54 protein-coding genes (1 of these 54 only partly in view) are annotated in these 56060 nt (G+C 69.4%); 36 read left to right on the forward strand and 18 right to left on the reverse strand.

The window, feature by feature from the left end; translation table 11 throughout:
• Positions 1-26 precede the first annotated feature (26 nt).
• The 3 genes from BM175_RS12745 to ubiG all read right to left on the reverse strand — a co-directional run bounded on the left by BM175_RS12745 (position 27) and on the right by ubiG (position 2126).
• On the reverse strand, positions 27-509 hold the full coding sequence (locus BM175_RS12745; RefSeq protein ID WP_055892151.1) for a Dps family protein: 483 nt from the start codon (positions 507-509) through the stop codon (positions 27-29).
• 281 nt (positions 510-790) lie between these two features.
• Positions 791-1267 carry a hypothetical protein gene (locus tag BM175_RS12750; protein ID WP_090963604.1) on the reverse strand — a complete coding sequence of 159 codons (477 nt, stop codon included), beginning with the start codon at positions 1265-1267 and terminating at the stop codon, positions 791-793.
• Positions 1268-1382: 115 nt separating this feature from the next.
• Positions 1383-2126: a bifunctional 2-polyprenyl-6-hydroxyphenol methylase/3-demethylubiquinol 3-O-methyltransferase UbiG gene (ubiG, locus tag BM175_RS12755; RefSeq protein ID WP_090963605.1), complete on the reverse strand. Its 744-nt coding sequence runs from the start codon at positions 2124-2126 to the stop codon at positions 1383-1385.
• Between the two features lie 241 nt (positions 2127-2367).
• Between ubiG and BM175_RS12760 the strand changes: the two genes are divergently transcribed.
• The 6 genes from BM175_RS12760 (at position 2368) to BM175_RS12785 (ending at position 10237) form a co-directional block, all read left to right on the forward strand.
• Positions 2368-3621, forward strand: coding sequence for an aspartate kinase (locus tag BM175_RS12760; protein WP_055892160.1), 1254 nt, complete (start codon positions 2368-2370; stop codon positions 3619-3621).
• Between the two features lie 91 nt (positions 3622-3712).
• Positions 3713-5980 (forward strand): phosphoenolpyruvate--protein phosphotransferase, encoded by a 2268-nt coding sequence (gene ptsP, locus BM175_RS12765; protein ID WP_090963607.1) that lies wholly within the window; start codon positions 3713-3715, stop codon positions 5978-5980.
• A gap of 52 nt (positions 5981-6032) precedes the next feature.
• Complete coding sequence (prfA, locus tag BM175_RS12770; protein WP_090963609.1) at positions 6033-7106, forward strand: peptide chain release factor 1; 1074 nt, start codon at positions 6033-6035, stop codon at positions 7104-7106.
• A 7-nt stretch (positions 7107-7113) separates the two neighbouring features.
• Positions 7114-8001, forward strand: a complete 888-nt coding sequence (gene prmC, locus BM175_RS12775; RefSeq protein WP_090963611.1) for a peptide chain release factor N(5)-glutamine methyltransferase — start codon at positions 7114-7116, stop codon at positions 7999-8001.
• A 336-nt stretch (positions 8002-8337) separates the two neighbouring features.
• Positions 8338-9666 carry a DUF4167 domain-containing protein gene (locus BM175_RS22985; protein WP_244545986.1) on the forward strand — a complete coding sequence of 443 codons (1329 nt, stop codon included), beginning with the start codon at positions 8338-8340 and terminating at the stop codon, positions 9664-9666.
• A 250-nt stretch (positions 9667-9916) separates the two neighbouring features.
• A complete protein-coding gene (locus tag BM175_RS12785) occupies positions 9917-10237 on the forward strand; it encodes a hypothetical protein (protein WP_139224620.1) in 321 nt (106 codons plus the stop codon).
• Between the two features lie 1289 nt (positions 10238-11526).
• On the opposite strand, the gene BM175_RS12790 is transcribed toward BM175_RS12785, so the two are convergent.
• Entirely contained in the window at positions 11527-14859 is a 3333-nt protein-coding gene (locus BM175_RS12790) for a calcium-binding protein (protein ID WP_175526849.1), read from the reverse strand.
• 345 nt (positions 14860-15204) lie between these two features.
• Between BM175_RS12790 and BM175_RS12795 the strand changes: the two genes are divergently transcribed.
• Positions 15205-15462, forward strand: a complete 258-nt coding sequence (locus BM175_RS12795) for a DUF2188 domain-containing protein (protein WP_090963616.1) — start codon at positions 15205-15207, stop codon at positions 15460-15462.
• Between the two features lie 30 nt (positions 15463-15492).
• Here BM175_RS12795 and BM175_RS12800 read toward each other — a convergent pair whose 3' ends face one another.
• On the reverse strand, positions 15493-17427 hold the full coding sequence (locus BM175_RS12800; RefSeq protein ID WP_175526850.1) for a glycosyltransferase family 2 protein: 1935 nt from the start codon (positions 17425-17427) through the stop codon (positions 15493-15495).
• An 80-nt stretch (positions 17428-17507) separates the two neighbouring features.
• On the opposite strand from BM175_RS12800, the gene BM175_RS12805 reads away from it, so the two are divergent.
• Entirely contained in the window at positions 17508-18389 is an 882-nt protein-coding gene (locus BM175_RS12805) for a transporter substrate-binding domain-containing protein (protein WP_244545987.1), read from the forward strand.
• Between the two features lie 114 nt (positions 18390-18503).
• The gene (locus tag BM175_RS12810) at positions 18504-20165 is read left to right on the forward strand and encodes a lysine--tRNA ligase (protein ID WP_090963620.1); all 1662 of its coding nucleotides are present in this window, start codon (positions 18504-18506) and stop codon (positions 20163-20165) included.
• On the opposite strand, the gene BM175_RS12815 is transcribed toward BM175_RS12810, so the two are convergent.
• Entirely contained in the window at positions 20154-20957 is an 804-nt protein-coding gene (locus tag BM175_RS12815; protein ID WP_090963621.1) for a hypothetical protein, read from the reverse strand. The two genes, BM175_RS12810 and BM175_RS12815, sit on opposite strands and share 12 nt — an antisense overlap.
• A 178-nt stretch (positions 20958-21135) precedes the next feature.
• Here BM175_RS12815 and BM175_RS12820 point away from each other — a divergent pair, with 178 nt between their 5' ends.
• From BM175_RS12820 to BM175_RS12865, 11 genes are all read left to right on the forward strand, one after another.
• Positions 21136-22737 carry an alpha-amylase family protein gene (locus BM175_RS12820; protein ID WP_090963622.1) on the forward strand — a complete coding sequence of 534 codons (1602 nt, stop codon included), beginning with the start codon at positions 21136-21138 and terminating at the stop codon, positions 22735-22737.
• 114 nt (positions 22738-22851) lie between these two features.
• The gene (locus tag BM175_RS12825; protein WP_090963623.1) at positions 22852-23769 is read left to right on the forward strand and encodes a metal ABC transporter substrate-binding protein; all 918 of its coding nucleotides are present in this window, start codon (positions 22852-22854) and stop codon (positions 23767-23769) included.
• On the forward strand, positions 23766-24569 hold the full coding sequence (locus BM175_RS12830) for an ATP-binding cassette domain-containing protein (RefSeq protein ID WP_090963624.1): 804 nt from the start codon (positions 23766-23768) through the stop codon (positions 24567-24569). Before BM175_RS12825 ends, BM175_RS12830 begins: the two co-directional genes overlap by 4 nt.
• Entirely contained in the window at positions 24566-25429 is an 864-nt protein-coding gene (locus tag BM175_RS12835) for a metal ABC transporter permease (protein WP_090963625.1), read from the forward strand. The genes BM175_RS12830 and BM175_RS12835 overlap by 4 nt, the downstream gene beginning before the upstream one ends.
• Positions 25426-26268: a metal ABC transporter permease gene (locus BM175_RS12840; RefSeq protein WP_090963626.1), complete on the forward strand. Its 843-nt coding sequence runs from the start codon at positions 25426-25428 to the stop codon at positions 26266-26268. The genes BM175_RS12835 and BM175_RS12840 overlap by 4 nt, the downstream gene beginning before the upstream one ends.
• A gap of 78 nt (positions 26269-26346) precedes the next feature.
• Complete coding sequence (locus tag BM175_RS22730) at positions 26347-26505, forward strand: hypothetical protein (protein ID WP_175526851.1); 159 nt, start codon at positions 26347-26349, stop codon at positions 26503-26505.
• Between the two features lie 91 nt (positions 26506-26596).
• Positions 26597-27619, forward strand: coding sequence for a LacI family DNA-binding transcriptional regulator (locus tag BM175_RS12845; protein WP_175526852.1), 1023 nt, complete (start codon positions 26597-26599; stop codon positions 27617-27619).
• A gap of 66 nt (positions 27620-27685) precedes the next feature.
• Positions 27686-28432, forward strand: coding sequence for an SDR family NAD(P)-dependent oxidoreductase (locus BM175_RS12850; RefSeq protein ID WP_090963628.1), 747 nt, complete (start codon positions 27686-27688; stop codon positions 28430-28432).
• A 13-nt stretch (positions 28433-28445) separates the two neighbouring features.
• Positions 28446-29297, forward strand: a complete 852-nt coding sequence (locus BM175_RS12855) for a fumarylacetoacetate hydrolase family protein (protein ID WP_090963630.1) — start codon at positions 28446-28448, stop codon at positions 29295-29297.
• Positions 29298-29358: 61 nt separating this feature from the next.
• Entirely contained in the window at positions 29359-29886 is a 528-nt protein-coding gene (locus BM175_RS12860; RefSeq protein ID WP_090963632.1) for a 3'-5' exonuclease, read from the forward strand.
• A gap of 145 nt (positions 29887-30031) precedes the next feature.
• Positions 30032-31051, forward strand: a complete 1020-nt coding sequence (locus tag BM175_RS12865) for a zinc-dependent alcohol dehydrogenase family protein (RefSeq protein ID WP_090963634.1) — start codon at positions 30032-30034, stop codon at positions 31049-31051.
• Here the strand turns inward: BM175_RS12865 and BM175_RS12870 are convergent.
• The 4 genes from BM175_RS12870 to queF form a co-directional block, all read right to left on the reverse strand.
• Entirely contained in the window at positions 31048-32007 is a 960-nt protein-coding gene (locus BM175_RS12870) for a glutathione S-transferase family protein (RefSeq protein WP_090963636.1), read from the reverse strand. The two genes, BM175_RS12865 and BM175_RS12870, sit on opposite strands and share 4 nt — an antisense overlap.
• 1 nt (position 32008) lies before the next feature.
• Positions 32009-32866, reverse strand: coding sequence for a VOC family protein (locus BM175_RS12875; protein ID WP_090963638.1), 858 nt, complete (start codon positions 32864-32866; stop codon positions 32009-32011).
• A 101-nt stretch (positions 32867-32967) separates the two neighbouring features.
• Positions 32968-34083 (reverse strand): 3,4-dihydroxy-2-butanone-4-phosphate synthase, encoded by a 1116-nt coding sequence (ribB, locus tag BM175_RS12880; protein WP_090963640.1) that lies wholly within the window; start codon positions 34081-34083, stop codon positions 32968-32970.
• 127 nt (positions 34084-34210) lie between these two features.
• A complete protein-coding gene (queF, locus tag BM175_RS12885; RefSeq protein WP_090963642.1) occupies positions 34211-34669 on the reverse strand; it encodes a preQ(1) synthase in 459 nt (152 codons plus the stop codon).
• Between the two features lie 302 nt (positions 34670-34971).
• Here queF and BM175_RS12890 point away from each other — a divergent pair, with 302 nt between their 5' ends.
• Positions 34972-35694, forward strand: a complete 723-nt coding sequence (locus BM175_RS12890) for a TerC family protein (protein ID WP_090963643.1) — start codon at positions 34972-34974, stop codon at positions 35692-35694.
• Positions 35695-35798: 104 nt separating this feature from the next.
• On the opposite strand, the gene yacG is transcribed toward BM175_RS12890, so the two are convergent.
• The 7 genes from yacG to BM175_RS12925 form a co-directional block, all read right to left on the reverse strand.
• On the reverse strand, positions 35799-35993 hold the full coding sequence (yacG, locus tag BM175_RS12895) for a DNA gyrase inhibitor YacG (RefSeq protein ID WP_090963645.1): 195 nt from the start codon (positions 35991-35993) through the stop codon (positions 35799-35801).
• A gap of 12 nt (positions 35994-36005) precedes the next feature.
• A complete protein-coding gene (locus BM175_RS12900) occupies positions 36006-36638 on the reverse strand; it encodes a Maf-like protein (protein ID WP_090963647.1) in 633 nt (210 codons plus the stop codon).
• A gap of 7 nt (positions 36639-36645) precedes the next feature.
• Positions 36646-36864, reverse strand: a complete 219-nt coding sequence (infA, locus tag BM175_RS12905; protein ID WP_055892241.1) for a translation initiation factor IF-1 — start codon at positions 36862-36864, stop codon at positions 36646-36648.
• Between the two features lie 172 nt (positions 36865-37036).
• The gene (gene murA / locus BM175_RS12910; protein ID WP_090963649.1) at positions 37037-38326 is read right to left on the reverse strand and encodes a UDP-N-acetylglucosamine 1-carboxyvinyltransferase; all 1290 of its coding nucleotides are present in this window, start codon (positions 38324-38326) and stop codon (positions 37037-37039) included.
• A gap of 118 nt (positions 38327-38444) precedes the next feature.
• A complete protein-coding gene (locus BM175_RS22735) occupies positions 38445-38603 on the reverse strand; it encodes a hypothetical protein (RefSeq protein WP_090963651.1) in 159 nt (52 codons plus the stop codon).
• A gap of 47 nt (positions 38604-38650) precedes the next feature.
• Complete coding sequence (locus tag BM175_RS12920; protein WP_090963653.1) at positions 38651-39268, reverse strand: transglutaminase-like cysteine peptidase; 618 nt, start codon at positions 39266-39268, stop codon at positions 38651-38653.
• Between the two features lie 257 nt (positions 39269-39525).
• Complete coding sequence (locus tag BM175_RS12925; RefSeq protein WP_090963655.1) at positions 39526-40323, reverse strand: alpha/beta fold hydrolase; 798 nt, start codon at positions 40321-40323, stop codon at positions 39526-39528.
• A 205-nt stretch (positions 40324-40528) separates the two neighbouring features.
• Between BM175_RS12925 and infC the strand changes: the two genes are divergently transcribed.
• Entirely contained in the window at positions 40529-41068 is a 540-nt protein-coding gene (gene infC, locus BM175_RS12930) for a translation initiation factor IF-3 (protein ID WP_090963710.1), read from the forward strand.
• Positions 41069-41161: 93 nt separating this feature from the next.
• On the opposite strand, the gene BM175_RS12935 is transcribed toward infC, so the two are convergent.
• A complete protein-coding gene (locus BM175_RS12935; RefSeq protein WP_090963657.1) occupies positions 41162-41872 on the reverse strand; it encodes a nitrogen regulation protein NR(II) in 711 nt (236 codons plus the stop codon).
• Between the two features lie 269 nt (positions 41873-42141).
• Between BM175_RS12935 and rpmI the strand changes: the two genes are divergently transcribed.
• The 14 genes from rpmI to BM175_RS13005 form a co-directional block, all read left to right on the forward strand.
• Positions 42142-42342, forward strand: coding sequence for a 50S ribosomal protein L35 (gene rpmI, locus BM175_RS12940; protein ID WP_055892255.1), 201 nt, complete (start codon positions 42142-42144; stop codon positions 42340-42342).
• 39 nt (positions 42343-42381) lie between these two features.
• On the forward strand, positions 42382-42798 hold the full coding sequence (gene rplT, locus BM175_RS12945) for a 50S ribosomal protein L20 (RefSeq protein WP_090963659.1): 417 nt from the start codon (positions 42382-42384) through the stop codon (positions 42796-42798).
• Between the two features lie 200 nt (positions 42799-42998).
• Entirely contained in the window at positions 42999-44081 is a 1083-nt protein-coding gene (pheS, locus tag BM175_RS12950) for a phenylalanine--tRNA ligase subunit alpha (protein ID WP_090963661.1), read from the forward strand.
• Between the two features lie 10 nt (positions 44082-44091).
• On the forward strand, positions 44092-45132 hold the full coding sequence (locus BM175_RS12955) for a glycosyltransferase family 2 protein (RefSeq protein WP_090963663.1): 1041 nt from the start codon (positions 44092-44094) through the stop codon (positions 45130-45132).
• Positions 45133-45223: 91 nt separating this feature from the next.
• Positions 45224-45640: a hypothetical protein gene (locus BM175_RS12960; protein WP_090963665.1), complete on the forward strand. Its 417-nt coding sequence runs from the start codon at positions 45224-45226 to the stop codon at positions 45638-45640.
• A 64-nt stretch (positions 45641-45704) separates the two neighbouring features.
• Positions 45705-48119 (forward strand): phenylalanine--tRNA ligase subunit beta, encoded by a 2415-nt coding sequence (pheT, locus tag BM175_RS12965; protein ID WP_090963667.1) that lies wholly within the window; start codon positions 45705-45707, stop codon positions 48117-48119.
• A 35-nt stretch (positions 48120-48154) separates the two neighbouring features.
• Entirely contained in the window at positions 48155-49141 is a 987-nt protein-coding gene (locus tag BM175_RS12970) for a Gfo/Idh/MocA family protein (RefSeq protein WP_090963669.1), read from the forward strand.
• A gap of 60 nt (positions 49142-49201) precedes the next feature.
• The gene (locus BM175_RS12975; RefSeq protein WP_090963671.1) at positions 49202-49564 is read left to right on the forward strand and encodes a hypothetical protein; all 363 of its coding nucleotides are present in this window, start codon (positions 49202-49204) and stop codon (positions 49562-49564) included.
• Between the two features lie 96 nt (positions 49565-49660).
• Positions 49661-50743, forward strand: coding sequence for a penicillin-insensitive murein endopeptidase (gene mepA, locus BM175_RS12980; RefSeq protein ID WP_090963674.1), 1083 nt, complete (start codon positions 49661-49663; stop codon positions 50741-50743).
• A gap of 97 nt (positions 50744-50840) precedes the next feature.
• Positions 50841-51866 carry a glucokinase gene (locus BM175_RS12985; RefSeq protein WP_090963676.1) on the forward strand — a complete coding sequence of 342 codons (1026 nt, stop codon included), beginning with the start codon at positions 50841-50843 and terminating at the stop codon, positions 51864-51866.
• Between the two features lie 78 nt (positions 51867-51944).
• A complete protein-coding gene (locus BM175_RS12990; protein WP_244545990.1) occupies positions 51945-53741 on the forward strand; it encodes an ABC transporter ATP-binding protein in 1797 nt (598 codons plus the stop codon).
• Positions 53742-53755: 14 nt separating this feature from the next.
• Positions 53756-54568, forward strand: a complete 813-nt coding sequence (gene dapB / locus BM175_RS12995) for a 4-hydroxy-tetrahydrodipicolinate reductase (protein ID WP_090963678.1) — start codon at positions 53756-53758, stop codon at positions 54566-54568.
• Between the two features lie 39 nt (positions 54569-54607).
• Positions 54608-55228 carry a 2,3-bisphosphoglycerate-dependent phosphoglycerate mutase gene (locus tag BM175_RS13000; protein WP_090963680.1) on the forward strand — a complete coding sequence of 207 codons (621 nt, stop codon included), beginning with the start codon at positions 54608-54610 and terminating at the stop codon, positions 55226-55228.
• 160 nt (positions 55229-55388) lie between these two features.
• A protein-coding gene (locus tag BM175_RS13005; protein WP_090963682.1) for a sulfate ABC transporter substrate-binding protein crosses the window boundary here: on the forward strand, positions 55389-56060 show its 5' portion. It continues 342 nt past the right edge of the window; the window shows 672 of its 1014 coding nt (coding positions 1-672); its start codon is at positions 55389-55391; the stop codon falls past the right edge of the window.

Raw genomic sequence — 56060 nt, forward strand, 5'->3', positions numbered from 1 at the left:
GGTCTTTTTATCGAAGAGTCGATCGCTCAGGCGGCGGTCGACTTGAGATGGGCGCGCAGCATCCAGGCGAACTTGTCGTGCTTCTCGATGCGGCCGGTCGCCATGTCGTTGGTCGCCCAGTCGCCGTGCTCCTCGGCGACCTGCGCCAGCGAGGACAGCGTCGAGGACAGCGTCTCCTGATCCTTCATCAGGACCTCGATCATCGTCTTGGCGTCGGTGCGACCGTCATGCTCCTCGACGGCGCTGCGCTCGAGATAGACCGAGAAGCGGCCTTCCGCATGGGCGTCGAAGGCCTTGATGCGCTCGGCCAGAAGGTCCTGCGCCTCGAAGTGATCCTCGTAGATCTCCTGGAACAGCTCGTGCAGCGAGCCGAAGCTCATGCCGGTGACGTTCCAGTGGAAGTTCTGCGCCTTGAGCGTCTCGATGGCAGTCTCGGCGAGCGCCTGCGTCAGGCCGTTGACGATCTCTTCCTTGGCGCTCGGTTCGATCTTGGCGGCAACCAGACCCATGATGCTTCTCCTGAGGTTTGCGGTTTCAACGCGTGGGCTTGCCCACGGGTTGCGAGGGCGAATTGGAATGGTTCCAAACTAGACGCGATGGCGACCCGTTTCAAGCCTTCTTTGAATCATTCTAAACTAGCAAGTGGACGACGCGGGTCTGCGTCTCCATGTGGGGCACGCCGGAGCGGATGCGCGATCGGGCGCTGCCGCAGGAGGAAACAGGAAGAGGCGGGATGAAGCGCATCCCGAAAAGGCCGACCGTATGGACGGGGTCGGCCGGGGCGCATCGGTCAGGCGGCGTCCAGCGCGCGGACCATGGCCGCGGACAGGAAGCGCATCCAGCGCCGCGCCGATGGGGCGACGCGCCACGCGACGAGGGCGCCCGCCGCCGCGTCCTGCCCGTCGCGGCAGGCGGCAACGAGGCGCAGGAGCCAGGATTCGTCGTCGCTGACCGACACGGCGCCCGGGCGATAGATCACCATCTCCGACGACGCCCGCTCGGACAGGCCGCGGAAGAACACGGTGGCGAGGCGGTCGAGCGAGGCGGTGGGCTGGCCGGCGAGGATGTAGCAGGCGCGCTCGAGATCGGCGCGCGGGGCGAGCTGCGAGCGCAGCGCCAGCCAGCGCAGGCGCTCGAGGTCGAGCCGCTGGTCGTCCGTCAGGGTGCGGGCGACATGGATGCGCTCGGCAGTCGGGCAACGCGGAAAGGCGACGACCCGGCGATCCTCGTCGGAGGGAAGGGCAAGCCGCGCGAGGGATGCTGACATCGAGAATTCCCGGCCTTCGCCGCGCCCGAAGGCCCGGCGACCTTAAACCTGACTTTCAACGGAAGCATTCCCTACCAGATCGCCGTCGCGACCGGAAGAGGGGGTCGGTTCCGCTTCAGGGTCGGCGGTAGAGGACCATATAGTTGACGTCCATGTCGCGCGAGCGGCGCCAGGCGTCGGCCAGCGGGTGGTAGACGACGCCGGTCTGGTCGATCCGCGTGAAGCCTTCCGCGCCGAGCGGCGCGTCGATCTCGCCGGGGCGGACGAGCTTGGCATATTCGTGCGTGCCCTTGGGCAGCCAGCCGAGAACGTATTCCGCACCGACGATGGCGAAGGTCAGCGCCTTCATCGTGCGGTTGATCGTGGCGACGAAGATGAGGCCGCCCGGCTTCACCATGCGCGCGGCCGAGGTGAGGAAGTAGTTCACGTCCGAGACGTGCTCGACGACCTCGAGCGCCAGCACGACGTCGAAGCGCTCGCCGGCCGCTTCCAGCGCTTCCGCGGTCTCGGCGCGGTAGTCCACCGCAACGCCGCTTTCCGCCGCGTGGAGACGCGCCACCTCGATGTTGGTGACTGAGGCGTCGGCGCCCACGACCTCGGCGCCGAGGCGCGCGAGCGGCTCGGAGATCAGCCCGCCGCCGCAGCCGATGTCGAGCATCCGCAGGCCCTCGAAAGGCTTCAGCGAATGGAGGTCCCGTCCGAAGTTGAGGCCGACCTGCTCGCGGATATAGGCAAGGCGCACCGGGTTGAACTTGTGCAGCGGCTTGAACTTGCCACGCGGGTTCCACCATTCGGCGGCGAGCTTCGAGAAGCGCTCGACCTCGCCGGCGTCGATCGTGGTCTGCCGTGCCTCGCTCATGGTGCTCATCCGTTGCCCAAAAAATCGCGTTGGCCGGGCATGTTCCGCCCGGCCGCGGGAAGTCAAGCGCGACAGGGTGGCCCGCCTCGCCTTGCGCTCCACCACCGCTTCGGCTAACCGAGGCCGCTCGCCGTGCCGATCGGGGACCGGCATCGAAGCGGGCACTCGTGTTCCCTCCTAAATGGACGGGCACGCCCGCAGAGCGAACGGCGGGCGGCCCGCTCGACATCGGTCTGAAGTCATGGCGCGTCTCGTTCTCAAATTCGGCGGCACCTCCGTCGCCGACATCGACCGGATCCGGAACGTCGCGCGCCACGTCAAACGCGAGGTGGACGCCGGCCATCAGGTGGCCGTGGTCGTCTCGGCGATGTCGGGCAAGACCAACGAACTCGTCGGCTGGTGCACGCAGGCCTCCGCCATGCACGACGCGCGCGAGTACGACGCGGTGGTAGCCTCCGGCGAGCAGGTGACGGCGGGTCTCCTCGCCATCACGCTGCAGCAGATGGGCATCAACGCCCGCTCCTGGCAGGGCTGGCAGATCCCGATCCGCACCGACGGCGCCCACGCCTCGGCGCGCATCCAGGAAATCGACGGCTCGGAGATCGTACGCCGCTTCGGCGAGGGGCAGGTCGCCGTGATCGCCGGCTTCCAGGGGCTGGCGCCCGACAACCGCATCGCGACGCTCGGGCGCGGCGGCTCGGACACGTCGGCCGTGGCGGTCGCCGCGGCGCTGAAGGCCGACCGCTGCGACATCTACACCGACGTCGACGGCGTCTACACCACCGACCCCCGCATCGAGCCCAAGGCCCGGCGCATGGCCCGCGTCTCCTTCGAGGAGATGCTCGAGATGGCCTCGCTCGGCGCCAAGGTGCTGCAGGTGCGCTCGGTCGAGCTCGCCATGGTCCACAAGGTGCGCACCTTCGTGCGGTCCTCCTTCGAGGACCCCGACGCGCCGGGCATGGGCGACTTCCTAAACCCTCCGGGGACTCTTATTTGCGACGAGGATGAAATCGTGGAACAGCAGGTCGTCACCGGCATCGCCTACGCCAAGGACGAGGCGCAGATCTCGCTGCGCCGCGTCGAGGACCAGCCGGGCGTGGCCGCCGCCATCTTCGGGCCGCTGGCCGATGCCGGCGTCAACGTCGACATGATCGTGCAGAACGTCTCGGAGGACGGCACGCGCACCGACATGACCTTCACCGTGCCGGCCGGCGACCTCGCCAAGGCGACGCAGGTGATCGAGGGCGCGAAGGCCGAGATGCGCTTCGACGTCGTCCAGTCCGAGCGCGGCCTCACCAAGGTCTCGGTGATCGGCATCGGCATGCGCTCGCACACCGGCGTCGCCGCCACGGCCTTCAAGGCGCTCGCGGGACGCGGCATCAACATCCGCGCCATCACCACCTCGGAGATCAAGATCTCGATCCTGATCGACGGCGAGTATACCGAACTGGCGGTGCGCACCTTGCATTCCGTCTACGGTCTCGACAAAGCTTGAGCCGGCGGCGCCAAAGGGGCGCCCGAATCTCCTCCGGCCCGATCGAACCGTCGGGCCGGGACCGACCGCAGACCGACGGAAGACGTGCCTGATGCGAAGCGACTCCTCGGGACCGCGCATCCTTCTGCGCCGGATCAGGGAACTCATGGCCGAACCGCTCGAGGCGCAGGCGCGCCTCGACGAGATCGTGCGCCAGATCGCCGCCAACATGGTGGCCGAGGTCTGCTCCCTCTATGTGCTGCGCGCCGACGGCATCCTCGAGCTCTATGCGACGCAAGGCCTGAATCCCGGCTCGGTGCACCTGGCCCAGCTGCGGCTCGGCGAGGGGCTGGTCGGCACGATCGCCGCCACGGCCCGCGCGCTCAATCTCCAGGACGCGCAGAAGCACCCCGCCTTCACCTACCTGCCGGAGACCGGTGAGGAGATCTTCTACTCCTTCATGGGCGTGCCGATCCTGCGCGCCGGTCGCACGCTCGGCGTCCTCGTCGTCCAGAACAAGGAAAAGCGCATCTATCGCGACGAGGAGACCGAGGCGCTCGAGACGGTCGCCATGGTGGTCGCCGAGATGATCGCCGCCGGCAGCCTCGAGGGCCTGTCGCGGCCCGGCGTCGTCCTCGACCTGTCGCGCCCTGTCCATTTCGAAGGGCTGGCACTCGCCGACGGGATCGGGCTCGGCCACGTCATCCTCCACGAGCCGCGCGTCGTCGTCACCAACCTCTTCAACGAGGACGCCGAGGCCGAGGTCGCGCGCCTCGAGAAGGCCGTGTCCTCGCTGCGCATCTCGATCGAGGACATGCTCCAGCGCCGCGACATGGCGGCCGAGGGCGAGCACCGCGCGGTGCTCGAAGCCTATCGCATGTTCGCGCACGACCGCGGCTGGGTGCGCCGGCTGGAGGAGGCCGTGCGCAACGGCCTGACCGCCGAAGCCTCGGTCGAGAAGGTGCAGAACGACATGCGCGCGCGCATGATGCACGCCTCCGACCCGTTCCTGCGCGAGCGGCTGCACGATTTCGACGACCTCGCCAACCGCCTCCTGCGCCAGTTGATGGGCCGCGACGGCGACATGTTCGGCGACGGCGTCGCGGGCGACGTCGTGATCGTCGCGCGCTCCATGGGCGCGGCCGAGCTTCTCGACTACCGGCGCGAGCAGATCCGCGGCCTCGTGCTCGAAGAGGGCGGGGCGACCAGCCACGTCGTGATCGTGGCCCGGGCGCTCGGCATCCCGGTCGTCGGCCAGGCCAAGGGCGCCGTCTCGATGGCCGAGAAGGGCGATGCGATCATCGTCGATGGCGAGGAGGGGGCGGTGCACCTGCGCCCGCCCGCCGATGTCGAGAAGGTGTTCGTCGAGCGCGTCCAGTTCCGCGCCAAGCGCCAGCAGCGCTACCAGGCGCTGCGCGACGTGCCGGCGCGCACGCGCGACGGACAGGACGTCGCGCTCCTCATGAACGCCGGCCTCCTCGTCGATCTGCCGCAGGTCGAGGCGGCGGGGGCTGCGGGCATCGGGCTCTTCCGCACCGAGTTGCAGTTCATGATCGCCTCGACCATGCCCAAGACCAGCGACCAGGAGCGCCTGTATTCGGCGGTGCTGGACGCGGCCGACGGCAAGCCGGTCACCTTCCGCACGCTCGATGTCGGCGGCGACAAGGTCCTGCCCTACCTCCACCAGTCGCCGGAGGAGAACCCGGCGCTCGGCTACCGCGCGCTGCGCCTTGCGCTCGACCGGCCCGGCCTGATGCGCACCCAGCTGCGCGCGCTCCTCAAGGCGTCGGCGGGGCGCGAGCTGCGCGTCATGTTCCCGATGGTCACCGACCTCGAGGAGTTGCGCCAGGCGCGCGACCTCATCAGCCGCGAGTTCAAGCACCTCACGCGCTTCGCCCACGCCATGCCGCGTCGGCTGAAGCTCGGCGCGATGATCGAGGTGCCCTCGCTCCTCTTCCAGCTCGACGAGCTGATGCAACTCGTCGACTTCGTCTCGATCGGCTCCAACGACCTGTTCCAGTTCTTCTGCGCGGTCGACCGCGGCAATGCGCAGATCTCGGGTCGCTTCGACGATCTCTCCTCGCCCTTCATGCGGGCGCTGCGCGAGATCCTCGACGCCGGGCAGCGCCATTCCGTGTCCGTCACGCTCTGCGGCGAGATGGCGGGGCGCCCCTTGTCGGCGATGGCGTTGATCGGATTGGGGTTCCGGTCCATATCCATGACCTCGTCGGCGATCGGGCCGGTGAAGGCGATGCTGCTCGAGCTCGATGCCGAGGACCTGCACCGCACGATCACCGCCCATCTCGCCGAACGTCACCCGCGCCAGACCTTCCGGCAGATGCTGGAAGATTACGCGCAGGCACACGCCATTCCCCATTGAGAGGGTCGCTGCCGGGCCGCACGGTCCGGCGCGCCCGGACCGGACGACACGCATGGCCATTCTACCCGCCGACACCATGACCGAGATCCTCCGGCGCTCGGATCAGCTGTCATCGGAGATGGCGTCCGGTCCCGACCACGAGACCTATGCCCGGCTCGCCGCCGAATATGCGGGGCTGGAGGACGTCGTCGCCGGCATCCGCGCCTATCGCGCGGCCGAAGCCGAGCTCGCGGGCCTGCGCGAGATGCTGGCCGACCCGGCGTCCGACCGCGAGATGCGCGATCTCGCCAGCGCCGAGATCGGCGAGGTGGAGGATCGGCTCGAGACGCTGTCGAAGGAGCTTCTCGTCCTCCTCCTGCCGAAGGACGCGGCCGACGCCAAGGGCGCGATCCTCGAGATCCGCGCCGGCACCGGCGGCTCGGAGGCCGGCCTCTTCGCGGGCGATCTCTTCCGCATGTACCAGCGCTATGCCGAAGGGCGCGGCTGGCGCGTCGAAATCATGGAAGCGTCGGAGGGCGAGGCCGGCGGCTACCGCGAGGTGATCGCCTCGGTGACCGGGCAGGGCGTCTTCTCGCGCCTGAAGTTCGAATCGGGCGTCCACCGTGTGCAGCGCGTGCCCGCCACCGAATCGGCCGGGCGCATCCACACCTCGGCCGCCACGGTCGCGGTGCTGCCGGAGGCCGAGGAGGTCGACATCGCCATCCGCAACGAGGACATCCGCATCGACACGATGCGCTCGTCGGGCGCCGGCGGCCAGCACGTCAACACCACCGATTCGGCCGTGCGCATCACGCATCTGCCGACCGGCATCGTCGTCACCTCGTCGGAGAAGTCGCAGCACCAGAACCGCGCCCGCGCCATGCAGGTGCTGCGCGCCCGGCTCTTCGACATGGAGCGCTCGCGGATCGATGCCGAGCGCTCGGCCGACCGCCGCGCGCAGGTGGGCTCCGGCGACCGGTCCGAGCGCATCCGCACCTACAACTTCCCGCAAGGGCGCGTGACCGACCACCGCATCAACCTGACGCTCTACAAGCTCGACCGCGTGATCGAGGGCGACATGGACGAACTCGTCGAGGCGCTGGCGGCCGACGACCAGGCCGCGCGCCTCGCCGCCATGGGCGACTGAGCCGGCCGTGACCGCGCCGACCGTCGCCAGCCTTCTCGGCGATCTGCGCGCGCGCCTGCGCGCCGCCGGGCTGGAGAGCGCGGACCTCGACGCCCGCCTGCTCGTCGCCGCCGCGCTCGAGCTCGATGCCGCCGGCCTGATCCTGCGAGCCGGCGACCGCGTGGATGCCGGCGCCGCGGCGCGGCTCGAGACCATGGCGGCGCGGCGGCTCGGCTTCGAGCCGGTGCACCGCATCCTCGGGTACCGGGCCTTCGGCGAACACGAGTTCGCCCTGTCGCCCGACACGCTGGAGCCCCGGCCCGACACCGAGGCGCTGGTGGATCTCGCCAGCGAGGTTCTGGCGCGCCGGGGCGACGGGCCGCTCCTCTTTGCCGATGTCGGCACCGGCACCGGGGCGATCGCCGTGTGCCTTCTGTCGCGTCTTCCGCACTCGCGCGGGATCGCGATCGATCTTGCGGAAGGGGCGCTCGCGATGGCCCGCGCTAATGCCGAGGCTGCGGGCGTCGCCGACCGCTTCTGGCCGCTGCGGGCCGACTACCTTTCGGCCCTCCGGCCGCCGCTCGACGCGGTCGTGTCCAACCCGCCCTATATCCCGACCGCCGATCTCGACGGGCTCGACCCCGGCGTCCGGCGGTTCGATCCGGCGCTGGCGCTCGACGGCGGCGCGGACGGGCTCGACGCCTATCGCCGGATCGTCGAGGAGGCGGCGCGGCTTCTGCCGGCCGGCGGCGACTTGCTGCTCGAGATCGGCCGGGGGCAGGAACACGACGTGGCTCGACTGGCCGAAGCGGCCGGGTTCGTCTCCATGGCGTGGCGGAGCGATCTCGCCGGTATCGTGCGCGCGCTGTGGTTCCGGCGCGACAGCGATGGGGAAAACGAGGGGCGGATCGCATGATTTCCAAGGTCTCCGGCCCTTTGCCCCTTGTGAGGGGAGGGGCGAGCCACTAGTGTTTCCCAGCAAAGGCGGATGACGCGAGGGGTTTGTCCCCCGACCTCGGCTTCGGAACGCGCTCCAGGTAGGACGCTCGAACGCCGCCGCCCCGTTCGGCAAGACGGCCAGGGATGGCGCCGCACCGGACAGAAAGCTTCCATGAAGGGCATTGCCAGCCGGGTCCTCGGAGCCGGGCGGCCGGGTGCCAGACAGTTCCCCCGCGAGGCGACGCGAAGTCCGCTCGCGACGCAAAGGAAGACCCGGCCCGGGACGCCGGACGATCCAGAAAACAGGATGAGCATGAGGCCAGGACAGCAGCAGCAGAACAAGCAGCGCATGCGCGGACGCGGGCAGCGCAAGGGCCCCAATCCGCTGTCGCGGAGCTTCGAGTCCAACGGTCCCGACGTCAAGATCCGCGGCACGGCCCAGCACATCGCCGACAAGTACACGACGCTGGCGCGCGACGCGGCCGCGGCCGGCGACCGGGTGATGGCCGAGAATTACCTCCAGCACGCCGAGCACTACGGCCGCATCGTGGCCGCCGCGCAGGGTCAGTTCCAGCCGAGCCAGCCCGAGCGCGACTATGCCGACTTCGACGAAGAGGACGGCGACGAGGCGCAGGGCGCCGACATGGGTCTCGGCCAGCCCTACGCCGGCGGTCAGGACCGCCAGCCGAACGGTTACCAGGGCGATCGCCAGCCGGGCCAGGGTGACCGCCAGCACGGCGCCGAGCGCCAGGGTGGAGACCGCCCGCAGGGCGACCGCCAGAACTTCCGCGACAACCAGAACGGCCGCGGCGAACGCCGCGACCACCGCGACAATCGCGGGGACCGGCCGTTCCAGAATCGCGACGGCCAGAACCGTGACCATCAGAACCGCGATGGGCAGAACCGCGACGGTTTCGCTCGCGAGGGCGGCTTCCGCGACGGCCAGAACCGGGACGGCCAGAACCGCGAGGATCGTCGCGACCGCGATCAGCGTCATCCCGGAACGGGCCCGCAGCCCTTCCCGCAGGCGTTCGAGACCGAGGGCGAGGGCGCGGCGCCTCGCCAGGACGGCCAGCGCTTCGAGGGCAGTCGGCGCGAGAGCCGCCGCGAGCGCGCCCGCATGAACGACCGCAGCGGCGAGCGCCGCTTCGAGGAGCGTTTCGGCCGCCAGCGTCATGGCGACGACGAGCCGCGCACCGATGCGCCGGCCGCCGAACACCGTCCGCAAGCCGAAACGTCCGTGCCGGCGCCGGTCCCCGCCGAGATCGCGCCCGCGCCGGTTGCCGCGGCGGAGCCTTTGGCATCCCAGCCTTCGGCGCCTGTCGCCGAAGCCGTCTCGACCGATACGACCGCCGGCGAGCCCCGCGGGCGCGGTCGTCGGCGCCGGGATGCGGCGGTGGACGATGGCGCTGCCATCGCTCCTGCCGCGCCGTCCGAACCCGTCGCTGCGCCGGTCCCGCAACCCGAAGACGCCGCGCCGCCGCGCCGTCGCGCCGCCAAGCCCGCGGTCCCGGTCGATGCACCGACGGCTGGCGAGGACGAGGCTGCGCCCAAGCGGCGCGCGGCCAAGCCCCGGCGCAAGAAGGACGAGGGTGAGGGCGGTGACGAGCGGTCCCCGGCGCTGGTCGGCACCGACAGCTGAGACGCCGGCGCCTTCCAGCCTTATTCTGAGCGAAAGGCCCGGCACATTCTGCCGGGCCTTTCGGCTTTCCGAGGCCGGCTTTCACGAGACGTGATAGTGATCGCCGGGCGACCGGCCCCATCGGAGTGGCAACCGCGCACCGCTTGTCCGTCCCATGCAACTTACCTACGGGAAGCTGTTATGAAATGGTTGCAATCATGCTGTCATGCAACCTATTGTTGCTGTCGAGGCGGAGCAGGAGCGACAAGCGGTGATCTGGGTGAGGCAGGAGGAGAGCATGGCGGGGCGGGGCGAACAACTGTCCGGGTCGATCGGGTCGGTGGGTTTCGAAGGGGCGGCGATGATGATCGGTTACAAGCTCGGCGCGAACGGTCTGGAGCCCTTGTCGGGTGACGCCACGTTGGCAGGCACGGACCCGACCGGCGAGACACAGTCGTCGCGGCAGGTCGACGAGCGCACCGCCGTCTATCTCCTGTCGCTCGCCCGCGAACTCCTTCGTCGTGACCACAGCGCGATCGCCGGGATGATCGATTATGCGATCGCCGAGATCGAGAGTGGGCCCGAGCAGTAGGCACAAGATCCCCATTGCGCCGATGGCGGCGCGCTAGGATGGAATGCAAACGCCGGCTTTCGCGCCGGCGTTCATCGTTGCACCGTCCGAGGCGGCTTCGGGTCGCCGTATACCTTCACGAGACGCGGCTTTGCGGTGTCGGCTCTTCGCTGGCCGATTGAACCAGTCCGAGGAGCAAGGATCCAATGCGCTCGGCATCGCCCACTCCCCGCGTTCGGGAATGACTTGACGCTCGATGCGCCGACACGGTCCGGCATCTGCCTCGATCGAACCTGGGTGTCGAAGCATGGTACCGCCCCGAACAGGCCCCACTGGCCCGTTGAGCGACCCTTCAGTGCCCGTGGGTTCCAGAGCCCGGATGGCACGGGGCCGGCGCACGATCGGATGTCGGTAGGCAACTTCAGTGCCAAAACACCCTGTCTGCCGCCTGTGAGGGTAGGGTGATGCTGCCTCAGTAGGCGTATCGGTTTGACATCGCGCTTCCACCGGATCGTGTCAGAACCCGGATATCAGTCGGGCCTCGGTCCGAACGGCATCTTCCGGCCCATGGCATGCGCAGGCGATCGCTTCGAGCTTTGAGGGCTTCGTGCTGACCATCCCGCACCTCTGCGGGTGTCGGCGGGAGGCCTCTCGGCGGGAACCAACCTCATTCAAAAGTGGCTCTGTCGATAGACGGCGACGCGTCGACAGCCTTGCCGGGTAGATCGGCTTAGTCGTTTCCTCCCTTCCTGGCCGGTTGCTGATGTCATCGCGGATGACAGTGGCTCCGAGCGGTTTGGGCAGGTCGTGATGGCCGGCACTCAGCGAAGATTCGCTCGCGGTTCGAATGGTCCGCGCGTCGGGCGCGGACGGCTGTCGGTAAAATCGTGTACAGCATTCCCTGACCCCCTTGGCTTTCGCTCAACCCGGTCAGCCAACGCCGATTCCCTCGGCTCGGCGGCAGGGCGTCGACTGACCCGACTAGCACTCGACGGGGCGGAGGATCACAAGATCCGGGTCCTCTCCCGCAATGGCTGAACATCAAGTCTCGTGACCCGCAGAGACCATCGCTAAGCCGATCCCGTTGCGTGTCCTCGGTCTGCATGGAGCGCAAACGATGACGAGTTCGAAGCCGAGATGCTTGAGCGAAATGTGGGACGGTTGAGCTTCGCGCGAAACGAGTGCGCCCGCTCCCTTTGGGCGGGAGCGGGCGCGCAGGGCGACCAGACTTGGAAGTATCGTGGGGATCCTAGGAGGGCACCCTGTCGGAAGGGCAGGCCGCGCGGGGCGGCCTGCCTTGGCGTGTGGCGTCAGACGATGTCCGAGGCCGCGAGGTTGGTGACGCCGGCCAGCTGCACCACCAGATCGGCGCTGCCGTTCTGGTCGCTGTCGACGAAGAGCCAGCCATCGCTGCCCACCGTCTGGAAGCTGTAGAGCGTCGGGCCCGAGGCGTTGGCAAAGGCCGCGTTGGCGTTGTTCAGCGCACCGTCGTAGGTGGCCGCCGAACCCGTTCCGAACGTCGTGGCGGAACCCGCCGCGAGGCCGAAGTCGAGGATATCGTCACCGACGGTGAAGCCCTCGATGCGATCTGCCGCACCGAACGCCGTGCCCGAAGACCCGGCGCCGAACAGGAACGTGTCGACGCCCGCGCCGGCCACCATCGTGTCGGCACCCGCGCCGCCGACGATGGTGTTGTCACCGCCGCCCGAGACGATCCGGTCGTTGCCGCCGTTTCCGTAGACTAGCGAGTCGCCCGATCCGAGGAGGATCGTATCGCTGCCGTCGGCCGCGTCGAGCGAGCTCCGGCCGCCGAAGACCGTGGCGCTGACCGACGAGTCCGACAGGTCGATGAGATCGGAATCTTCGCCGCCGTAGATCGTCACGCTGTTCGAGGCCGAGCCGCCGAAGACGGAGATTGTGTCGTTGCCGACGCCGCCGAAGATGGTCGACTGGCTGGTCACGTCGCCTTCGAGGTTGAATTCGAGCGTGATGTCGTCCGCACCGCCGTTACCGGTAATGAGGGCGTTGCCCGAGCCCTCCGCGACGACATAGATGTCGTCGGCATCGTCGGTCGGGTCGACGCCGGTCTGACCACCGAACACGGTGACGTTGCCGTCGCCGAACTCGACGTAGATGTCGTCCGAACCCTGGTCGCCCGAAACTTGCGAGTTGTCGCCGATCGCGTCCGCAACATAGGCATCGATCGTGTCGTTGCCGACACCGCCGTAGACGGAGGCTGCCGCGGCGATGACCTCGATATAGTCGTCTCCGCCGTTGCCGAAGACCAAGGCGTTGCCGAAGGTTTCGACGTAGATGTCGTCCGCGTCGTCCGTCGGATCCACGCTGCCGGTGCCGCCGTAGACGGTCACGTCGTCGTAGGCGTCGATATCGATCACGTCGGAGCCCGCGCCGCCGTAGACGAGGGACTTGCCGGTGAGAGTTCCACCCTCACCGAAGACGAGGCCGCCGTAGAGGGTGTCATCGCCGTCACCGCCATACACGGTGGCCTCGCTCGACTCCCATTCGACGTAATCGTCGCCGCCATTGCCGAAGATCAGCGCGCTGCCAGATACACCGACCGAAATCTCGTCGTCGCCATCGTTCGGATCGACATCCGCACCACCGCCATAGACGGTGGCGTTGCCGCCGCCGGTCACGGTGATCTCGTCCTCGCCGGCACCGCCGACCACGAGTGCCTCGGTATTAAAGGACACATCGAGCAGATCGTCGCCCGTGCCGCCGTAGACCGTGACGCGGTTGCCGGTGACGAGGACGTCATCATCGCCTTCGCCGCCATAGACCTCGTTGTCACCCGTTCCCTGAACGACGATCAGGTCGTCGCCGCCGTTCCCGGTGACGAGGTTGTCGCCGTTGCCGAGAACCACGATGACGTCGGCGCCGTCATCGGCGTCCACCGCGCTGTCGCCACCATAGACCGTGTTGTCGCCGTTCGAGCGCACGAGAATCGCATCGACGCCGCCCGTTGGATCGGCGCGCTCGAGGGCGTCCAGGATGTCACCGAAGTCACTGTTGAGACCGTCGGGCAGGAGGCTGGTGTAGCTCGAGGCGTCGTTGTCGCCGCCGACCACGAGATTGCTGCCGTTGCCGGGCTCATCACCGAACACGTTGATGCCGATGACATCTCCGCCCAGGCCACCATAGATCGTGTTGTCGCCGGTTCCCTCGACGAGGACGAGATCGCTGCCGCCGTTGCCGTAGAGGAGGTTGTTTCCGTTGCCGATGACGCCGATGATGTCGCTACCGTCGGCTGCGTCTTCCGCACCCGTTCCGCCGTACACCGTGTTGTCGCCGTTGCTTTCGACGAGGATGGCATCCACGCCGGTGACTTCGCTGGCAGCCGCGAGAGACGCGGGATTGAAGCCGGACAGGAAGGCGACAGCCAGACCCGGATTGAGCACCGAGCTCGTGTTCCCGCCGCCGTAGATCAGGTTGTTGCCGTTGGAGCCTTCCGCACCGACGACGATCACGTCGTTGCCGTCGCCGCCATAGACACTGTTGTTGCCGATGCCGTTGATCTGGATGAAATCGTCACCGCCGTTGCCGTAGACGAGGTTGTCCCCGTTGCCGTTGACGGTGATCTCATCGCCGCCGTCCGTCGGATCGCTTGCGCCGGTGCCGCCGTAGATCGTGTTGTCGCCGTTGCCGGTAACCGTGATCTCGTCACTGCCTTCGCCGCCGTAGATCAGGTTGTCACCGCCACCTGCCACGATCGTGTCGTCGCCCTGGCCGCCGTAAACCGTGTTGTCACCCGCGCCGGCATCGATCGAATCGTTCCCCTCGTTGCCGAAGATCAGATCGTCGCCGTCGCCGCCGGAGATGGTGTCGTTGCCGGTGCCACCGATGATGGTGTCGTTGCCGGCACCGCCGATCAGGGAATCGTTGCCCGTGCCGCCGTCGATCGAGTCGTCGCCGGCTCCCCCGTCGATGGTGTCGTTACCGGAGCCGCCCAGAAGCGTGTCGTTGCCGGTCCCGCCGTTGATCGAGTCGTCGCCGGCACCGCCGTCGATCGAATCGTTGCCGCCACCGCCGATGATGGTGTCATTACCGGACCCGCCGATCAGCGTGTTGTCGCCACCGTCACCGATGATAACCTCGCCGCCGTCGCCTACGACGCCGCCATCACCCGGGAAGATCACCAGCTCGCCGTTGATCTCCAGAAGACCGTTCAGAATGCTGATGTCGACGCCAACCAGCAGAAGCTGGGCGCCGTTGCTCAGCGTCAGCTGAACGTTCCCGTCGACCTCCAGGATATCGGTGACGCTCAGGTCCCCGAGGTTGAGATCGAGGATGCCGGTGAGATCATCGAGGTTGTTGATCGTCAGAATGTCGCCGGGTAGAATCTCGGTGAGGTTGAGAATGCCACCGTCGACCGGAATATCGATGACGTCATCGATCGGCAGCAGCAGAAGCTCGCCATTGATCTCGATCAGTCCGTTCAAGGCTCCGAGATCGATATCGGCGAAGATGATCTGGGCGCCGTTGCTCAGGGTCACCCGAACATCGCCTTCAACTTCGATCAGGTCTGCAATCTGCAGATCGCCGAGCTCGAGGTTGAGGACATCACCCTCTTCGAAGCCGCCGATGGTGACGACGTTGCCGGCCACCGCATCGACCAAGTCCAACGTGCCATCCACGATCTCGGTAGGGTCGCCACCGATGACACCCCCAATAACGTCAATAACATTAAGCGGCATGACGCCCCCACGATGCGCGGCTCTCCACACGCAGGGAGAGCGCCGTTGCGATTGATGAACCTACTTAAGGTTGCAACCGCAGATAAGGACGACTCGCAAGGGCAATGCAACCGAAAATTGCATGGAGAAATTCGGATTGCAACTTGGTGGCAATCCTGCAACGCCCGGCTGTGGCGACCCGGCCGGGGAGGAGGCGGAAATCCGGGCCTTTCCCGGAACGTGCCGTCGGGGCCGGCGTTCTGCGTGTCAGTCGACACTGCATGGAGGAGACCGATGTCCGACATCCACTACAAGATCGTCGAGCACGACGGCGGATGGGCCTACAAGGTCGGGGACGTGTTTTCCGAGACCTTCCCGACGCACGACCGGGCGCTGGCCGCCGCGCGCGATGCCTCGTCGCGGCAGGAATTGGCCGGCGAGACCGCCGGCATCCAGTATCAGGACGGCAGCGGCGTCTGGCACGAGGAGGTCGCGCGCGGGGACGACCGGCCCCATGCCGACGTGGTGGACGGCGAGGCGTCGCGCGCCTAAGACCGGTCGCTTCGGCGCTAACCTAGCGGTTCAGGACCCCGAGGCCGGTTCGCGGTGCGGGGTCTTTTCCCACATGTGCGGGGAGTGGAAGAGCTGGCCGATGGCACGCAGCCCTGCAAGACTGACGATCAGCCAGTAGAACCATAGGGACCAGAGGCGGGGCAGGAGCGGGCGCTCGGCCTCGTTGGCGACGAGCCGGGCGGTCAGGATGAACACCGCGTAGGCCAGGGCGATGTTGAGGGCGTCGACCGCGGCAAGGACCCCGGCCGACAGGTAGATCTCGCCGTGCACGAGATAGGCGTAGGCCGCCGCAAGGAGATGCCCCGCGAACATCACGTGCATCAGGCTTGCCGCGATCATGCCGCCGAACAGGATCTGGAAGGTCAGGAAGGCGCGGGGCCCGAGCTGGCGGCAGGCCAGCCGCGGGTCGCGCATGTGAACCAGCCAGGTCTGGCACCATCCCTTGATCCAGCGCGTGCGCTGGTTGCGCCAGTCGAGGAAGCGCGAGGGCGCGATCTCCGAGGTCGGCGAGGCGATGGTGCCGATCCGGTAGCCGAGGCGCGACAGGCGGATGCCGAGGTCGGCGTCCTCGGCGACGTTGTGGCTGTCCCAGCCGCCGGCCTCGACCAGCGCCGCACGGCGGAAATGGTTGGATGTGCCGCCGAGCGGCAGCGGCAGGCCGCGCCGCGCCAGCCACGGCAGGATCGCCCGGAAGAGGACGGCGTATTCCAGCGCGAAGAGGGTCTCCAGCCAGCCGTTGGCGGCGTTGCGAATGACGAGCGGCGCCTGGACGCAGGCGAGCGAGGCCGATGATGCCTCGAAGGCGGCGTGCGCGGCGCGCAGCTGGCCGGGATCGGGCCGGTCCTCGGCATCGAAGAGGACGACATAGTCGCCGCGCGTCAAAGGCAGGGCGAAGTTCAGGGCCTTCGGCTTGGTGGTCGGGTTGGTTCGCGGTGTCGCGATGACGGAAAAGTTCGCCTCGCCAGCGATCGCCCGTTCCACCGCCATGATCGTCTCGGGATCGTTCGCCTCGCAGACGAAGAACACCTCGAGCCGCGAGCGCGGCCAGTCGAGGGCGGCCATCGCGCGCGCCAGGGGCTCGGCCATCGCCGCCTCGCGGTGGAGGGCGACGAGAACAGAATAGATCGGCGCGGGCGCGACCGTTCGCCGATTTGCCGGCAGGGCCGGGCGCGGCCGCGCGGCGAGCGCCGTGCCGACGAGGACGCGCAGGCGAAACAGCGTGAAGCACAGGGCGCAGAGGCTCGCCGTCGCATGCGCCGCGAACCAGAAAGGACCGGGCGCCGCGAACCAGGCATGCGCCAGCGCGACGAGGACGAGCACCGCGACGGCCGCCTGCGCCGGCGTCAGCACGTCGCGCGCCGACCAGCGGTTGTGATCGGCGGCAAGGCTGAGGCGCGCGCGCGTCGAGCGTTCGGAGGCGCTCGCCGCGCCGCGCTTGGCGGCGATGTCGGACAGGGTCGCGATGCGCAGCGTCGTGGCGAGCTCCGGCGCGCGTGCGACACGCCGGGCGAGGCCCTCCAGCCGGTCGAGCCGCGGGGCGAGGTAGAGCCGGGGGCGCATGGCGGTGTCGCACGTTTTGGCGTGACGCTCCGACGCGTCGAAGGCGCCGCGCCCGTCGCGCAGCAGCGAGGCGTCGTCGCGGATCGGCTCGAAGCGGAGGCCGAGGACCGCCGCCAACGTGCGGGCCAGCGTCGCCTCGTCGATGACGCCAGCCGCGATCAGTTCCTCGTCGGCGCTGGACCCGTTCCGCTCGGCGAGCCGGCAGGCGGCATCGAAGCGCTCCGCATCGAGGCCGAGCCGCGCCAGGGCTTCGGCGACGACGGGCGGAAGCGTCGGCAGGCCGGCATCGGCGAAGGCGAGAGCGTCCGCGGCGAGCGCCGGCGCCGAAACCAGGCCGAGGCCGCTGGCATCCTCGTCCGCGAGGGCATATTCCGATACACGCAACAGACCAGCCCTCGAACGCGAGTCCCCTTGCGAGGATCGATCACATTTTGGGTTTGAAAACGGTGCCGGAGAAGAAACCCTTGCGTGCATTCCTCGCCGTCAGCGTGCTGGCCATGCAGCCCTGGGTTGTTCCATCGGCCGCGTATGCGCAGAACGCGCCGTCTGCCTCGCCGCCCTCGGCATCCAGCACCGTGGTGCCGACCCCGAATTTCTGGGACCAGGGCCAACGGTTCGCCGAGCCGGACCTGTCGGGCCGCGCGCGCGTCCGCTTCCTCACCTCGGTCGATTTCGCGCCGTTCAACTTCCTCGATCAGCGCGGCCGTCTCGCCGGCTTCCACGTCGATCTCGCCCGGATGATCTGCGAGGAGCTCGACATCGCCGCGCGCTGCCAGATCGAGGCGCGGCCGTTCGCCGAACTCGGCGATGCGCTGGCGGCGGGCGACGGCGAGGCGGTGATCGCCGGCCTTGCGCTCAACGCCGACAACCGCGCGCGCTTCGCCTTCACCCATCCCTTCTTCCGCTATCCCGCACGCTTCGTGACGCTGAACGCACGCCCGCTCGACACCGAACTCGAGGCGGGCCTCTCCGGCGTCCCGGTCGGCGTCGTCGCGGGCAGCGCGCACGAGGCGATGCTGGCGGCCTTCTTCCCGCGGGCGAAGGCCGTCGCGCTGCCGACGCGCGAGGCGGCCCTCGAGGCGCTGCGCACTGAGCGCGTGCGCGCCGTCTTCGGCGACGGGGTCGGCCTGTCCTTCTGGCTGTCCAGCGAGGCGGCGGCGGACTGCTGCACCTTTGCCGGCGGTCCCTATCTCTCCGACCATTTCCTCGGCGAAGGGCTCGCCATCGCGGTGAAACCCGAGGACGAGGATCTGCGCTCGGCCTTCGACTATGCGATCGGGCGGATCGTCGCGAGCGGGCGGATGTCGGAACTCCTCCTGCGCTATTTTCCCGTCAGCGCCTTCTGAGTTCCCGCCCGCCGTTGACGGCGGGACGCTCAAAAACCATAGACGGGTCTGGTCGATGCGAGCCCCGCCCTTTCCTGTGCGCCGTGGCCTCGCGGCACGAAAGGGCGATCCACCATGGGCGTTGAGAGCGAAGCGGCGGGCCGCAACAGGCCGGACATCCTCGAGGCGGCGCAGACCTCGCAGGCCTGGCCGTTCGAGGAAGCGCGCAAGATCGTCGCGCGCCTCCAGCGCACCGGCAAGCGCGAGGCGCTGTTCGAGACCGGCTACGGCCCGTCGGGCCTGCCCCATATCGGCACCTTCGGCGAGGTCGCGCGCACGACCATGGTGCGCAACGCCTTCCGCATCCTGACGAACGACGAGATCCCGACCCGGCTCATCTGCTTTTCCGACGACCTCGACGGGATGCGCAAGATCCCCGACAGCGTGCCCGACCGCGCGGCGCTCGAGCCCTACCTGCAGCGCCCGCTCTCCGACGTGCCGAACCCGTTCGGCGGCGAGGAGACGACGTTCGCCGGCCACAACAACGCGATGCTGCGCCGCTTCCTCGACACGTTCGGCTTCGACTACGAGTTCGCGAGCGCGACCGAGTACTACCGCTCCGGCCGCTTCGACACGGTGCTCCTGCGCGCGGCCGAGCGGTACGACGACATCATGGGCGTGATGCTGCCGACGCTCGGACCCGAACGCCAGGCGACCTACAGCCCGTTCCTGCCGATCTCGCCCACCACCGGCCGCGTCCTCTACGTGCCGATGCGCCATGTCGACGCGAAGGCCGGCACGATCACCTTCCTCGACGAGGACGGCATGGAGACGACGCTGCCCGTCACCGGCGGACAGGTCAAGCTCCAGTGGAAGCCCGACTTCGGCATGCGCTGGGCGGCGCTCGGCGTCGACTTCGAGATGTTCGGCAAGGACCACCAAACCAACGCCGTGGTTTACGACCGGATCTGCGAGATTCTGGGCGGCGAGGCGCCGGAGCACTTCGTCTACGAGCTCTTCCTCGACGCCGAGGGCGCCAAGATCTCGAAGTCCAAGGGCAACGGCCTGTCGATCGAGGAATGGCTGACCTACGCCTCGCCGGAAAGCCTCGGCCTCTACATGTTCAACAAGCCGCGGGCGGCCAAGCGCCTCCACTTCGACGTGATCCCGAAGGCGGTCGAGGACTACTACGCCTTCGCCAGCGCCTTCGAGCGGCAGGATACGAAGTCGCGCCTCCAGAACCCGACCTTCCACATCCATGGCGGCGAGCCGCCGGTGAAGGGCATCCCGGTCTCCTTCGCGCTCCTTCTCAACCTCGTCTCGGCCTCCAACGCCTCCGATCCGAAGACGCTCTGGGGCTTCATCTCGCGCTATGCGCCGGGCGTGACGGCCGAGACCGATCCCGAGCTCGATCGCCTCGTGACTTACGCGCTGCGCTATTTCGAGGACTTCGTGCGCCCGACCAAGCGCTTCCGGGCGCCCGACGAGGTGGAGCGCGCGGCGCTGGAGGATCTCGACCGGCGGCTCGCCGCACTGCCCGAAGGCGCGGACGCGGCCGCGATCCAGGACGCAGTGCTCGACGCCGCGCGTCCGATCCCGCGCTACCAGGACGAGAAGAAGAAGGGTCCGGACGGCGGCCCCGGCGTCTCGCTCGAATGGTTCTCGGCGCTCTACCAGATCCTGATCGGGCAGGAGCGGGGTCCGCGCTTCGGCTCCTTCGCGGCGCTCTACGGCATCGACGAGACGCGGCGGCTGATCGCCGATGCGCTGGCCGGGCGTCTCGCCTCAGCCGCCTGACCGGGCGGCCGTCTCGTCGTCCGCAAGACCGTAGGCCCAGATGCCGCGCCGGGCCTCGCGCGCCTCGCGCTCGGCTGCCTCGTAGCGGCTGCCGGGCGCGGCGAACGCCCAGCCGTTGCGGATCACCCAATCGCCGACATCGGCCTCGCCGAGAAGGCAGGGCGCGATGATCTCGCGCGCGTCGCGCTGGTCGGGCGACACGGCGCACATCAGCGAGCGACCGCGGATCCAGCCGCGAAGGGCGGTGCGCGCGCGCGTCGCGCAGGGCCAGGCCTGTGTGCCGTCCGTGCAGCGCGCGTCGCTCGCCACCGGCTCGACGTCCTCGACGAGAAGCGTGAGGTCGCCGGTCTTCAGCGTCCGGGCGTCCACCGCGATCGGCCGCGGGAACAGGCGATAGGACGGGCCGTCCGGCGCAGCCGCCGCGCTGGCGACCTCGGGCTCCGAGGCCGGGGGCGGGGCTTGCACGGCGGCCGGTACCTCGTCCGCTGCGGATGCTTCGGGCATTTCGGGACGGGGCGGCGTCGCTGCGCCGCTGGTCACGGCCGGCAGGCGGGTGAGGCCGGAGGTGTCGATCGGCGTCGCGTCGATGGCGCGTACCGCAGGCGCGGCAACCGGCACTGCGAGCGGCACGGCGGCCGGTTCGGAACCCGCCGTCGCATCGGCGCGCTCCACGGCCGCCGTCGGTTCGCCCGCGTCGCGGCGCCCGGAAAACAGCGTCGTCTGCGCCGGCACCACCAGGAAGAACACGGTGACGAGCGCGAGAAGGCCAAGTGCGATCCGCAGCGGTTGCATCGTCGCCGTCCTCTCTTGCCTGCCCAGGCGCGCCTCGAAACCTGATCCGGCATCAGATTACCGCCGGACGGCGCCTGCGAACAGGCCGACCCGTCGCCGATCGATCCGGCGGACCGTGCCTGCCTTGTGCCGCTCCGGCCCTAGCTAAGGCTGGCAGACCCCAAGGGAAGGACGCCGGATGCAGAACCTCTGGTACAAGAACGCGGTAATCTACTGCGTCGACGTCGACGCCTTCAAGGATTCCAACGGCGACGGGATCGGCGACTTCCGCGGGCTCGCCGACCATCTCGACCACATCGAGGCGCTGGGCGCCAACTGCATCTGGCTCCTGCCCTTCTATCCCAGCCCCAATCGCGACAACGGCTACGACGTTGCCGACTACTATAGTGTCGACCCGCGCTACGGCAGCCTCGGCGATTTCGTCGAGTTCATGCAGGCGGCCAGCGACCGGGGCCTGCGCGTAATCGTCGATCTGGTCGTGAATCACACCTCGATCGACCATCCCTGGTTCCAGGCGAGCCGCTCCGACCCGCATTCGCCCTATCGCGACTGGTACGTCTGGCGGAAGGACAAGCCGGCCGATGCCGAGGAGGGGGTGATCTTTCCCGGCGTCCAGCGGTCGACCTGGACCTACGACCGCAAGCGGCAGGAATACTACAACCATCGCTTCTACGAGCATCAGGCCGACCTCAACATCGCCAACCCGGCGGTGCGCGAGGAAATCCAGCGCATCATGGGCTTCTGGCTCGCGCTCGGCGTCTCCGGCTTCCGCATCGACGCCGCGCCCTTCATGCTGGAAGGGCTGGAGGGCGACCCGCACGCCTATCTCGCTGAACTGCAGTCCTTTCTGTCCTGGCGAAAGGCCGAGGCGATCCTGCTCGCCGAGGCCAACATCCCGATGTCCGAGGCGGACGAGTATTTCGGCGACGGCGACCGCCTGCACCTCATCTTCAACTTCCCGCTCAACCAGCGCCTGTTCCTCGGCCTCGCCCGCCTTGACGCCGCGCCCGTCGCGGACCTCCTCAAGACCCTCCCGGAGATCCCGCAGATCGCCCAGTGGGCGACCTTCCTGCGCAACCACGACGAGATCGACCTCGGGCGTCTCACCGACGAGGAGCGCGCCGAGGTCTTCGCGGCCTTCGGGCCGGAGAAGCACATGCAGCTCTACGAGCGAGGCCTGCGCCGGCGGCTCGCGCCGATGCTGGGCGGCGACGAGCGGCGCATCCGGATGGCCTTCAGCCTGATGCTGGCGCTGCCCGGCACGCCCGTCCTCTGGTACGGCGACGAGATCGGCATGGGCGAGAACCTCGACCTGCCCGAGCGACATCCCGTGCGCACGCCGATGCAGTGGACGCCGGAGGGTGCGGGCGGCTTCTCGGAGGCCGACCCGAAACGTTGGGTGCGCGCCCCTGTGATGGACGGTCCGTTCGCCCCCGCCTTCGTCAACGCCGAACGGCAGCGCGTCGAAGGCGAATCGCTGTTCTCGATCGTCCAGCGCCTGGTGCGTGCCCGGCGCGCCGCGCGCGAGATCGGCTGGGCGCCCGCCGAGGTGATCGACCTCGGGGCACCCTCGGTTCTCGCCCTGCGCGCCCGCTGGCGCGGCGGAGACGTTGTGACGCTGCACAATCTCGCCGATCGGCCGGCGACGGTCGACCTGTCGGCGGTGATGGCAGGGCGGCGCTGTATCGCCCTCCTCGGGCAGGATGCGCAGGATGCGACGGGCAACGGCGGCGTTCGGCGGCTGGGGGCCTTCGGCTTCGAATGGCTGCGCCTCGGCTGATCGTCCGACCCCTCCGGTCGACTTTCTGCGTCGATCGCCCTCGCGGGAGGATAATAGCCGAGACGGAACCCTCCTACTTGCAAACCATTCGCAATTGCATAATTTGATGCCCAGATGCTTTTGGAGATCTGCGTGACACTGTCCCGGCGACGCTTCGCCCTGTCCACCCTCGCCCTTGCCGCCGCCCTGGTATCCGTACCCGCGCTCGCCGCCGACAAGCTGAAGGTCGCCACGACCTTCACGGTCCTCGCCGACATGACGCGCAACGTCGCGGGCGACCGGGCCGAGGTGGTCTCGATCACCAAGCCCGGCGCCGAGATCCACAACTACCAGCCGACCCCGCGCGACATCCTCTCGGTGCGCGACGCCGACCTCGTCCTGTGGAACGGGCTGGGGCTGGAGCTCTGGTTCGAGCGCTTCTTCTCCCGGTTGGGGGACAAGCCCTCGGCGGTGCTGACGAAAGGCATCGAGCCGATCCTGATCGGCGAGGGGCCCTATCAGGGCAAGCCAAACCCGCATGCCTGGATGTCGCCGACGCTGGCGCTGACCTATGTCGACAACATTCGCGACGCGCTGTCTGCCGAGGATCCCGCCAACGCCGCGACCTACGCCGCCAATGCCGAGCGCTACAAGGGCGAGATCTCGGCGAGCGTCGAGGGCCTGCGCACCTCGCTCGCCGCCCTGCCCGAGGGGCACCGCTGGCTGGTGACCAGCGAGGGGGCGTTCTCCTACCTCGCCCGCGACTTCGGTCTGCGCGAGCTTTATCTCTGGCCGATCAATGCCGACTCGCAAGGAACGCCCCAGCAGGTGCGCCGCGTGGTCGACACGGTGACGGCCGAGAAGATCCCGGTCGTCTTTTCGGAAAGCACCGTCTCGCCCGATCCCGCGAACCAGGTCGCGCGCGAGACCGGCGCGCGCTACGGCGGCGTCCTCTACGTCGACAGCCTCAGCGCCGAGGGCGGACCGGTGCCGACCTATATCGACCTCCTGCGCGTGACGACGCAGACGATCGCCGCAGGCTTCTCCTCGTGAGCGCGGCTTTCGGCATCGAGGCGTCCGGCCTCACCGTCGTCTACCGCAACGGTCACGTCGCCCTGCGCGAGGCCACGTTCAGCGTTCCGCGCGGCTCGATCACGGCGCTCGTCGGTGTCAACGGCGGCGGCAAGTCGACGCTGTTCAAGTCCGTGCTCGGCCTCGTGCCGCAGTCGTCGGGTCGCGTGTCGATCCTCGGCGCGCCCGTTGGCCAGGCGCTGAAGGGGAACCGCGTCGCCTACGTGCCGCAGAGCGAGGAGATCGACTGGAACTTCCCCGTTCTGGTCGAGGACGTCGTGATGATGGGCCGCTACGGCCACATGGGCTGGCTTCGCCGCCCGAAGCCGGCCGACCACCGGGCGGTGGCGGCGGCGCTCGCCCGCGTCGGCATGGCGGACTTCCGCGCCCGCCAGATCGGCGAACTCTCGGGCGGCCAGAAGAAGCGCGTCTTCCTCGCGCGTGCGCTGGCGCAGGGTGCCGAGGTGATCCTTCTGGACGAGCCCTTCACCGGCGTCGACCTGCGCACGGAAGAGGCAATCATCGCGCTCCTGAAGGACCTTCGCCGCGAGGGCGCGGCGATGCTGGTCTCAACCCACAACCTCGCCGCCGTGCCCGACTTCTGCGACCGCGCGATCCTCGTCAACCGGACCGTGCTCGCCGCCGGACCGACCGCCGACGTGTTCACCCCGGCGCATCTGGAGCGCGCCTTCGGCGGCACGCTGCGCGGCGGGCTGTTCGGCGCGATGCCGGCCGCCTCGGCCCCCGCCGCCGGCCGCGAGCCCGTGGAGGCCGTCGCGTGAGCGCTGCGCTCCTCGAGCCCTTCACCTACGACTACATGTTCAACGCCATCTGGGTCTCGATGCTGGTCGGCGGCGTCTGCGCCTTCCTGTCGGCCTTCGTGGTCCTCAAGGGCTGGTCGCTGATCGGCGATGCGCTGTCGCACTCGATCGTGCCGGGCGTCGCGGGCGCCTACATGCTCGGCCTGCCCTTCTCGATCGGTGCCTTCCTGTCGGGCGGGCTGGCGGCCGGTGCGATCCTTCTCATCGCGCGCGTCTCCCGTCTGAAGGAGGACGTGGTGATCGGCCTGATCTTCACCTCCTTCTTCGGCCTCGGCCTCTTCATGGTCTCGATCTCGCCGGTGCCGATCGACATCCAGTCGATCGTGCTCGGCAACATCCTCGCCGTCACGCCGGCCGACACGCTGCAGCTCGTCCTCATCTCGGGCGTGACGCTCGCGATCCTGCTCCTCGCCTGGCGCACGCTGATGGCTGTGTTCTTCGACGAGAACCATGCCCGCACGATCGGCCTCGACCCGACGCTCTGGCGCGCCCTGTTCTTTACACTTCTCAGCGCGTGCGCCGTCGCCGCCATGCAGACCGTCGGCGCCTTCTTGGTGGTCGCCGCCGTGGTGACGCCGGGCGCGACGGCTTATCTCCTGACCGACCGGTTCGGGCGGATGATCGCCTTGTCCGTCGCGATCGGCGCGCTCACCAGCGGCATCGGCGCCTATGCCAGCTACTTCCTCGACGGGGCGACGGGCGGCGTGATCGTGGTGCTGCAGACGGCGCTCTTCCTTCTTGCCTTCGTCTTCGCGCCCAAGCACGGGATGTTCGCCGCGCGCCGCCGGGCGAGGGCCGAGGTCCGGGAGGCGCTGCCATGAGCGTTGCGGATCTCCTCTTCCCCTTCCAGATCGACTTCCTGCAATACGCCTTTCTGGCCGGCGCGCTGATCGCCGTGCCCTGCGCGCTTCTGTCCTGCTTCCTGGTGCTGAAGGGCTGGTCGCTGATGGGCGACGCGGTGTCCCACGCCGTCCTGCCCGGCATCGTTCTCGCCTATGCCGCCGGCCTGCCGCTGGCGCTTGGTGCCTTTGCGGCCGGCCTCTTCTGCGCTGCCGGCTCCGGCTTCCTGAAGAACAACAGCCGCATCGCGCAGGACACCGCCATGGGCGTCGCCTTTGCCGGCATGTTCGCGCTCGGCATCGTCCTCCACGCCAAGGTGCGCTCGGCGCTGCATCTCGACCATATCCTGTTCGGCGATCTCCTCGGCCTCGCGCCGGGGGATCTCGTGGAGATCGCCGCGATCGTCGTGCCGGTCCTCCTGTTCGTGGTGCTGTCCTGGCGCAGTCTCCTTCTGCACAGCTTCGACACGGTGCAGGCACGCGTCTCGGGCCTGCCCGTCCGCCTCCTGCACTACGGGCTGCTCGCCGCCCTGTCGGCCGCGATCGTCGCCTCCATGCAGGCGGTCGGCATCATCCTCGTCGTGGCGCTCCTGATCGCGCCGGGCGCGACCGCCTTCCTCCTCGTCCGCTCCTTCGGCCGGATGCTGGTGGTGGCCGCAAGCTTCGCGCTTCTCGCCTCGACGCTCGGCATCTGGCTGTCGGTGTTCCTCGACAGCGCCCCGGCGCCGACCATCGTCCTCGTCATGTCGGCCGGCTGGATCCTGGCGCTCCTGTTCGGCCGCCGCGCCCCGCGCGAGATGGAGGCGGAAGCCGCGACCTGAACCCGGCTGAGGATTTTGCGGGAAACCGCGTTTCCCCCGACGTCGTTCGCCTCCGGTGATCAACGATGGAGTGCGGGCATGCGCGAGGGCAGGCGGACGAAATCGCAGGCGACGGTGCTGATCGTCGTGGCCATTCTCGTGGCCCTGTTCCTGATCGGGCTCTGGTCCGACGGGTTCGGCCTGATGGGAACCGAGATGGCGCCCGGCACGACGACGCCGCCCGGCAATCCGACCTGACGAGTGCCGGGCTTGGCGGGGGCGCCCCCGCCTCGCTATGACGGGTGGCCGGGACGCGCTGTGCGCCCGGCACCGGAGACGCGGATCACGCATGAACGCCGTGAGGCAGAGCCGGGCGACGATCAAGGACGTCGCGCGCGAGGCGGGCGTCTCGGCGATGACCGTGTCCAACGTCATCAACAACAAGACGCAGTTCGTGGGGGCGGCGGCTCGCGCCCGGGTCGAGGAGGCGATCGCGCGCCTCGGCTACCGCCGCCAGTCCAGCGCGCGCAACCTGCGGGGGCAGGGACCGCGCTCGATCGGCATGGTGATCGTCGACGAATCGCCGGCCTTCCTTGCAAACTTCTTCACCGCGCAGCTCGTCGCCGGTCTTGCCAACGTCCTCAACCGCGCGGACTGGACGCTGACGCTCTCCGGGCTCCATCCCGACCAGCTCGCCGCCTCCAACCTGATGCGGACCTATGACGTCGGCGGGCTCTGCGCCATGGTGTCGGGCGAGCGCGCGGCGCGCCACGACATCGTGCGGCGCCTCAGCGACCTCGGCCAGCCGGTGGTCCTCTTCCAGGAAGTGGTGGAGACCGATGGGCGCGACCTCTGCCTTGTGCGCCAGGACGACCGGGGGGGCGGCCGCCGGGTCGGTGCCCATCTCGCGCGTCTTGGCGTGTCGCGCGTCCTCGCGATGCTGCCGCGCCAGAGCTGGCCGGCGATCGAGAACCGGCTCGGCGGTCTCGGCCAGGGGCTCGGCGCCGAGCCGGCCGATGTCCTGCGCGTCGACCATGACGACTTTTCCGCCGTGCAGGAGGCCCTGCGCCTGTGGATCGCCGAAAATGGCCTGCCGGGCGCGGTCTGGGGCGCCAACGACCAGATCGCCTCGGCCGCGCTCCTCCATCTTCTCGACCGGGGCGTGGCGGTGCCGGGCGCCGTGCGCGTCGTCGGCTTCAACGACTTCCCCGCCCACCGGCATGCGCGCCCGCGTCTGACGACCCTGGCTTCGCCCGCCTATGAGCTCGGCGAGCGGGCGGGCGAGGCGATGCTGAAGCGCTTGGAAACCGGGCGCTTCGAGACGCAGGACCTTTGTCTCCCCGTCGCCTTTCTCGCCGGGGAGACGGGATGAGAGCGGCTTGCAGGCGGTTTCATGTAACGTTAAACAAGGGGCGAGGGCGTCCTTGGGAGGGGAAGCATGAACCGCATCGATCTTGAAGGCCAGGTCGCCGTCGTCACCGGCGGCGCGCAGGGCATCGGCTTTGCCGTGGCGCAGCGTCTCGTCGCGTCCGGCGCCCGCGTCAGCCTCTGGGACACCAATGTCGAACTCCTGCGCGACGCGGTGGCGGCGCTGGGGGAGGCCGCGTCGTCGCAAACCGTCGACATCACCGATCTCGCGGCTCTTGGCCACGCCCATGCCGCTGTGGAGGCGGAGGTCGGCCCGGTCTCGATCCTCGTCAATTCCGCCGGCATCGCCGGCAAGAACGCGACGCTCGACGAATACGACCCGGACGAATGGCGCCGCGTCGTCGAGATCAACCTGAACGGCACGTTCTACGTCAACCGCACCGTGGTGCCGGGCATGAAGGCGCGGAACTACGGGCGCATCGTCAACATCGCCTCCATCGCCGGCAAGGAGGGCAACCCGAACCTCTCCGCCTATTCGGCGGCGAAAGCCGGCGTCATCGGCCTGACGAAGTCGCTCGGCAAGGAACTGGCAAAGCACGACATCGCCGTCAACGCGATCACGCCCGCGACCGCGCGCACGCGCATCCTCGAGACGCTGACGCCCGAGTTCATCGACTACATGCTGGTGCGCATCCCGCGCGGCCGGTTCCTGGAGGTCGAGGAGGCCGCCGCGATGGTGGCCTGGCTCGTCTCCAAGGACAATTCCTTCACCACCGCCTCGGTCTTCGACCTGTCGGGCGGCCGAGCCACCTATTGAGGGGACACCACCCATGAAGCTTCTTCGCGTCGGCCAGAAGGGCCGCGAACGCCCGGCCATCCGCCTCGAGGACGGAACCCTGCGCGACCTGTCGAGCCTCGTCGACGACATCGCCGGTGAGGCCCTGTCGGACGAAAGCCTCCAGAAGATCCGCGCCGCCGACCTCGGCTCGCTGCCGACGATCGAGGGCGACGAGCGCATCGGCCCCTGTGTCGGCCGCGTCGGCAAGTTCATCTGCGTCGGCCTGAACTACGCCGACCACGCCGCCGAGAGCGGCATGGCGGTGCCCTCCGAGCCCGTCCTCTTCATGAAGGCGACCAGCGCCATCGTCGGCCCGAACGACGACGTCGTCATCCCCAAGGGCTCGATCAAGCCGGACTGGGAGGTCGAGCTCGGCGTCGTCATCGGCACCGAGGCGCGCTACGTCTCGGAAGCCGACGCGCTCGACCACGTCGCCGGCTACTGCGTCGTCAACGACATCTCCGAGCGCCACTTCCAGACCGAGCGCGGCGGCCAGTGGGTCAAGGGCAAGTCGGCCGACACGTTCGGACCGATCGGCCCGTGGCTGGTGACGCGCGACGAGGTCGCCGACCCGCAGGCGCTCTCGATGTGGCTCGAGGTCGACGGCCACCGCTACCAGGACGGCTCGACGAAGACGATGGTCTTCGGCGTCGCCCACCTCGTCCACTACATCTCGCAGTTCATGAGCCTGCAGCCGGGTGACATCATCACCACCGGCACCCCGCCGGGCGTCGGCATGGGCATCAAGCCGGAGCCCGTCTGGCTGAAGGCCGGCAACGTCATGCGCCTCGGCATCGAGGGCCTCGGCGAACAGCGCCAGGACGTGAAGGCCTACGCGGGCTGATCGCTTCGCATTTCGAGACGAGGCCGGCGGAGCGATCCGCCGGCCTTTTCGTTGAAGGGCGATGATCGTCTTTCTCGACTTCGAGGCCTCGTCCCTCAACGCTAAGAGCTTTCCCGTCGAGGTCGCCTGGGTCTTCGAGACCGGCGAAGGGGAGAGCCATCTCATCCGCCCCCAGCCGGACTGGACCGACTGGGAGGCGGAGGCCGAGGGCATCCACGGCCTGTCGCGCGAACGGCTGGAGCGCGAGGGCATGCCGGCCGATGCGCTGGCGCGGCGGATGCTGGATGTCCTCGGGCCCCACGCGCTCTATGCCAGCGCGCCGTCCTGGGACGGGAAGTGGCTGAGCGTGCTCCTGCGCGGCGGCGGCCAACCGCGCCACGCGCTCCGGCTGAAAGACACGGAAGAGGCGCGGGCCGATCTCGTCGCCCGTCATCTCGGGCCCGGGCGGGACGCGGAGGCGCGGGCGATCCTTGCCGAGATCGAACGGATGGGGCGTGACGCCACGCCCGAGCACCGGGCGCTCGGCGACGCCGAACGCGAGCGGCAGCTCTGGCTGGAAGCCGGGCGCCGCGCTAGCGCGAAGGCGTGAGCCGAAGCCGGCTTCCTGTCGCCCGACTAAACCTCGCGCCGGGGCTTTCGTCGTCTGGACTTTCCCGCCCCGGCTGGCGATCCTCTGCATTGCGTGCGAAGCAGCCGAGGAGGATCGGCGCGGCTCGGCGCCGGGAGGACATGACATGCGGGCGATCCGTCTGGAGGGCGTCGGACAGCTGGCCGTGCGCGATCTCGAAACGCCGGTGCCGGGCGAGGGCGACCTTCTCGTCCGGGTCGAGGCCTGCGGCATCTGCGGCACCGACCGCCATCTCTTCCACGGCGAGTTTCCCTCGCGCCCGCCGGTGACGCTCGGCCACGAGTTCGCCGGCACGGTGGAAGCCGTCGGGCCCGGCGTGACACGCTTCGGCCCGGGCATGATGGTGACGGGCGATCCCAACATCGCCTGCGGCCGCTGCCCCGAATGCCACCGCGGGCGGGTGCATCTCTGCCGAAACCTCCAGGCGATCGGTATCCATCGCGACGGCGGCTTCGCCACCCACGTCCTCGTGCCGGAGACGCAGGCCCATCGCCTGCCGGACGGATTCGATCCCGTGCACGGCGCCTTCACGGAGCCGCTCGCCTGCTGCATCCACGGGATGGACGTCGCGGCTCCGAAGCCCGGCGAGACGATCGTCGTCCTCGGCGGCGGCCTGATCGGCCTCCTCGTCGTCCAGCTCGCGCGCCTCGCCGGCGCCTCGCGGATCGTCCTCGCGACGCGCAGCGCCGACAAGCGCGCGCTGGCCGAGCGGCTGGGCGCGACCGACACCGTAGATGCCGGACAGGGAGAGGTGGAGCGCCGGATCGCCGGCGAGGGCGGCCTCCTGCCGGGCGGCGCCGACCTCGTTGTCGAGGCGGCGGGCGTCGCGGAGACGGTGGCGCAGGCGCCGCGCCTCGCCGCGCGTGGCGGCCGCGTGCTTCTTCTCGGCGTCCTGCCGCAGGGCGAAAAGGTCGAGATCGAGCCCTTCGATCTCCTGTTCCGCGAGGTCCAGTTCCTGACCTCGTTCGTCAATCCCTTCACCCATGCGCGCGCCGCGGCGCTTCTGGCCGCGGGCGCGATCGACGTCGCCCCGCTCGTCTCGCGCCGCGTCACGCTGCAGGAAGGCGCCGAGGCGATCTCGGCTCGAGCGCCCGCCGGCGAGATCCGCGCGATCGTCGTACCCTAGAGGCCGAGGCTCGCCAGGTCCGACCCGAGCGGCACGATGCCGTTCGGGTTCAGCGCCCGGATCGAATAGTAGCCGCGCTTGATGTGGTCGATCGACACGGTCCCGCGCACGCCGGGCACGTCCAGCATCCGCCTGGTATGGGCGGTGAGGGCGGGATAGCTCGACAGCGGCTGGCGGTTGCACTTGAAGAGGCCGTGATAGGCGGCGTCGAAGCGGACGAGCGTGACGAAAAGGCGGATGTCGGTCTCGGTGAGCCGGCGCCCGAAGAGGAACGGTCCGCCTGTCGCGAGACGGTCCTCCAGCGCGTCGAGCGCTTCAAAAACGGCGGCGTAGGCATCCTCATAGGCGTCCTGAGTCGTCGCGAAGCCGGCGCGGTAGACGCCGTTGTTGAGGCGCGGATAGATCCAGTCGTTGAGCGCGTCGATCTCCGGCTCGAGGTCGGCGGGTCGCAGGTCGAGGTCGCCCCGCGCCAGCGTGCCGAAGCCGGAATTGAACATCCGCAGGATGTCGGCCGATTCGTTGTTGACGATCGTGCCGCGCCGCTTGTCCCAGAGGACCGGCACTGTCGCGCGGCCGTTCACGTGCGGGTCTGCGCGGGTGTAGAGCTCGTGGACGAAGCGCGCGCCGTTGACGGCATCGTCCGTCGAGCCTTCGCCCGCGCCGAAGCGCCAGCCCTCGGCTCCAAGCTCCGGACGAACCACGGAGACGGACACGACATCCTCCAGCCCCTTCAGTCGCCGCGCGATCAGCGTGCGCGAGGCCCAGGGGCAGATGAGGGCGACATAGAGGTGGTAGCGACCGGCCTCCGCCGCGAACCCGCCGTCGCCGGTCGGGCCCGCCGAGCCGTCCGGGGTGACGAAGTGGCGAAAGCTCGACGTCTGGCGGACGAAGCCGCCCTTGGCGTCCGTGCCCTGCACCGGCTGCCAGTTTTCCGTCCAACGGCCATCGACCAGCATCTCAGCCTCGCTTCAGCGTGATGCCGACCCCGGCGGGATCGGTCAGGTGGATGGCCTCTCGCTCGCGCGCGGCCGTCGCGCCCGACGCGAGGATCGCGGCCTCGGCCGCCCCGAAGGCCGCCTCGTCGCGGGCAAGGAGTTCGAAGCCCTTGAGGCCGGTGGCCGCGGGATCGCGCGGGCGTGCGCCGCGGCTGTTCCAGATGTTGCCGGCGACGTGGTGGTGATAGCCGCCGCTCGAGAGGAAGGTGGCGCTCGGCATGTGCTGCATCACGTCGAGACCGAGAGCGGTCGCGTAGAAGCGCTCGGACTCGGCGACGTCGCCGACCTGGAGGTGGACGTGCCCGACGGTGGTGCCCATGGGCGCGCCGGCAAACGTGCCGCCGGCGCCGGCGGCCAGCAGCGCCTGCATGTCGAGGGGATCGGATACCATCTGCAGCGCGCCGCCCTCGCGCGGCCATTCGGCCCCGGCCCGGTCGGCGTAGACCTCGATACCGTTACCCTCGGGATCGGCGAGGTAGATCGCCTCGCTGACGCCGTGGTCCGAGGCGCCCTGAAGCGGGGCGCGCAGGTCCGCCGCGTGGCGCAGCCAGCGGCCGAGCGATGCGCGGTCGGGCAGGAGGAAGGCGGTGTGGAAGAGGCCCGCCGAGCGGCGGCCGGAGAGGGGCGCCGACCGATCCTCGGTCAGCGCCAGGAAGGCGCGTGGTCCCGCGCCGAGCTGCACGGTCGCGCCGTCCCGACCGATCTCGGCAAGGCCGATCACCTCTCGGTAGAAGTCGGCCATGCGGGCAAGGTCGCGCACCACGAGCGACACCGTGCCGATGCGCAGCGGCGTCGCGGGGATGGGGTCAGGCGGGCTCATGGGCGGGGCTCCGGGTAACGCCGGCGCGGGAGAGCGCCGACGGGTTCCCTGTCAGATAAGCCCCGAGGGGCCCTTCTGCCGAGGGCCTTCCCGTTGAACGGTCAGTCGTCGACGAGGATCGTGTCGGCGACCTCGATGCCGAAGCCGGTGAGGCCGACATAGGCGCGCTCGTGGGTGGCGAGCACCGAGATCGAACGCACGCCGACGTCGCGCAGGATCTGCGCGCCGATGCCGACCTCGCGCCAGCGCTGGCGGCGCGCCTTGGCGCTGCCGTGGCGCTCGCCGTCGGTCACCGGCTCGCCGGGCGTCGGCGCGGCCTCGAACTGGTCGACCTCGGGCGTGCGCAGGAGCATCAGGATGCCCTGGCCGCGGTCCTTCAGCTTGTCGACGGCCAGCTCCACCCAGCTCGGGCGACCGCGCACCTTGGCGAAGAGGTCGTTGACCGGCTGCTCGCGATGGATACGCGTCGGCACCTTCTCGGCGTAGCGCACATCGCCGAACAGGGCGACGACGTGCTGCATGTCGTCGAACGGGGTCTCGTAGACGCGGATGCGGCCCTTGAGGCCGCCGATCATCATCTCCTCCTCGCGCACGCAGCGCACGAAGCTCTCGCGCCGGATGCGGTAGGAGATGAGGTCCTCGATCGAGATGATCTTGAGCCCATGCTCGCGCGCAAAGGGAATGAGTTCGGGCAGGCGCTTCACCGTGCCGTCGTCGTTGACGACCTCGGCCAGAACCCCGACCGGCGGCAATCCGGCGAGCATGGCGAGATCGGTGCCCGCTTCCGTGTGGCCGGAGCGGGTGAGGACGCCGCCCTCGCGCGCGATCAGCGGGAACATGTGGCCGGGGCGCAGGAACTCCGAACCCGGCACGTTGTCGTTGGACAGGGCCCGCGCGGTCGCCGCGCGCTCTTCCGCCGCGATGCCGGTCGTCATGCCGACGCGGTAGTCGACCGACACGGTGAAGGCGGTGCGCATCGGGTCGAGATTGTTGGCGACCATCGGCGGCAGGTTCAGCCGGTTCGCCCGCTCGCCCGTCATCGGCACGCACAGGATGCCGCTCGTGTGGCGGATCATGAAGGCCATCTTCTCCGGCGTCGCGCGCGCGGCCGCCATGATGAGGTCGCCCTCGTTCTCGCGGTCGGTGTCGTCCACCACCACCACGAGTTCGCCCGCGGCGATCGCGGCGATCGCGTCCTCGACCTTGTCCAGTTCCATGCGGCGTTCCCCCGAAAGTCCTTGTCACGCCGCGTGTAGACGGGCGCGCGCCGCCGATCAACGGCGACGGAGCGTTCGCCCGAGCGTTCCCCGGCGAAGCGGCCTCGCCGCGCCGCCGGGGAACGCCTTAGCCGCGCCCGCGATAGGGCGGCACGCCCTGGTCGGGCAGGAAGACGCCCTCCGGCGGCGCGCCGGTCTGCCAGAACACGTCGATCGGGATGCCGCCGCGCGGATACCAATAGCCGCCGATGCGCAGCCAGAGCGGCTGCGTCGCCTCCACGATGCGCCGCGCCACCATCACGGTGCAGTCCTCGTGGAAGGCGCCGTGGTTGCGGAAGGAGACGAGGAAGAGCTTCAGCGACTTCGATTCGACGAGGCGCTGGTCGGGCGCATAGTCGATCACGAGATGGGCGAAATCCGGCTGCCCGGTGACCGGGCAGAGCGAGGTGAATTCGGGGCAGGCGAAGCGCACGATCGCGGGCGGGCCCTCGCGCCGGGTGTAGGGCACGGTCTCGAGGACGGCGTCCTCGGGGCTGGCGGCGGGGCGCGCCTCGGCGCCGAGCTGGGTCAGGGTGGTGGTTGTCATCGGGCGGGCCTCGGGTGGACGTGTCGGCGGATGGCCTAGACCCGCACGCCCGTCGGTTCAACCTTGGCCCGCCATCCATCACGCGTCTTGCAACTTTGCGTGAGGACCGATAAGGCCGGAGGGCCAGGCCGGGCCCCTCTGGCAGTCGCATGATGCGGCTGCGATGTCGGACTGGCGGACGATTTTCTCCATCCGCGACCCGTCGCCTGCGAGCCCCGTCCGCCGACTGAACACCAGCCGCGCGTCCAAAGGTCTCGTCCCGTATGGGTTGCCCATCCGCTGGAGCGGCGGGAAAGGCCCCCATGTTCGAACTCCTCACACCCGAAGGCTGGCTGGCGCTCGGTCAGATCATCATCATGGACGTCGTCCTCGCCGGCGACAACGCGATCGTCATCGGTCTGGCCGTCGCCGGCCTGCCGGTCGACCAGCGCAAGAAGGCGATCTTCTGGGGCATCGCCGCCGCAACGATCCTGCGCATCGCCTTCACCGTCGTCGCGACGCAGCTTCTCGCCATCGTCGGCCTCCTCCTGGCCGGCGGCCTCTTGCTTCTCTGGGTCTGCTGGAAGATGTGGAGCGAACTGCGCGCGCCCGAGCACGACGCTCATGGCGAAGCCGGCCTCGACGGCACGGTGGTGGGCAAGCCGCGCAAGACGCTGGCGCAGGCGACCCTCCAGATCATCGTCGCCGACGTCTCGATGTCGCTCGACAACGTGATCGCGGTGGCGGGCGCCGCCGAGGGGCACCACTGGACGCTGCTGGCGTTCGGCCTTCTCCTGTCGATCGCGCTGATGGCGTTCGCCGCCAACTTCATCGCCAAGCTCCTCAACCGCCATCGCTGGATCGCCTATGTCGGCCTTGCCGTGATCCTGTTCGTGGCCGTCGAGATGGTGCTGAAGGGCCTCGTGCAGGTCTATCCGCCGGCGGGCGAATACATCCCGTTCGCCATTGAGGACACCGCCCATCCGGCGCTGCCGGCCGGCACGGGGCAGGGCGCACCCGCCACGACCCCGGCGCCCGCACAGTAACCCGGCCCAAGGTCCGCGCCGTTTCGGGGGGCGGGCCTTTCGACATGAAAAAGCCGGCGGCTGCGATGCAGCGCGCCGGCTTTTTCATGTCTTGGGTCGCGGGTTCAGCCTCGGTCGTCGTCGTCCGGCGACACGGTCTCGTCTTCGGGGCCCGGAATGACGTAGGCGCCCGACAGCCAGCGGTGAAGATCGACGTCCTTGCAGCGCGGCGAGCAGAACGGGAAGGTCGCCCGGTCGGACGGGCGGCCGCATTCGGGGCACTTGCGGGCCGCGCGCAGGCCCGTGATCTCGGCGCTCATGGCAGGGCGCCCTCAGGTCAGCGGGGCGGCGCCCGGCCGGGGCACCACGAAGCCCTCGCCCGTCAGGAGCGACAGGGTCTCGTACAGCGGCAGGCCGACGACGTTGGAATAGGAGCCGACGAGGCGCACCACGAAGGCGCCGGCGAGGCCCTGGATGGCGTAGCCACCCGCCTTGCCCTGCCACTCGCCGCTCTCGACGTAGCGCTCGATGTCGTCGCGCGACAGGCGCTTGAAGCGGATGCGCGTTTCGACGAGCCGCTGGCGCGCCTTGCCGCCCGGCGTGACGACGCACACGCCGGTAAAGACGCGGTGCGAGCGGCCGGACAGGAGGCGCAGGTTGGTGACGGCGTCGTCGGCGATCTCGGCCTTGGGCACCACCTGCCGACCGAGCGACACCACGGTGTCGGCGCCGAGCACGAACGTGTCCTTCGTCTCGCCGCGCGCGGCGATCGCCTCAAAGGCCTTCAGAGCCTTTGCCTTCGACAGGCGTTTGGCGAGCGAGCGCGGGTGCTCGGAGCGTTCGGGCGTCTCGTCGATCGCGGTCGCAAGCAGGCGTGCCGGCTCGATGCCGACCTGCTGCAGGAGCTCGAGCCGGCGCGGCGACCCGGATGCGAGCACCAGCGCGCTGTGGGGCGTGGCCGGCATCGGCGTCTTACTTGAAGCGGTAGGTGATGCGGCCCTTGGTCAGGTCGTAGGGCGTCATCTCGACGAGAACCTTGTCGCCCGTCAGAACGCGGATGCGGTTCTTGCGCATCCGGCCCGCCGTGTGGGCGATGATCTCGTGGTCGTTCTCGAGCTTGATGCGGAAGGTCGCGTTGGGCAGCAGTTCGGTGACCGTGCCGGGAAACTCGAGAACTTCTTCTTTCGCCATGCGGGTATCGGGCCTCGTTGCGGGGCAGGACGACGTCTCGCGTCCTCCCCTTGAGAATCTGGGGTCGCCGGGTGCGGCGACCTCGTCAATGGGTGAATTTGCGCCCTAGATCGGATTTCACGCGGCAAAAAGCAAGCCTGCGCTCCGCTTTCCGCCGCCCGACCGCCGTATCTCAGCCCGAAATGCGCTCGACCTCGGCCCCGCAGGCGCCGAGTTTCTCCTCCAGCCGCTCGAAGCCGCGGTCGAGGTGATAGACGCGGTTGACGACCGTCTCGCCGTCGGCGACGAGGCCCGCGATCACGAGGCTGACCGAGGCGCGAAGATCGGTTGCCATGACAGGCGCGCCGACGAGACGCGGCACGCCCTCGATGCGCGCCATCTGGCCGGACAGCGAGATCTTCGCCCCAAGCCGCGCCAGCTCCTGCACGTGCATGAAGCGGTTCTCGAAGATCGTCTCGGTGATGTGCGAGACGCCGTCCGAGCGCGTCATCAGCGCCATGAACTGGGCCTGGAGATCGGTCGGGAAGCCGGGGAACGGATCGGTCACGACGTCGACCGGCCGGATGCCGCCGCCGTTGCGGCGCACGCGCAGGCCGTTCGGCGTGTCGGTGATCTCGGCGCCCGCGTCGCCGAGCGCCGTCAGTGCGGTCTGCAGGAGGTCGGAATGGGTGCCTTCCAGCGTCACGTCGCCGCCGGTCATCGCGACCGCCACCGCATAGGTGCCGGTCTCGATGCGGTCGGGCAGCACGCGGTGGCGCGCGCCCGACAGCGCGGTGACGCCGTCGATCGTGATGGTCGAGGTCCCGGCGCCCCAGATCTTGGCGCCCATCGCGTTGAGGCAGGCGGCAAGGTCCGCCACCTCCGGCTCGCGGGCGGCGTTCTCGATCACCGTCTGGCCCTTGGCGAGCGAGGCCGCCATCATCATGACGTGCGTCGCGCCGACCGACACCTTGGGGAAGGTGTAGCGGTTGCCGACGAGCCCGCCCTTGGCCTCGGCGACGATGTAGCCGGCGTCGATGTCGATCGTGGCGCCCAGCGCCTGCAGGCCCTCGATGAAGAGGTCGACGGGCCGCGTGCCGATGGCGCAGCCGCCCGGCAGCGAGACGCGCGCCTTGTGGCAGCGGGCGAGCAGCGGCCCGATCACCCAGAAGCTCGCGCGCATCTTGGAGACGAGCTCGTAGGGCGCTGTGGTGTCGACGATGGTGCGGGCGGTGAAGTGGATGGTGCGCCCCGAGGTGGCATGCGTCGCCAGCCGCTTGCCCGACACGGTGTAGTCGACGCCGTGGTTGCCGAGGATGCGGATGAGCTGCTCGACGTCGGCCAGATGCGGCACGTTCTCGAGCGTCAGCGTGTCGTCGGTGAGGAGCGAGGCGATCATCAGCGGCAGGGCCGCGTTCTTGGCGCCCGAGATCGGGATCGTCCCGTTGAGGGCGTTGCCGCCGCGAATGCGAATGCGATCCATGGGAATTCCAGCGCCTTGGCCGACGGACGGAACCGACGGACTCGTCAAAGCGCGTGTCCTACACGAGCGGCCCGTGTGGATCAAATTCGCGCCAAGGGCCTCCCGGTCGCCGGTCGGCTCAGTGCGGGCGCAGGAGGACGTCGAGGCCGAAGACGACCATCGCGACGATCGCGAGCTTCCAGAAGTCGCCGCGGCGCCGGAAGCCCGGCAGGCCGATCGGGCGGATGATCTGGAGGATCATCACGAGGATGATCAGGAAGGAGAAGAGCTTGTTCATCAAGCTCCGCTCTTAGACCGTGCCGCCCTGTCTGTCGCGTGGGGCCGTCAGCGCGAGACCGAGGAGACCAGCGGCTCCGGCGCGTTCTCGATCTCCAGCCATTCGCTGGCATTCGTCGGCGACTGCCGCTTCACGAAGCGGTAGGGCACCTCGGTCCAGCGGCGCACGCGCCAGTCGAGATTGTCGAGCACGAAGTCGCCGGACGCGGTGCGCAGCGTCAGGATGGCATGGCCGGTACCGTCGAGCTTGTTGACCACCGTCAGGAGAAGGTCCGACAGGGGGATGCCGGCCGCATGGAGGCGAGCCCGCTTCAGAAGCGCGTAGTCCTCGCAGTCGCCCTTGTTGTCGGTCGGGAAGGTCCAGTACTCCTCTTGACCATAGAGCGCCTGGTCGCTCACCGGTTGGATCTCGGCGTTCACGGCGAGGTTGATCTTGGCGACCTTGGCCATCAGCGCGTCGTCGAGCACGGGAGGCGCCTCGCTGGCGTCGGCGGTCGGTCCGCACTCCTCCGGCTGGCGCTCGCAGAAGGCCTTGTGGCCGAAGGGCTGCTTGATGGGATCGCCCACCATCATGGCGTCGTCGGGCAGGGCCGCGCCGGCTGCCAGGGCAGCCGCCGAATGCAGGCAAAGTACGACCGTCACGCCGAGAAAGCGCCGAAAAATCATCACGATCTCCGTCGAGCGAGCGACCCGTCATCGCTCGCGGACTATCGTGTGTGCAGTGCCAGAAGCTGTCAATCACCCAAAAACAGCGAGGGCGAAATAGGCGGGTGGGATCGGCCGGCAAGGGCGCCGCCTGAAAAGTTTTCCAGCCTGCAAAACTCCATGTGTTGCAGGGGTTTGCCAGCGATCGTGGCGATCGCGGCCGATTGTTGCGCAAACGTCACGATCGCCTGGTGCTGCGTGGCCGCATCTCGTCGGCTTCAGAGGCGGGGCGGGCGGCTTTCGCGCGCCAGAGCCAGCGCCGCCCGCTCCATGCGGGCGAGATCCTCGGGTCGCGACAGGCGGTGGTCGCCGTCCTTGACGAGCGTCAGCGTCACGCCCGCCGACGGCAGGAGCGAGACGAGTTCGAGCGCATGGCCGTAGGGGACGTCCGGATCCTCCATGCCCTGGATGACGTGGACCGGTACGTCGAGCGCGATCGGCCCCGTCATCACGGCGGCCCGCGCGCCGTCCTCGATCAGCTTGCGTGTGTAGAGCGTCGGCTGGTCGGAATAGGGCGAGGGTTCGGCGATGAAGCCGTCGCGCTGGAGCGCCGCGCGGTCCTCCGCCGTCAGCTTCGGCTCGACGAGCCGGCTGGTGAAGTCGGGCGCGGGCGCAAGCAGGAGAAGGGCCGCCACCCGGCTGGGCAGGCGCTGGGCAAGGCGCAGCGCGATCCAGGCGCCCATCGACGAGCCGACGAGGACGAGCGAGCCTTTCGTGCGCGCCGCGATCACCGCGGCGGCGTCTTCCGTCCAGCCCGAGATCGTGCCGTCCTCGAAGCGCCCCTCGGATTCGCCGTGGCCGGAATAGTCGAAGCGCAGGAAGCCGAGCCCCTCGCGCTCGCACAGCGCCGAGAGAACCTCGGCCTTGGTGCCGCGCATGTCGGAGCGGAAGCCGCCGAGCCAGACGAGCGTCGGGCCCTCGCCCCGCCCGTCGACCGCGAGATAGGCGAGGCGCTCGCCCGAATGCGGGGCGATCTCGAAACGGGGCGGCAGATGGGGGGCGGGCGCTTCGGTCATTCGGGCCTCCGTGGCGCGGCGATGGCTGAATTCTGGCGTTTTTTCTCAAGGCCCGGCGTGAAATCCGGGCCGGGGCGTGTTATATGAGGCTCCAGTCTCCGGGCAGAAGGTCCGGTCGTGGTGCGCCGCGGCCCCGCCTGTCCCGCCCGGCGCACCGTTTCGAGAATCGACCGTATTCGATCGTCAACAGCCGGAGTCAACGACCATTCGCAGACCATTTCGTGCACCGCCGACCCAAAAGGAGGGGCCGCGCTCCAACCGGGAGATCCGGGTTCCTTCCGTTCAGCTGATCGATGCCGACGGACAGAACCGGGGTGCCATACCCACCCAGGAGGCCCTGGCCCTGGCCGAGGAGGCCGGTCTAGACCTCGTGGAGATCGTGCCGACCGCCGTGCCGCCGGTCTGCAAGATCCTCGATCTCGGCAAGCTCAAGTACGAGGGCCAGAAGAAGGCCTCCGAGCAGCGCAAGCGCCAGAAGGTCATCGAGGTCAAAGAGATCAAGATGCGTCCCAACATCGACGATCACGACTACGAGACCAAGATGAAGGCCGTGCGCCGCTTCTTCGACGAGGGCGATAAGGTCAAGGTCACGCTGCGCTTCCGCGGCCGCGAGATGGCCCACCAGGAACTCGGCATGCGTCTCCTCAACCGGGTGCGTGAAGAGACCGCCGAGATTTCCAAGGTCGAGGCCGAGCCGAAGCTCGAGGGCCGTCAGATGATGATGGTGCTGGCGCCCAAGGGCTGACCGACCCCGGCATCGCCAGAGCCAAGTCTTGAAGGGCGGCCCGCAGGGGTCGCCCTTTTTCGTGCGCGTCGCGTTCGGGAATGGCGAGGGCCGTCAGCGGGCTGGCGTCGCCGATGCCTCGGCCGACGCGGCCGCGCCGATCGCGCGCAGCGTGACCACGGCGCGCACCGCCCCGATCGGCGCAGTCGGCGGTCCGGCCGGGCGCATGTGGACCGCAAGATGCATGCCCTCCGGCCCTGCCATGATCCACCGCGTCTCCGGCGCGCCGTCGAGGAGGACGGGCGCGAGCGCGGCATCGAAGCGCTCGCCGGTCCGGCGATCTGCCGGGCGCAGCGGCTGGCCAAAGGCGGCAGGACGGAACAGGCGCCGGCTCGACAGGATGTCATCGCCGGCCGGATTGGCGAAGAGGATGCGGCCGCGCGCGTCGAGGAGGAGGGCGGCGTAGGGGAGGGGATCGAGGAGGTGCTCGAGATCCGGGCGCGGCGGCGTGCGCCCTCCGGCGATCCTCGTGGCGAGGCCGAGGGCCTCGCCGAGCGGCAGGGTCGCGAGGAGGCCGGTATCGGCGCCGGCGGGCACCCGGATCGTCCAGGTTCCAAGGTCCGGCACCTCGACGACAAAGGCGACGGTATCGGCTCGCGAGGCGGGCGGAAGGCGCTCGCCCACGGGCGCGATGCCGGTGTCCGGTCCGAGTTCCGCCGCAAGACCTTTCGCCACCGCCTGCCAGCCGGTTCCTTCCAGCACGGCCTCGCCGAGGCGGAGCAAGAGAGCGGCGCGGTGGCCGGCAGGGCAGGGGGGGTGGGTCATGGGAGCGGGGACGGAGGGCGATGCGGGGAGTATCGCGTGCAAACCTCTGCAAAGGTTCAATCCGAACGCGAAATTTGGCGGCGATGCGTCGATCTTGCGCGCGCCGCGCGTCGTCTGTATAAGCCGCCCGTTCACGCGAACCGGCCGGCAGGGCATGCCGTGTCGGTTCTGATGCTGTCGTGGCCTCCGATCCTTTGTCGGGATTTGATTCGACCGTTCCTTCGGGTCCGGTCGATGCGGGGCGCGATTTTCCGATCGAGGAGAGCAAAATGCCCAAGATGAAGACCAAGTCGGCCGCCAAGAAGCGGTTCCGCATGACCGCCTCGGGCAAGGTCAAGGCGGGCGCCGCCGGCAAGCGCCATGGCATGATCAAGCGCTCCAACGACTTCATCCGCAACGCGCGTGGATCGATGATCCTCAGCGAGGCCGATGCCAAGATCGTCAAGGTCTACATGCCCTACAACCGCTGATCGCGGTCGGGCACTCAAAGATTTCAAGGAGATAAGATCATGGCACGCGTCAAGCGGGGCGTTACGTCCCACGCCAAGCACAAGAAGGTCCTGAAGGCCGCCAAGGGCTTCTACGGCCGTCGCAAGAACACGATCCGCGCCGCCAAGGCGGCCGTCGATCGGTCCAAGCAGTTCGCCACGCGCGATCGCCGCGTCAAGAAGCGCAACTTCCGCGCCCTGTGGATCCAGCGCATCAACGCCGGCGTGCGCGAGCATGGCCTGACCTACGCCCGCTTCATCGACGGCCTGAACAAGGCCGGCATCCAGGTCGACCGCAAGGTCCTCTCGGACATCGCGATCCACGAGCCCGAGGCCTTCGCCGCCCTCGTCGAGCAGTCGCGCACCGCGCTCGGCTACATCAAGGACGCGAGCGAGACCGCTCACGCCCGCGCCGTCGGCGAGAAGCAGGCCGCCTGAGGGCGGTCGACCTTCCGAGGTCGATGACACGCAAAGGCCCGCGGCGTCCGACGCTGCGGGCCTTTTGCTTTTCCAGAGGGCCGCCGCCGGGCGCCCGGGCTTTTTTAAGCGTTTTTCTTCCGCGATCGATGCTGTAGGACGGGCCCGCCGGAACGGGCCATCCCGCCCGGCTTCCCTTCGCCTGCCCGTGAGGACCTGCCGTGACGGACCTGTCCGCGATCGAAGCCCGCTATCTCAACGACGTGGAGAACGCTGCCGACGAAGCGGCGCTCGAGGCCGTGCGCCTCGCCGCGCTCGGCAAGAAGGGCGAGATTTCCGAGCTCCTGAAAGGGCTCGGCAAGATGGGCGCCGAGGAGCGGCGCGAGTTCGGGCCGAAGCTCAACGGCCTGCGCGACCGCGTGGCCGAGGCGCTCGGTGCCAAGCGCGAGCGGCTGGCCGATGCCGCGATCGAGGCGCGCCTTGCGGCCGAACGGCTCGACGTGACGCTGCCCGTCCGCCCCTCGCCGGTCGCGCGCGGGCGCATCCACCCGATCAGCCAGGTCGTCGACGAGATCACCGCGATCTTCGCCGACATGGGCTTCTCGGTGGCCGAAGGGCCGGACATCGAGACCGACCGCTACAACTTCACGGCGCTCAACTTCCCCGAGGGCCATCCGGCCCGCGAGATGCACGACACGTTCTTCCTGAAGGGTAAGGAAGGGGCGGAGCGCAAGCTCCTGCGCACCCACACCTCGCCCGTGCAGATCCGCACGATGGAAGCCTCGAGCCCGCCGATCCGCATCGTCATCCCTGGCAAGACCTACCGGCAGGATTCGGACGCCACCCACACGCCGATGTTCCATCAGGTGGAAGGGCTCGTCATCGACAAGTCCGCCAACATCGCCAACATGAAGTGGGTGCTGACGGAGTTCTGCAAGGCGTTCTTCGAGGTGCCGAGCCTCAACATGCGCTTCCGCCCGAGCTTCTTCCCCTTCACCGAGCCCTCGATGGAGGTCGACATCCAGTGCGACCGCTCCGGGTCCGAGGTGCGCTTCGGCGAAGGGAGCGACTGGATGGAGATCCTCGGCTGCGGCATGGTGCATCCCAATGTCCTGCGCGGCGTCGGGCTCGATCCGGACGAGTATCAGGGCTTCGCCTGGGGTATGGGCATCGACCGCATCGCCATGCTGAAATACGGCATGCCGGACTTGCGCGCCTTCTTTGACGCCGACATCCGCTGGGTCGAGCACTACGGCTTCCGCCCGCTCGACATGCCGACGCTGTTCGCCGGCCTCAGCTCGTAACGCTGAACCTATGGCGCGCTCGTTTCGCTATCCGGTGCGCGACCCGGCCGACTGGGCGGCGATGGGGCGGCTCTCGCCGCTCCGCCGCCTGGCGCTCGCCCTTCGCGAACGGCGCTACCGGCGGCGTGCGCGGCCGGCCGACGGGATCGTGCTGACGCCGGCAGGGCCGGAGCGGCCGCTGGCGGCGGACGACCTTGCCCTCGTCTGCACCGTGCGCAATTCGGCGAGCTATCTGCCGGCGTTTCTCGCCCACTACCGGCGGCTCGGCGTCAGCCGCTTCGTCTTCGTCGACGATCGCTCGGACGACGGCACGGCCGAGCTTCTGGCGGCCGAGCCCGACGTCGACCTCTTCACTTCCAACGTCACCTACGGCGCCTCCGCCTATGGCCGGGTGTGGCGCGACGCGCTGTTCACACGATACGGCCGGGGTCGCTGGTATCTCAACGTCGACGCCGACGAGTTCCTCCTGTTTCCCGGCTGCGAGACGCGGTCCCTGCGCGACTTCATCGCCGACCTCGAGCGCGCGGAGCTGAAGCGCGGGCTCGCCCCGATGCTCGACCTCTACCCCGACGGGCCGCTGCGCGAGGCGGTCTACGATCCCGCGCGGCACCGGCATCCGCTGGAGGTCTCGCCCCTGATCGACGGCGAGGGCTACGAGATCGCCCCCGAGAAGTTCACGCTGGCCGTGCGCGGCGGCCCGCGCACGCGGCTTTTCGGCAACCGGATCCGCCTCACCAAGTTTCCGGTGATCTTCGTGGACGCGGCGACGCAGGAGAACGGCTCCTCGATCCACGGGCCCCTGCCGATCGCGCGCAACTTCTCGGCCGTCCACGCCGTGCTCCTCCATTTCAAGTTCTCGTCGGTCTCGGTCGAGGAGTTCACCCGACTGGCGGAGGAGGGCGAGCATTTCGGCGGCGGCGTCTTCTATGCCGAGATCGCGGCGTCCGGCGCCTTCAACCCCGACCTGTCGCTCGAGTATCCCGGCTCGCTGCGGGTCGGCAGTTCGGAAGATCTCGTGACGCGCGGCTTCATGCAGGACCTGCGCCCCTAGCGCTTCGATTTGACCCGTGCCCCAAAGGCGGGCATCACAGCCGCGCCCGTTCCCGAGGCGTATCGCCTTTCAGCTGACGAGGAAACGCATCATGGCCCGATCCGCCGCCGGCATCGCCCGCTCCGCCGTGGTGGAGACCGTGTCCGTGATCGCCGGCGCGATCATCGGCACGCTGGTGGCCGCCATCTTCGGCTGGCTGTTCCTGTCGCTCGGTTTCGCGACGCTCGCCGCCTCGCCTTCGGTCTATATTCTGGCGCTCGTGACGGTCACGATCTTCGCGGTGCTCTACGGCTATCTGCCGGCGACGCCCGCCGTCCTCGGCTCGCTGGCGGTCGGCATCCTCCTGCCGACCGTGATCGCCAAGTTCGCCTTCGATTCCACCGAGACGCTGGCGACGCTCCTCATCGTCAACCTCGTCTTCGCCGTGGTCGCTCTGTCGGTCTATCGCTTCGTCCACGCCAGCGGCCTCGTGCGACAGGCGGCATCCGACGTCGCCGACCGCACCTGACCGCTCCCGCCTTCGGCCCGCTGGGTCGCCTCCATCCGTTCCGTTCCCGTTTTTCGAGCCCGTCATGAAGTTCACCCTGTCCTGGCTGAAGGATCACCTCGACACCGACGCGACCCTCGCCGAGATCACCGAACGCCTCACCGCGATCGGCCTCGAGGTGGAATCGCTCGACGACAAGGCCGCCATGCGTGCCTTCACCATCGCGCGCGTCCTCGAGGCCCGCCGTCATCCCGACGCCGACAAGCTGCAGGTGCTCACCGTCGATGCCGGGCCCGCCGTCAACGACGGCAAGCCGCTGCAGGTCGTCTGCGGCGCGCCGAACGCGCGCGCCGGCCTCGTCGGCGTCCTCGGCCTGCCCGGCACCTACGTGCCCGGCCTCGACGTGACGCTCGGCATCGGCAAGATCCGCGGCATCGAGAGCTTCGGCATGATGTGCTCGGAGCGCGAGCTCGAACTCTCCGACGAGCACAACGGCATCATCGATCTGCCGGAGGACGCGCCGGTCGGCACGGCGTTCGCCGACTATGCCGGCCTTGCCGACCCCGTCATCGAGATCAACCTGACGCCCAACCGGCCGGACGCGACGAGCGTCCACGGCATCGCGCGCGATCTCGCGGCCTCCGGTCTTGGCACGCTGAAGGGCGGCGCGGTCGAGCCGGTCGCGGGCGAGGGCGCCTGCCCGGTGACGGTCCGGATCGAGAGCGAGACCTGCCTCGGCTTTGCGCTGCGCCGCGTGTCGGGCGTCCGGAACGTCCCGTCGCCGGACTGGATGCAGAAGCGGCTGAAGGCGATCGGCCTTCGCCCGATCAACGCGCTGGTCGACATCACCAACTACGTCACCTTCGACCGGGGCCGCCCGCTCCACGTCTTCGACGCGAAGAAGGTCGCGGGCGACCTCGTGGTCCGGCAGGCGGGGGAGGGCGAGGAGATCCTCGGCCTCGACGGGCGCACGTACGCGCTGAACCCAAGGGTCTGCGTCATCGCCGACGACCGGGGCGTCGAATCGATCGCCGGCATCATGGGCGGCGAACATTCGGGCTGCGACGAGGGCACCACCGACGTCCTCATCGAATCGGCGCTCTGGGAGCCGCTGGCGATCGCCCGCGCCGGCCGCGCGCTCGGGATCATCACCGACGCGCGCTACCGCTTCGAGCGCGGCGTCGACCCGGCCTTCATGCAGCCGGGGCTGGAGCTCGCGACGCGCCTCGTGATGGACCTGTGCGGCGGAACGCCGAGCGAGGTCGCCCTGACGCCGGCCCGCATCGAGGCGCGCGACGCCATCCGCTTCCCCTTCTCCGAGGTCGAGCGCCTGACCGGTCTCACCGTCGAGCCGGCCCGCCAGGTCGAGATCCTGACGCGGCTCGGATTCACGGTGGACGAGCGGTCCGACCACGCGATGGTCGCCGCGCCGTCCTGGCGTCCGGACATCGAGGGCAAGGCCGATCTCGTGGAGGAGGTCATGCGCCTCGTCGGCGTCGACAACATCGCGCCGCAGCCTCTTGCCCCGATTGCCGGCGTCAACGGCCGTGTGCTCACGCCGCGGCAGGTGCGCGACCGCGCCGCGCGCCGCACGCTCGCCGCCCGCGGGCTGGCGGAGGCCGTCACCTATTCCTTCGTCTCGGCCGAGGCCGCGAAGGCCTTCGGCGGCGGCGAGGCGCACTTGAGCCTCGAGAACCCGATCGCGGCCGATCTCTCCGACATGCGCCCGTCGCTCCTGCCGAACCTCCTGCAGGCGGCGCAGCGCAACGCGCAGCGCGGCTACGGCGATCTCGCGCTCTTCGAGGTCGCTTCGATCTACCGCTCCGACGAGCCGGACGGGCAGCGGCGCGTGGCCGGCGGCGTGCGCCGGGGCACGGCGACCCATGCGGGCGCCGGGCGCGACTGGGCGGGCAACGCGGCCGCGGTCGGCGTCTTCGACGCCAAGGCCGACGCGCTGGCCGTCCTCGAAGCCGTCGGCGTGCCGGTCGAGCGGCTGCAGTTCGAGACGCCCGCGAGCGCCTGGTATCACCCGGGCCGCTCCGGGCGCATCAAGCTCGGGCCCAAGACGGTGCTGGCCGAGTTCGGCGAGTTCCATCCGCGCGCCCTCAAAAGCCTCGGCGTGACCGGTTCGGTCGCCGGCTTCGAGGTGTTCCTCGACGAGGTGCCGGAGGGCAAGCGGAAGGCCACGCGCACCAAGCCCGTGCTGCAGCTTTCCGCCTTCCAGCCGGTGAAGCGCGACTTCGCCTTCGTGGTGGATCGCGGGGTCGAGGCGATCAAGCTGATCCGGGCCGCAGAGGGCGCCGATCGCAAGCTGATCGGCGAGGTTCGCCTCTTCGACGTGTTCGAGGGCGCGGCGCTCGGGGCCGACGCCAAGTCGGTCGCGATCGAGGTCACGCTGAACCCGGCCGAGAAGACCCTGACCGACGAGGATCTCGAGGCGGTCTCGAAGAAGATCGTCGCGGCGGTGGAGAAGACGACCGGCGGGCGCCTGCGCGCCTGACCGGACGAGACGACGCAAGAAAGGGGAGGGGACGCATGCTGCGTTGGGGAATTCTGTCGGGTGCCAAGATCGGGCGCGAGCATGTCATACCGGCTCTCCTGAAGGCGGAGGGCTGCGTCTTGGAGGGGATCGCCAGCCGCGACGAGGCGCGGGCGCGCGAGCTCGCCCGTCACTTCGGCGCGCCCCGCGCCTTCGGCTCCTACGAGGCGCTTCTCGCCAGCCCCGACATCGACGCGGTCTATGTGCCGCTGCCGACCGCCGCGCACGTGGAATGGGCGGTGAAGGCGGCGGACGCCGGAAAGCATGTCCTCGTCGAGAAGCCGCTCGCGCTGCGCGCCGCCGACATCGCCCCGGTGATCGCCGCGCGCGACCGCGCGGGCGTGACGGTCGCCGAGGCCTTCATGGTGCGCCACCACCCGCAATGGGCGAAGGTCCGTGAATGGATCGCGGCCGGCCGGATCGGGCGCCTTCGCCTTGTGCAGGGCGCCTTCTCCTATTTCAACGACGACCCCGGCAACATGCGCAACCAGCTCGATCTCGGCGGCGGCGCGCTGCCCGACATCGGCGTCTATCCCGTGGTCGCGACGCGCCTCGTCACCGGCCTCGAGGGCCGGACGGCGCGCGCGCGGATCGAGCGCGACGCGCGCTTCGGCACCGACATCCTCGCCGAATGCGAGGTCGAGTTCGAGGGCTTCCGCTTGAGCTTCTACGTCGCGACGCAGCTCGCCGCGCGCCAGACCATGGTGTTCCACGGCACCAAGGGCTTCATCGAGGTCGACGCCCCCTTCAATGCCGGGCTCTACGCGCAGGCCGCCGTCCACTGCCACGACCGCGGACACGCCCACGCCGAGACCGTACGCTTCGGCGGCGTCGACCAGTACCGGCTGCAGGCCGAGGCCTTCGCGCGCGCGGTCGCCGGCTCGGGCGAGACGCTATTCACGCTGGAGGAATCGGTGCTCAACCAGCGGGTGATCGACGCGTTCTACGCCTCCGCCGAGGCGGGTGGCGGGGTTCCCGTGTGAGCCGGTCGGGGGCCCTCGCACGGCTCCGATCGTGCCGCGGGGACGACGTCTCCACCTGCGATGAAGGACCCAGATCCTCATTCCCTGCGGGCGCTCGGGCGGGGCCTCGATCTCCTGCCGGGCTTCGCCGTTTTGGCCTTGCCGTTCGCCTTCGCCCTTTGGACTTTGGGGGCGCCGGGCGACGGTTCGGCGGCGGAGATCGAAACGTCCTGGTGGTTCCGGGGCTATGTCGCGCTTCTTCTTTACACTCCGGCCATGGCGCTGTTCTGGATCGCGGGACGCCTTGCCCAGCGCTGGGACCTGCCGTGGGTCGCGGTCGTGCTCCGCGTGCTGCGATGGGCGCTGTTTCTCCTGGTCTTCGGGCCGTTGCTCCTGTTCCTCGCCGCCACGTTCGTTCCGCCGCTCGCCCGGCTCGTGGTGTGACGGCCGCGCCATCCTCGCGCAAGCTCCAGACCATCCGGCGGCCTTAGTTTCGGCCGATCTGTCGGGCTGATCGCGGCCGAACGGAGGGCTGGACGCATGGCGGGATCGATGAGTGTGGGACGCGCGGCCGCGCTTGGTCTGACGTTGGCCCTCGCGCTGCCCGGGGTTGCCGCCGCGCAGCCGGCGGCCAAGGATCTGTTTTCCGCCGAGCGCGCGCCCTCGGCCGCGCCGCCGCAGAGCATTGGCTTCTATTCCAAGGGGTGTCTGGCCGGCGGCATGGCGATGCCGAAGGACGGGCCGACCTGGCAGGTGATGAAGCCTTCGCGCGACCGCGCCTATGCCCATCCCGCCCTGATCAAGCTCCTGCAGCGCCTGTCGGTGGACGCCCGGCGCGAGGCCAACTGGCGCGGCCTCCTGTTCGGCGACATGGCTCAGCCGCGCGGCGGCCCGATGAAGGACGGCCACGCCTCGCACCAGATCGGCCTCGATGCCGACATCTACCTCACCGAGATGCCGAACCGCCGGCTGACGGACGACGAGCGCGATCATATGCCGTTGCCCTCCGTCATCGACAAGCGCACCCGCCACATTGACCTGAAGCGCTGGCGGCCCGAGATGATGAAGCTCATCCGCACCGCCGCCACCGAGCCGGAGGTCGAGCGGATCTTCGTGCATCCCGGCATCAAGGAGCAGCTCTGCAAGACGGCCGGGCGCGACCGCGCCTGGCTGAACAAGGTGCGGCCGATGTACGGCCACGACTACCATTTTCACGTGCGCATGGTCTGCCAGCCCGGCTCGCCCAACTGCCAGCCGCAGGAGCCGACCGTGAAGGGCGACGGCTGCGACAAGCTGGACTGGTGGTTCGACGTGGCGCTGCAGCCGCCCAAGCCCAGCGCCAAGCCCTACAAGAAGCCGCCTCCGATCTTCCTGTCGGCGCTACCGCGCGCCTGCGCGGCCGTCCTGAAGCAGCCGGACGCCGCGGGTGCGCGGGCCGCCGCGCCGGTGCGTGCCGCGCCCGTGGCGGCTGAAGCCCCTGCGATGGCCGACGATTTCGATGGCAACGCGCCAATGGCGCTGGCGCCCGAGCCGGCGCCGCGCGCCTCGGCCGCCCCAATTCCACCCGCCGCGGTGCCGGACGACGGGGGCTTCGCCATGCCGCGCATGCGCCCGGCCGGCTGAACGCCGCGCCCCGGCAAAACGGCGCTCCGGCGGTCTTTTGCCGGATGACGCCGGATGCTATGGCGCGAGGCTTCAAAGGGCAAGACGGAGGGTTTCCATGTGTTCGGCGAGCGAGGGCACCGACGGTCTCCGGTTTCCGATCCTGATCGGCGACATCGGCGGCACCAACGCGCGCTTCGCGCTCCTGCGCGACGCCCGGGCCGAGCCCGAGACCTTCCCGATCGTCCAGACGGCGGACTTTCCCAACATCGACGACGCCATCCGCGCCGCCGTCTTCGACAACACGGCCGAGCGCCCGGCGACGGCGGTGCTGGCCATCGCTGGCCCGGTCGACGGCGACGAGATCGACCTCACCAACTGCCCCTGGGTGGTGCGCCCGCGCACGCTGATCGCCGATCTCGGCTTCCAGGAGGTGCTTGTCCTCAACGATTTCGAGGCGCAGGCGCTCGCCGTCTCGGCGCTGCCCGACAGCGGCCGGCAGGCGATCGGCGGCGGCACGGTGCGCGAGGGCTCAAGCCGCGTCGTGGTCGGCCCCGGCACGGGGCTTGGCGTCGGCGCGCTCGTCCACGCCCGCGGCATGTGGATCCCCGTGGCGGGAGAGGGCGGCCATGTCGATCTCGGCGCCCGCACGGCGCGCGACCGCGAGATCTGGCCTCATCTCGAGACCATCGCCGGGCGCATCTCGGGCGAGCAGATCCTGTCGGGCCGCGGCCTCGTCAACCTCTACCGCGCGATCTGCGCGGCCGACGGGGTCGAGCCGACCCATCCGACGCCCGCCTCCGTGACCGAGGCCGCCCTCAACGGGCGCGACGGGCAGTCGGGCGAGGCGGTGCAGCTTTTCGCCGAGTATCTTGGACGCCTCGCGGGCGACCTCGCGCTCCTCTTCATGGCGCGCGGCGGCGTCTACATCGCCGGCGGCATCTTCCAGCGCATCATCCCGATCGTCCACGCGCCCGAGATGCGCGCCGCCTTCGAGGACAAGGCGCCGCACGAGGCGATGATGCACGACATCCCGCTCTTCGTCATCACGCAGCCGCTCGCCGCCCATGTCGGGCTCGCCGCCTATGCCCGCAACCCGCAAGCCTATGGTCTCGAGACCGCCGGCCGACGCTGGGTGGGTTGAGGCAGCCGCAACGCGAGGCCCCGTAGGCATCCCGCCGTCGACGCGCTATAGAGCCGCCGAACGAGGTTGGTGGCGTTGATCGGAACCAAGAAGAGCCTGTCCCTGTCCGACGGGGCCGAGCGCGGCGAAGCGCTGCGGCTGCTCAGGCGCATCTTCGCCGAGAACGGGCGCGAGCATATCCGCGGCTATGCCTTCGCGAGCGTCTGCCTCGTGCTGGTGGCGCTCTCGACGGCCTTCCTCGCGTGGATCATGCGCGACGTGATCGACGAGATCTTCGTCGAGGGCAACCGCGCCGTCCTGTTCTCGCTGCCGTTCGCCGTGTTCCTGTCGTTCCTCGTGCGCGGCCTTGCCTCCTACGGGCAGGGCGTCGTTCTCGCGCGCATCGGCAACGACATCGTGGCGCGCTACCAGCGCCGGCTGTTCCGGCATCTCACAGAGCTTTCGGTCGACTTCTACGGCGAGAACCGTTCGGCCCAGCTCGCCGCGCGCATCAACCAGAACGTGACGGGCGTGCGCGAGACGCTGAACCTCACGGTCACCTCGATCGCGCGCGACCTCCTGACGCTGATCTTCCTGATCGGTGCGATGATCTGGCAGGACTGGGTCCTGTCGCTGATCGCGCTGACCGCCGGCCCGCCGATCGCGATCATGATCTCGAACCTCTCGCGCAAGCTGCGCAAGGCGACGCGCCAGTCGGTCGATCTCAACGCGCGGGTGCTGGGCTCCATGCAGGAGACGGCGCAAGGGATCCAGGTCGTGAAGGCCTTCACGATGGAAGAGCTCCTGCGCGAGCGGACCGAAGGTCTGATCCGGCAGGCCGAGGAGCGCTCCAACCGCATCGCCGTCATCACCGAGCGGTCGGGTCCGGTGACCGAGACCGTCGCGGGCCTTGCGGTCGCCGCCGTGATCGCCTGGTCGGGCTACCGCTCGATCGTCTATGGCTATTCGCCGGGTGCGATGTTCGCCTTCATTACGGCGCTGCTTCTCGCCTACGATCCCGCCCGGCGCCTCGCGCGGCTGCAGGTGCAGCTCGAAAAGGCGCTCGTCAACGCGCGCATGATCTACGAGATCCTCGACGAGCCGCCGCGCCAGGCCGATGCGCCGGGCGCGAAGGCGCTCGTCGTCACGAGCGGCGAGATCGTGTTCGAGGACGTGCGCTTCCGCTATCCCGGCGGCGAGGACGTCCTGCGCGGCATCAGCTTCACCGCGCCGGCCGGCCGAACGACGGCGCTGGTGGGGGCCTCCGGCGGCGGCAAGTCGACTGTCCTCGCGCTCTTGGAGCGCTTCTACGATCCAGCGGCCGGGCGCATCACGATCGACGGGCAGGACATCCGCGCCGTCACCAAGCATTCGCTGCGCACCAGGATCGCCTACGTCCCGCAGCAGCCGGTCCTCTTCGAGGGAACGATCCGCGACAACATCCGTTTCGGTCGCCCGGCGGCCTCCGACGCTGAGGTGGAGGAGGCGGCGCGCCGTGCGCAGGCCGAGGAGTTCATCCTCGCCCAGCCGCTCGGCTACGAGACGCCGGTCGGCGAGAGCGGCGCGACATTGTCGGGCGGCCAGCGCCAACGCCTGTCGATCGCCCGCGCACTCCTGCGCGACGCCCCGATCCTGGTGCTGGACGAGGCGACCTCGGCGCTGGATTCGCGCTCCGAGGTGCTGGTTCAGCGGGCGCTGGAGGAGGCGATGCGCGGTCGCACCGTGCTCGTCGTCGCGCACCGCCTCTCGACGATCGTCGGAGCCGACCAGATCCTCGTCGTCGATCGCGGCCGCATCGCGGAGGGCGGGACCCATGCCGAGCTGAGCCGCCGGCCGAACGGATTGTATGCCCGCTTCCACGCGCTCCAGTCGGGCGCGGGCGAGACGGTGGACTGAAGGGAAGACGGGCGATGGACGCAATGCGGCTGGTGATCCTCGGGGCGGGCGGGCGCATGGGCCGGACGCTGGTGCGTCTCGCCTCCGAGGCGCCGGAGTTCGCGGTCGCCGCCGCCGTGGAGCGGCCGGGCTCGGCCCATCTCGGCGACGACGCCGGCACGCTCGCCGGGGTCGCCGCGCTCGGTGTGCCCGTGTCGGACGACCTCGAGGCCGCGCTGCGCGAGGCCGACGGCGTGATCGACTTCACCGCGCCAGCCGCCAGCGTCGCGCTGGCGCTTCAGACCGCGCGGCGCGGGCTGGTGCACGTCATCGGCACGACGGGCTGCTCGGCCGACGACGATGCGGCGATCGCGGCGGCGGGTCGCGATGGCGCGCGGATCGTCAAGTCCGGCAACATGAGCCTCGGGGTCAATCTCCTGTCGGTGCTCGTCGAGCAGGCGGCGCGTGCGCTGGGGCCCGACGCCTTCGATCTCGAGATCCTGGAAATGCACCACCGCCACAAGGTCGACGCGCCCTCCGGCACGGCGCTGCTCCTTGGGCATGCGGCGGCGGCGGGGCGCGGGATCGATCTCGCCGACCGGTCGGTGCGCGTGCGCGACGGCCATACGGGACCGCGTCCGCAGGGGACAATCGGCTTCGCCACCCTTCGCGGCGGCTCGGTGGTTGGCGACCACGAGGTGATCCTGGCCGGCGAAGGCGAGCGCATCACGCTAAAGCACCACGCCGAGGACCGGGCGATCTTCGCGCGCGGGGCGCTGCGCGCCGCGCTCTGGGCGCGAAGCCAGCCGCCGGGCCTCTACTCGATGCGCGACGTCCTCGGTCTCTGATCCTTTTCCTCCGTCCTCAAGCCAAGGGAGCCAAAGCCCATGTCCCGTACTCTCGTCCTCGTCCGCCACGGGCAGAGCGAATGGAACCTCAAGAACCTCTTCACCGGCTGGCGCGACCCGGACCTGACGGAGCTCGGCGTCGAGGAGGCGCGCGCCGCCGGCCGCCGCCTGAAGGATGCGGGCCTGCGCTTCGACGTCGCCTTCACCAGCGTCCTGTCGCGCGCCCAGCGCACGCTCGCCCTCATCGAAGGTGAGCTCGGGCAGGGCCCGATCGAGACGCATCGCGACCAGGCGCTGAACGAGCGCGACTACGGCGACCTGTCGGGCCTGAACAAGGACGACGCCCGCGCCAAGTGGGGCGAGGATCAGGTCCATGTCTGGCGCCGGTCCTACGACGTGCCGCCGCCGGGCGGCGAGAGCCTGAAGGACACCGGCGCGCGCGTCTGGCCCTACTACATCCATCGCATCCAGCCGAAGGTGCTGTCGGGCGGCACCGTGATCGTCGCCGCCCACGGCAACTCGCTGCGCGCCCTCATCATGGCGCTCGACGGGCTGACGGGCGAGGAGATCGTCGCGCAGGAACTCGCGACCGGCGTTCCCATCGTCTACCGCCTCAACGCCGATTCATCGGTCGCCTCGAAGGACGTCCTCGCCGGCTGACCGCCGGCACACGGGATCGGCGGCGTCCGCCGCCGATCCGCGACATCGAATTGTCCATAACGTGACCGGATTTAGTAGATCGTTCCTGTTCCCGACCGTTCGGGGGCTCTAGCTTCAACGCATCGAAGCCCGGGCTCCGGCCGGAAAGGAACCCCCGCGAATGCGTCTGTCCCTGTCGCTTGGAATTGCCGCCGCCGCCCTGATGGCGCTCAGCCTGCCGGTCTCGGCCCAGACCCTCCTTAACGTCTCCTACGATCCGACGCGCGAACTCTATCGCGACTTCAACGCCGCCTTCGCCGCCCACCAGAAGGCGGACGGCAAGGACGCCCCGACGGTGCGCATGTCGCACGGTGGCTCGGGCGCGCAGGCACGCACCGTGATCGACGGCCTCGATGCCGACGTCGTGACGCTCGCCCTCCAGGCCGACATCGACGCCATCGCCAAGGCGACGAAGAAGATTCCGGAGAACTGGCGCACGCTGCTGCCGCACAACTCCTCGCCCTACACGTCGACGATCGTGTTCCTGGTGCGCAAGGGGAACCCGAAGGCGATCAACGACTGGGGCGACCTCGTGAAGGACGGCGTCCAGGTCATCACGCCGAACCCGAAGACGTCGGGCGGCGCGCGCTGGAACTACCTGGCCGCCTGGGCCTGGGCGAACAAGCAGTACGGCGGCGACGCCGAGAAGGTGAAGGGCTTCGTCGGCGACGTGTACCGCCACGTCCCGGTGCTCGACACCGGCGCGCGCGGCTCGACCACGACCTTCGTCCAGCGCGGCATCGGCGATGTGCTGCTCGCCTGGGAGAACGAGGCGTTCCTGGCGCTCGAGGAG

Source organism: Aureimonas phyllosphaerae (genome assembly GCF_900113065.1).
GTDB lineage: Bacteria > Pseudomonadota > Alphaproteobacteria > Rhizobiales > Rhizobiaceae > Aureimonas > Aureimonas phyllosphaerae.

Bases quoted from the DNA above. Each gene is read 5' to 3' on its own strand.
- BM175_RS12745 (WP_055892151.1), bottom strand. From the start codon at position 509: ATGGGTCTGGTTGCCGCCAAGATCGAACCGAGCGCCAAGGAAGAGATC.
- BM175_RS12750 (WP_090963604.1), bottom strand. From the start codon at position 1,267: ATGTCAGCATCCCTCGCGCGGCTTGCCCTTCCCTCCGACGAGGATCGC.
- ubiG (WP_090963605.1), bottom strand. From the start codon at position 2,126: ATGAGCGAGGCACGGCAGACCACGATCGACGCCGGCGAGGTCGAGCGC.
- BM175_RS12760 (WP_055892160.1), top strand. From the start codon at position 2,368: ATGGCGCGTCTCGTTCTCAAATTCGGCGGCACCTCCGTCGCCGACATC.
- ptsP (WP_090963607.1), top strand. From the start codon at position 3,713: ATGCGAAGCGACTCCTCGGGACCGCGCATCCTTCTGCGCCGGATCAGG.
- prfA (WP_090963609.1), top strand. From the start codon at position 6,033: ATGGCCATTCTACCCGCCGACACCATGACCGAGATCCTCCGGCGCTCG.
- BM175_RS22985 (WP_244545986.1), top strand. From the start codon at position 8,338: ATGAGGCCAGGACAGCAGCAGCAGAACAAGCAGCGCATGCGCGGACGC.
- BM175_RS12795 (WP_090963616.1), top strand. From the start codon at position 15,205: ATGTCCGACATCCACTACAAGATCGTCGAGCACGACGGCGGATGGGCC.
- BM175_RS12810 (WP_090963620.1), top strand. From the start codon at position 18,504: ATGGGCGTTGAGAGCGAAGCGGCGGGCCGCAACAGGCCGGACATCCTC.
- BM175_RS12815 (WP_090963621.1), bottom strand. From the start codon at position 20,957: ATGCAACCGCTGCGGATCGCACTTGGCCTTCTCGCGCTCGTCACCGTG.
- BM175_RS12820 (WP_090963622.1), top strand. From the start codon at position 21,136: ATGCAGAACCTCTGGTACAAGAACGCGGTAATCTACTGCGTCGACGTC.
- BM175_RS12825 (WP_090963623.1), top strand. From the start codon at position 22,852: ATGCTTTTGGAGATCTGCGTGACACTGTCCCGGCGACGCTTCGCCCTG.
- BM175_RS12840 (WP_090963626.1), top strand. From the start codon at position 25,426: ATGAGCGTTGCGGATCTCCTCTTCCCCTTCCAGATCGACTTCCTGCAA.
- BM175_RS22730 (WP_175526851.1), top strand. From the start codon at position 26,347: ATGCGCGAGGGCAGGCGGACGAAATCGCAGGCGACGGTGCTGATCGTC.
- BM175_RS12845 (WP_175526852.1), top strand. From the start codon at position 26,597: ATGAACGCCGTGAGGCAGAGCCGGGCGACGATCAAGGACGTCGCGCGC.
- BM175_RS12850 (WP_090963628.1), top strand. From the start codon at position 27,686: ATGAACCGCATCGATCTTGAAGGCCAGGTCGCCGTCGTCACCGGCGGC.
- BM175_RS12855 (WP_090963630.1), top strand. From the start codon at position 28,446: ATGAAGCTTCTTCGCGTCGGCCAGAAGGGCCGCGAACGCCCGGCCATC.
- BM175_RS12860 (WP_090963632.1), top strand. From the start codon at position 29,359: ATGATCGTCTTTCTCGACTTCGAGGCCTCGTCCCTCAACGCTAAGAGC.
- BM175_RS12865 (WP_090963634.1), top strand. From the start codon at position 30,032: ATGCGGGCGATCCGTCTGGAGGGCGTCGGACAGCTGGCCGTGCGCGAT.
- BM175_RS12870 (WP_090963636.1), bottom strand. From the start codon at position 32,007: ATGCTGGTCGATGGCCGTTGGACGGAAAACTGGCAGCCGGTGCAGGGC.
- BM175_RS12875 (WP_090963638.1), bottom strand. From the start codon at position 32,866: ATGAGCCCGCCTGACCCCATCCCCGCGACGCCGCTGCGCATCGGCACG.
- ribB (WP_090963640.1), bottom strand. From the start codon at position 34,083: ATGGAACTGGACAAGGTCGAGGACGCGATCGCCGCGATCGCCGCGGGC.
- queF (WP_090963642.1), bottom strand. From the start codon at position 34,669: ATGACAACCACCACCCTGACCCAGCTCGGCGCCGAGGCGCGCCCCGCC.
- BM175_RS12890 (WP_090963643.1), top strand. From the start codon at position 34,972: ATGTTCGAACTCCTCACACCCGAAGGCTGGCTGGCGCTCGGTCAGATC.
- yacG (WP_090963645.1), bottom strand. From the start codon at position 35,993: ATGAGCGCCGAGATCACGGGCCTGCGCGCGGCCCGCAAGTGCCCCGAA.
- BM175_RS12900 (WP_090963647.1), bottom strand. From the start codon at position 36,638: ATGCCGGCCACGCCCCACAGCGCGCTGGTGCTCGCATCCGGGTCGCCG.
- infA (WP_055892241.1), bottom strand. From the start codon at position 36,864: ATGGCGAAAGAAGAAGTTCTCGAGTTTCCCGGCACGGTCACCGAACTG.
- murA (WP_090963649.1), bottom strand. From the start codon at position 38,326: ATGGATCGCATTCGCATTCGCGGCGGCAACGCCCTCAACGGGACGATC.
- BM175_RS22735 (WP_090963651.1), bottom strand. From the start codon at position 38,603: ATGAACAAGCTCTTCTCCTTCCTGATCATCCTCGTGATGATCCTCCAG.
- BM175_RS12920 (WP_090963653.1), bottom strand. From the start codon at position 39,268: ATGATTTTTCGGCGCTTTCTCGGCGTGACGGTCGTACTTTGCCTGCAT.
- BM175_RS12925 (WP_090963655.1), bottom strand. From the start codon at position 40,323: ATGACCGAAGCGCCCGCCCCCCATCTGCCGCCCCGTTTCGAGATCGCC.
- BM175_RS12935 (WP_090963657.1), bottom strand. From the start codon at position 41,872: ATGACCCACCCCCCCTGCCCTGCCGGCCACCGCGCCGCTCTCTTGCTC.
- rpmI (WP_055892255.1), top strand. From the start codon at position 42,142: ATGCCCAAGATGAAGACCAAGTCGGCCGCCAAGAAGCGGTTCCGCATG.
- rplT (WP_090963659.1), top strand. From the start codon at position 42,382: ATGGCACGCGTCAAGCGGGGCGTTACGTCCCACGCCAAGCACAAGAAG.
- BM175_RS12955 (WP_090963663.1), top strand. From the start codon at position 44,092: ATGGCGCGCTCGTTTCGCTATCCGGTGCGCGACCCGGCCGACTGGGCG.
- BM175_RS12960 (WP_090963665.1), top strand. From the start codon at position 45,224: ATGGCCCGATCCGCCGCCGGCATCGCCCGCTCCGCCGTGGTGGAGACC.
- pheT (WP_090963667.1), top strand. From the start codon at position 45,705: ATGAAGTTCACCCTGTCCTGGCTGAAGGATCACCTCGACACCGACGCG.
- BM175_RS12970 (WP_090963669.1), top strand. From the start codon at position 48,155: ATGCTGCGTTGGGGAATTCTGTCGGGTGCCAAGATCGGGCGCGAGCAT.
- BM175_RS12975 (WP_090963671.1), top strand. From the start codon at position 49,202: ATGAAGGACCCAGATCCTCATTCCCTGCGGGCGCTCGGGCGGGGCCTC.
- mepA (WP_090963674.1), top strand. From the start codon at position 49,661: ATGGCGGGATCGATGAGTGTGGGACGCGCGGCCGCGCTTGGTCTGACG.
- BM175_RS12985 (WP_090963676.1), top strand. From the start codon at position 50,841: ATGTGTTCGGCGAGCGAGGGCACCGACGGTCTCCGGTTTCCGATCCTG.
- dapB (WP_090963678.1), top strand. From the start codon at position 53,756: ATGGACGCAATGCGGCTGGTGATCCTCGGGGCGGGCGGGCGCATGGGC.
- BM175_RS13000 (WP_090963680.1), top strand. From the start codon at position 54,608: ATGTCCCGTACTCTCGTCCTCGTCCGCCACGGGCAGAGCGAATGGAAC.